The 56694-nt window shown below is 74.5% G+C and carries 49 protein-coding genes and 1 riboswitch (2 of these 50 only partly in view); of the genes, 15 read left to right on the plus strand and 34 right to left on the minus strand.

All coding sequences use genetic code 11. From position 1 onward, the window contains the following. Positions 1 to 63, plus strand: the 3' portion of a protein-coding gene (locus IEZ27_RS25350) for an FAD-dependent monooxygenase (RefSeq protein WP_189649526.1). It extends 1095 nt beyond the left edge of the window; 63 of the gene's 1158 nt are visible here — the last part of the coding sequence; its start codon lies beyond the left edge, outside the window; its stop codon occupies positions 61 to 63. A gap of 42 nt (positions 64 to 105) precedes the next feature. On the opposite strand, the gene IEZ27_RS25355 is transcribed toward IEZ27_RS25350, so the two are convergent. After that, the gene (locus tag IEZ27_RS25355) at positions 106 to 633 is read right to left on the minus strand and encodes a hypothetical protein (protein WP_189649527.1); all 528 of its coding nucleotides are present in this window, start codon (positions 631 to 633) and stop codon (positions 106 to 108) included. A 118-nt stretch (positions 634 to 751) separates the two neighbouring features. On the opposite strand from IEZ27_RS25355, the gene IEZ27_RS25360 reads away from it, so the two are divergent. After that, positions 752 to 1723: an alpha/beta hydrolase gene (locus IEZ27_RS25360; RefSeq protein ID WP_189649528.1), complete on the plus strand. Its 972-nt coding sequence runs from the start codon at positions 752 to 754 to the stop codon at positions 1721 to 1723. A 51-nt stretch (positions 1724 to 1774) separates the two neighbouring features. On the opposite strand, the gene IEZ27_RS25365 is transcribed toward IEZ27_RS25360, so the two are convergent. Genes IEZ27_RS25365 through IEZ27_RS25415 form a run of 11 tightly spaced genes read right to left on the minus strand, consistent with a single transcriptional unit; the run spans position 1775 to position 13307 of the window. Then, the gene (locus IEZ27_RS25365) at positions 1775 to 2752 is read right to left on the minus strand and encodes an alpha/beta hydrolase (protein ID WP_189649529.1); all 978 of its coding nucleotides are present in this window, start codon (positions 2750 to 2752) and stop codon (positions 1775 to 1777) included. 11 nt (positions 2753 to 2763) lie between these two features. Beyond that, positions 2764 to 3834, minus strand: coding sequence for a phosphotriesterase family protein (locus IEZ27_RS25370; RefSeq protein WP_189649530.1), 1071 nt, complete (start codon positions 3832 to 3834; stop codon positions 2764 to 2766). Next, positions 3831 to 4901, minus strand: coding sequence for a phosphotriesterase family protein (locus tag IEZ27_RS25375; RefSeq protein WP_229824310.1), 1071 nt, complete (start codon positions 4899 to 4901; stop codon positions 3831 to 3833). Before IEZ27_RS25375 ends, IEZ27_RS25370 begins: the two co-directional genes overlap by 4 nt. A gap of 45 nt (positions 4902 to 4946) precedes the next feature. Continuing rightward, positions 4947 to 6458, minus strand: coding sequence for an aldehyde dehydrogenase family protein (locus tag IEZ27_RS25380; RefSeq protein ID WP_189649531.1), 1512 nt, complete (start codon positions 6456 to 6458; stop codon positions 4947 to 4949). Continuing rightward, entirely contained in the window at positions 6451 to 7908 is a 1458-nt protein-coding gene (locus IEZ27_RS25385; RefSeq protein ID WP_189649532.1) for an FAD/NAD(P)-dependent oxidoreductase, read from the minus strand. Before IEZ27_RS25385 ends, IEZ27_RS25380 begins: the two co-directional genes overlap by 8 nt. After that, a complete protein-coding gene (locus IEZ27_RS25390; protein WP_189649533.1) occupies positions 7901 to 8182 on the minus strand; it encodes a (2Fe-2S)-binding protein in 282 nt (93 codons plus the stop codon). The genes IEZ27_RS25385 and IEZ27_RS25390 overlap by 8 nt, the downstream gene beginning before the upstream one ends. Further along, the gene (locus tag IEZ27_RS25395) at positions 8179 to 9348 is read right to left on the minus strand and encodes an NAD(P)/FAD-dependent oxidoreductase (RefSeq protein WP_189649534.1); all 1170 of its coding nucleotides are present in this window, start codon (positions 9346 to 9348) and stop codon (positions 8179 to 8181) included. Before IEZ27_RS25395 ends, IEZ27_RS25390 begins: the two co-directional genes overlap by 4 nt. Beyond that, positions 9345 to 10022: a GntR family transcriptional regulator gene (locus IEZ27_RS25400; RefSeq protein WP_189649535.1), complete on the minus strand. Its 678-nt coding sequence runs from the start codon at positions 10020 to 10022 to the stop codon at positions 9345 to 9347. Before IEZ27_RS25400 ends, IEZ27_RS25395 begins: the two co-directional genes overlap by 4 nt. Next, a complete protein-coding gene (locus IEZ27_RS25405; RefSeq protein ID WP_125632826.1) occupies positions 10019 to 11020 on the minus strand; it encodes a proline racemase family protein in 1002 nt (333 codons plus the stop codon). The genes IEZ27_RS25400 and IEZ27_RS25405 overlap by 4 nt, the downstream gene beginning before the upstream one ends. After that, positions 11017 to 11922, minus strand: coding sequence for a dihydrodipicolinate synthase family protein (locus IEZ27_RS25410; protein ID WP_189649536.1), 906 nt, complete (start codon positions 11920 to 11922; stop codon positions 11017 to 11019). The genes IEZ27_RS25405 and IEZ27_RS25410 overlap by 4 nt, the downstream gene beginning before the upstream one ends. A 50-nt stretch (positions 11923 to 11972) precedes the next feature. After that, entirely contained in the window at positions 11973 to 13307 is a 1335-nt protein-coding gene (locus IEZ27_RS25415; RefSeq protein ID WP_229824311.1) for an aminopeptidase P family protein, read from the minus strand. 164 nt (positions 13308 to 13471) lie between these two features. On the opposite strand from IEZ27_RS25415, the gene IEZ27_RS25420 reads away from it, so the two are divergent. Together IEZ27_RS25420 and IEZ27_RS25425 are read left to right on the plus strand one after the other, a co-directional pair. Continuing rightward, a complete protein-coding gene (locus tag IEZ27_RS25420; RefSeq protein ID WP_189649537.1) occupies positions 13472 to 13684 on the plus strand; it encodes a hypothetical protein in 213 nt (70 codons plus the stop codon). A 47-nt stretch (positions 13685 to 13731) separates the two neighbouring features. Further along, positions 13732 to 14859 carry an acyltransferase family protein gene (locus tag IEZ27_RS25425; RefSeq protein WP_189649538.1) on the plus strand — a complete coding sequence of 376 codons (1128 nt, stop codon included), beginning with the start codon at positions 13732 to 13734 and terminating at the stop codon, positions 14857 to 14859. A 91-nt stretch (positions 14860 to 14950) separates the two neighbouring features. On the opposite strand, the gene IEZ27_RS25430 is transcribed toward IEZ27_RS25425, so the two are convergent. The 16 genes from IEZ27_RS25430 to IEZ27_RS25500 form a co-directional block, all read right to left on the minus strand. Continuing rightward, positions 14951 to 15907 (minus strand): TauD/TfdA dioxygenase family protein, encoded by a 957-nt coding sequence (locus tag IEZ27_RS25430; RefSeq protein WP_125632834.1) that lies wholly within the window; start codon positions 15905 to 15907, stop codon positions 14951 to 14953. A gap of 79 nt (positions 15908 to 15986) precedes the next feature. Further along, positions 15987 to 16109 carry a putative leader peptide gene (locus IEZ27_RS55605; RefSeq protein ID WP_379478635.1) on the minus strand — a complete coding sequence of 41 codons (123 nt, stop codon included), beginning with the start codon at positions 16107 to 16109 and terminating at the stop codon, positions 15987 to 15989. Between the two features lie 8 nt (positions 16110 to 16117). Continuing rightward, positions 16118 to 17575 (minus strand): ABC transporter substrate-binding protein, encoded by a 1458-nt coding sequence (locus tag IEZ27_RS25435; RefSeq protein ID WP_189649539.1) that lies wholly within the window; start codon positions 17573 to 17575, stop codon positions 16118 to 16120. Continuing rightward, positions 17559 to 19433, minus strand: a complete 1875-nt coding sequence (locus IEZ27_RS25440; RefSeq protein WP_189649540.1) for a hypothetical protein — start codon at positions 19431 to 19433, stop codon at positions 17559 to 17561. Before IEZ27_RS25440 ends, IEZ27_RS25435 begins: the two co-directional genes overlap by 17 nt. Positions 19434 to 19597: 164 nt before the next feature. Beyond that, a complete protein-coding gene (locus IEZ27_RS25445) occupies positions 19598 to 20854 on the minus strand; it encodes a phenylacetate--CoA ligase family protein (RefSeq protein ID WP_189649541.1) in 1257 nt (418 codons plus the stop codon). A gap of 50 nt (positions 20855 to 20904) precedes the next feature. Further along, entirely contained in the window at positions 20905 to 22227 is a 1323-nt protein-coding gene (locus IEZ27_RS25450) for an MFS transporter (RefSeq protein ID WP_189649542.1), read from the minus strand. After that, entirely contained in the window at positions 22224 to 22640 is a 417-nt protein-coding gene (gene paaI, locus IEZ27_RS25455; protein ID WP_229824312.1) for a hydroxyphenylacetyl-CoA thioesterase PaaI, read from the minus strand. Before paaI ends, IEZ27_RS25450 begins: the two co-directional genes overlap by 4 nt. After that, entirely contained in the window at positions 22619 to 23470 is an 852-nt protein-coding gene (locus tag IEZ27_RS25460) for an SDR family NAD(P)-dependent oxidoreductase (protein ID WP_189649543.1), read from the minus strand. The genes paaI and IEZ27_RS25460 overlap by 22 nt, the downstream gene beginning before the upstream one ends. After that, complete coding sequence (locus IEZ27_RS25465; protein WP_189649544.1) at positions 23467 to 24723, minus strand: MFS transporter; 1257 nt, start codon at positions 24721 to 24723, stop codon at positions 23467 to 23469. Before IEZ27_RS25465 ends, IEZ27_RS25460 begins: the two co-directional genes overlap by 4 nt. 2 nt (positions 24724 to 24725) lie before the next feature. After that, on the minus strand, positions 24726 to 25955 hold the full coding sequence (locus IEZ27_RS25470) for a phenylacetate--CoA ligase family protein (RefSeq protein ID WP_125632846.1): 1230 nt from the start codon (positions 25953 to 25955) through the stop codon (positions 24726 to 24728). 5 nt (positions 25956 to 25960) lie between these two features. Beyond that, a complete protein-coding gene (locus IEZ27_RS25475; RefSeq protein ID WP_189649545.1) occupies positions 25961 to 26944 on the minus strand; it encodes an ATP-grasp domain-containing protein in 984 nt (327 codons plus the stop codon). Further along, on the minus strand, positions 26941 to 28374 hold the full coding sequence (locus IEZ27_RS25480) for a KamA family radical SAM protein (protein WP_229824313.1): 1434 nt from the start codon (positions 28372 to 28374) through the stop codon (positions 26941 to 26943). Before IEZ27_RS25480 ends, IEZ27_RS25475 begins: the two co-directional genes overlap by 4 nt. Further along, positions 28371 to 30068 carry a class I adenylate-forming enzyme family protein gene (locus IEZ27_RS25485; RefSeq protein WP_189649546.1) on the minus strand — a complete coding sequence of 566 codons (1698 nt, stop codon included), beginning with the start codon at positions 30066 to 30068 and terminating at the stop codon, positions 28371 to 28373. The genes IEZ27_RS25480 and IEZ27_RS25485 overlap by 4 nt, the downstream gene beginning before the upstream one ends. Then, positions 30061 to 31389 carry a flavin monoamine oxidase family protein gene (locus IEZ27_RS25490; RefSeq protein ID WP_189649547.1) on the minus strand — a complete coding sequence of 443 codons (1329 nt, stop codon included), beginning with the start codon at positions 31387 to 31389 and terminating at the stop codon, positions 30061 to 30063. Before IEZ27_RS25490 ends, IEZ27_RS25485 begins: the two co-directional genes overlap by 8 nt. Further along, on the minus strand, positions 31386 to 31610 hold the full coding sequence (locus IEZ27_RS25495; RefSeq protein WP_125632854.1) for a phosphopantetheine-binding protein: 225 nt from the start codon (positions 31608 to 31610) through the stop codon (positions 31386 to 31388). Before IEZ27_RS25495 ends, IEZ27_RS25490 begins: the two co-directional genes overlap by 4 nt. Before the next feature lie 8 nt (positions 31611 to 31618). Then, positions 31619 to 33100 carry an amino acid adenylation domain-containing protein gene (locus IEZ27_RS25500; RefSeq protein WP_189649548.1) on the minus strand — a complete coding sequence of 494 codons (1482 nt, stop codon included), beginning with the start codon at positions 33098 to 33100 and terminating at the stop codon, positions 31619 to 31621. A gap of 212 nt (positions 33101 to 33312) precedes the next feature. On the opposite strand from IEZ27_RS25500, the gene IEZ27_RS25505 reads away from it, so the two are divergent. After that, the gene (locus IEZ27_RS25505) at positions 33313 to 36576 is read left to right on the plus strand and encodes an AfsR/SARP family transcriptional regulator (protein WP_189649549.1); all 3264 of its coding nucleotides are present in this window, start codon (positions 33313 to 33315) and stop codon (positions 36574 to 36576) included. A gap of 23 nt (positions 36577 to 36599) precedes the next feature. Here IEZ27_RS25505 and IEZ27_RS25510 read toward each other — a convergent pair whose 3' ends face one another. Both IEZ27_RS25510 and IEZ27_RS25515 read right to left on the minus strand, forming a co-directional pair. Then, on the minus strand, positions 36600 to 39044 hold the full coding sequence (locus IEZ27_RS25510) for a LuxR C-terminal-related transcriptional regulator (protein WP_189649550.1): 2445 nt from the start codon (positions 39042 to 39044) through the stop codon (positions 36600 to 36602). A gap of 51 nt (positions 39045 to 39095) precedes the next feature. Then, a complete protein-coding gene (locus tag IEZ27_RS25515; RefSeq protein WP_189649551.1) occupies positions 39096 to 39755 on the minus strand; it encodes an AMP-binding protein in 660 nt (219 codons plus the stop codon). Between the two features lie 165 nt (positions 39756 to 39920). On the opposite strand from IEZ27_RS25515, the gene IEZ27_RS25520 reads away from it, so the two are divergent. From IEZ27_RS25520 to IEZ27_RS25545, 6 genes are all read left to right on the plus strand, one after another. Further along, positions 39921 to 40946 carry a trypsin-like serine peptidase gene (locus IEZ27_RS25520; RefSeq protein ID WP_189649552.1) on the plus strand — a complete coding sequence of 342 codons (1026 nt, stop codon included), beginning with the start codon at positions 39921 to 39923 and terminating at the stop codon, positions 40944 to 40946. A gap of 579 nt (positions 40947 to 41525) precedes the next feature. Then, positions 41526 to 42830 carry a hypothetical protein gene (locus IEZ27_RS25525; RefSeq protein WP_189649553.1) on the plus strand — a complete coding sequence of 435 codons (1305 nt, stop codon included), beginning with the start codon at positions 41526 to 41528 and terminating at the stop codon, positions 42828 to 42830. A 4-nt stretch (positions 42831 to 42834) separates the two neighbouring features. Continuing rightward, positions 42835 to 44418, plus strand: a complete 1584-nt coding sequence (locus tag IEZ27_RS25530) for a carbamoyltransferase family protein (protein WP_189649554.1) — start codon at positions 42835 to 42837, stop codon at positions 44416 to 44418. Then, positions 44415 to 45629, plus strand: coding sequence for an ATP-grasp domain-containing protein (locus IEZ27_RS25535; RefSeq protein ID WP_189649555.1), 1215 nt, complete (start codon positions 44415 to 44417; stop codon positions 45627 to 45629). Before IEZ27_RS25530 ends, IEZ27_RS25535 begins: the two co-directional genes overlap by 4 nt. Next, positions 45616 to 46656 (plus strand): GNAT family N-acetyltransferase, encoded by a 1041-nt coding sequence (locus IEZ27_RS25540; RefSeq protein WP_189649556.1) that lies wholly within the window; start codon positions 45616 to 45618, stop codon positions 46654 to 46656. Before IEZ27_RS25535 ends, IEZ27_RS25540 begins: the two co-directional genes overlap by 14 nt. A 20-nt stretch (positions 46657 to 46676) precedes the next feature. Further along, the gene (locus IEZ27_RS25545; RefSeq protein WP_189649557.1) at positions 46677 to 47708 is read left to right on the plus strand and encodes a class I SAM-dependent methyltransferase; all 1032 of its coding nucleotides are present in this window, start codon (positions 46677 to 46679) and stop codon (positions 47706 to 47708) included. Here the strand turns inward: IEZ27_RS25545 and IEZ27_RS25550 are convergent. After that, complete coding sequence (locus tag IEZ27_RS25550; protein ID WP_189649558.1) at positions 47699 to 48313, minus strand: carboxymuconolactone decarboxylase family protein; 615 nt, start codon at positions 48311 to 48313, stop codon at positions 47699 to 47701. The genes IEZ27_RS25545 and IEZ27_RS25550 overlap by 10 nt on opposite strands. Positions 48314 to 48487: 174 nt before the next feature. On the opposite strand from IEZ27_RS25550, the gene IEZ27_RS25555 reads away from it, so the two are divergent. Beyond that, entirely contained in the window at positions 48488 to 49705 is a 1218-nt protein-coding gene (locus IEZ27_RS25555) for a multidrug effflux MFS transporter (protein WP_189649559.1), read from the plus strand. 11 nt (positions 49706 to 49716) lie between these two features. Here the strand turns inward: IEZ27_RS25555 and IEZ27_RS25560 are convergent, their stop codons facing one another. After that, positions 49717 to 50715 carry a MerR family transcriptional regulator gene (locus IEZ27_RS25560; RefSeq protein WP_189649560.1) on the minus strand — a complete coding sequence of 333 codons (999 nt, stop codon included), beginning with the start codon at positions 50713 to 50715 and terminating at the stop codon, positions 49717 to 49719. An 82-nt stretch (positions 50716 to 50797) separates the two neighbouring features. Next, positions 50798 to 50884: riboswitch (ZMP/ZTP riboswitch) on the plus strand. Between the two features lie 70 nt (positions 50885 to 50954). On the opposite strand from IEZ27_RS25560, the gene IEZ27_RS25565 reads away from it, so the two are divergent. Continuing rightward, positions 50955 to 52361, plus strand: a complete 1407-nt coding sequence (locus IEZ27_RS25565; RefSeq protein WP_379478636.1) for a glycine hydroxymethyltransferase — start codon at positions 50955 to 50957, stop codon at positions 52359 to 52361. 4 nt (positions 52362 to 52365) lie between these two features. Here IEZ27_RS25565 and IEZ27_RS25570 read toward each other — a convergent pair whose 3' ends face one another. Beyond that, complete coding sequence (locus IEZ27_RS25570) at positions 52366 to 52869, minus strand: NUDIX domain-containing protein (RefSeq protein WP_125632885.1); 504 nt, start codon at positions 52867 to 52869, stop codon at positions 52366 to 52368. 109 nt (positions 52870 to 52978) lie between these two features. Here IEZ27_RS25570 and IEZ27_RS25575 point away from each other — a divergent pair, with 109 nt between their 5' ends. After that, positions 52979 to 53827 carry a DUF4097 family beta strand repeat-containing protein gene (locus IEZ27_RS25575; RefSeq protein ID WP_189649562.1) on the plus strand — a complete coding sequence of 283 codons (849 nt, stop codon included), beginning with the start codon at positions 52979 to 52981 and terminating at the stop codon, positions 53825 to 53827. Positions 53828 to 53849: 22 nt separating this feature from the next. Here IEZ27_RS25575 and IEZ27_RS25580 read toward each other — a convergent pair whose 3' ends face one another. Beyond that, positions 53850 to 55190 (minus strand): hypothetical protein, encoded by a 1341-nt coding sequence (locus tag IEZ27_RS25580; RefSeq protein WP_229824314.1) that lies wholly within the window; start codon positions 55188 to 55190, stop codon positions 53850 to 53852. 100 nt (positions 55191 to 55290) lie between these two features. Here IEZ27_RS25580 and IEZ27_RS25585 point away from each other — a divergent pair, with 100 nt between their 5' ends. Next, positions 55291 to 56694, plus strand: partial view of a hypothetical protein gene (locus tag IEZ27_RS25585; RefSeq protein WP_189649563.1) — the 5' portion only. The gene runs 75 nt beyond the window's last position; 1404 of the gene's 1479 nt are visible here — the first part of the coding sequence; the start codon lies at positions 55291 to 55293; its stop codon lies beyond the right edge, outside the window.

Below are 56694 nucleotides of genomic sequence, written 5' to 3' on the forward strand. Positions count from 1 at the left end.
CGCCTGTACATCATGGCCGACCGCGTGATGGGCTGGATCGGCGGCGGGCTCGGCAAGCGCTGACCAGAGGGCCGGACCCTCCGGTCGGCGCCGCCCGGCCGTGGATCAGGGGAAGTCCTTCGGGTTCACGGGGCTGGTGCGCGCGTTGCCACCCCTGATCGGGTTGAGGGTCAGGGTCCAGATGGTGTACTGGGTCGAGGTCGTACGGAAGCGCAGCCGGTTGTTGAACTTCTGGTACGTCGCGGCCCTGGTGAAGCGGCCCTTCGACGTGCTGAACCGGTAGCCGGTCGTGAAGAAGATCCGGTACGTGCCGTCCCTGACGTCCTTGATGCGGGCCGTGGATCTCGCCCGCACGTAGATGCTGACCGCCTTGGCCCGGCCTCTGACGATGGTGACGACGCCGTCCTTGGACGTGCCGTTCTTGATCTTGAGTACGCCGTTGCCGCCGCTGATGCGGTCGTAGATGATCCGGCCGTTGGACGGGCGGGAGGCGGCGGCCGACTGCGTGACGGAGGCGGTCTCCAGGCCCGCCGTGGTGGCGCCGGCCGGGGCGGAGGTCAGCAGCGCGCCGGTCAGAGCGACGGCCGCGACGAGCCCGGCACGTAACGGGGTCGCTTCGAGGAGTCTTCTCACCAGGGTCATCTCCTTGGGGGGGCATGGTCAGACTGATCGCGTACCCGTGTATATCAGGACAGATAGCTTCTACACTCGTAGACTTTAAACCGCCCGTACACCTCCGAGAGGCGGCACGATGAGCTACGTCCCCGTTCCCTACGACCCTGAGCTGGCGGAAGGTCTCGCGGCGTTCCTGGCGGCGGTCGAGAGCGTCCCGCTGCGCGCGGACACCATCCTGCGCAATCGCGAGATCTTCGCCGGGCTGATCCCGCCCATGGAGGAGATCGTCGGCGACCGGCCCGTCGAGTGGTGGGACGTGGACGTGCCCGGCCCCGAAGGCGCCCCCGACGTCACCCTCACCGTCGTACGTCCCAAGGGCGGGCCCGCGCCCGGCGCGGCGGCCGTGTACGAGATCCACGGCGGCGGGATGATCCTCGGCACCCGGTTCTTCGGCGTCGAGAGCCTGATCCAGGCGGCCCTGGACCACGGCATGGTCGGCGTGACGGTCGAGTACCGCCTGGCTCCCGAGCACCCGGCCCCGGCGGCGGCCGAGGACTGCTACGCGGGCTACCTCTGGACCGCCGGGCACGCCGGGGAGCTGGGGTTCGACCCGGGCCGCCTGGTCGTGTCCGGGTTCAGCGCCGGGGGCGGGCTCACGGCGTCCGTCGGCATCCTGGCGCGCGACCGGAACGGCCCGGCCGCCGCCGGTCTCTACATCGGCGCGCCCATGATCGACGACCGGAACTCGACCGTGTCGAGCCACCAGTACGACGGCATCGGCGCCTGGGACCGCAACAACAACGACACCGCCTGGACCGCCCTGCTCGGCGACCGGCGCGGCGGCCCGGACGTCTTGCCGCACGAGGTCCCGGCGCGGGCGGCCGACCTGTCGGGATTGCCGCCGGTCTTCATCGAGGTCGGGGCGGCCGAGGTGTTCCGCGACGAGGCGGTCGAGTTCGCCGGCCGCGTCTGGGCCACCGGCGGGCAGGCGGAGCTGCACGTGTGGGCGGGCGGCCACCACGGCTTCGCGAGCACGCCCGGCGCCCGCGTCTCCCGCGCCGCCCTGGAGGCCAGGCACTCCTGGTTCCAACGCACCCTGGGCATCTGAGGTGGGGGCGTCCCGGAGGCGAAGGCAGGCGGCGGGCCGGACCCCCGGGGATCAGAGGGAGAGGGTGCGGCGGAACCAGGAGAGGCGGGAGGCGAGGGCGGCCGCGGTGACCTCGTGGTCCGGGGCGAAGATGTCGAACCCGTGGAAGGCGCCGCCCCAGATGTGCAGCTCGGCCTGCCCGCCGGCGGCCCAGATCCGGGTGGCGTACGCCACGTCCTCGTCGCGGAACAGCTCGGCGCTGCCCGCCTCGACGAACGCGGGCGGCAACCCCGACAGGTCGGCCGCCCGCGCCGGGGCCGCGTACACCGGCACGTCGGCGTCCGGGTCGCCGGCCCGCTCGCCGAGCAGCGCCCGCCAGCCGAGCAGGTTGAGTGCACGCGGCCAGGTGCCGAGGCCGTCGTACTGGTGGCTGGACACCGTCGTGTTCAGGTCGTCCAGCATCGGGCAGAGCAGGAGCTGCCCGGCCAGGTGCGGCCCGCCGCGGTCGCGGGCCAGCAGGGCGACCCCGGCGGCCAGCCCGCCTCCGGCGCTGCCGCCCATGACCACGATGCGCCGGGGGTCCACGCCCAGCTCGGCGGCGTGCCCGGACATCCAGGTCAGACCGGCGTAGCAGTCCTCGACCGGCGCCGGGTGGGGGTGCTCGGGGGCCAGGCGGTACTCGACGTTGACGGCGACGACGCCCAGCTCCTCGACGAGCGCGACCAGGCGCGGGGTGTCCATGGCCCGGTGGCCGGTGATCATGCCGCCGCCGTGGATGTTGTAGAGCCCGGGGACCGGAGTCGTCGCGCGGCGCGGGCGCAGGACGGTGATCTCCAGGTCGGGCGCGCCGGCCGGGCCGGGGACGAGCCGCTCCTCGGCGTCGATCTCCCGGTCGCCGATCACCTCGGCGACCGGGAGCATGGGCATGGCCGCGCCGGCGGCGCGCATGAGGGGGATGGTGTCGAGGGTCGGCGCGGGGCCGTCCGCGGCGGGCATGCCGGCCAGGACGGCGGTCAGCGCCGGGTCGAAGGGCACGGGGGTGGGGGGCATGGTTCTCCTGATCACTGCGGTTCTGCGAAGGCGAGCGCCCGTGCCGGGTTCTCGACCATGATCGTGTGGATGGCCTCGGGGCTGACGCCGAGGCGGCTCAGGGCGGGCAGGAAGTGGCGGGGGATGTAGTCGTAGCCCTTGCCGCCGTACCTCTTGAGCTGGATCTTCTGGCACACGTCGTGGCCGAGCACGATCTGGCCCGCGTGGCCGCGTTCGACCAGGTCGGCGATGCCGCGCAGGATCTTGTGGTCGCTGCCCAGGACGAGGTGGCCCCACGGGCTGCCGGGCGCGGCCAGGAAGTCGAACTCGACGAAGACGCCGCGGGCGAGCAGGCGCTCGGCGAAGGCGGGGCCGGACAGGACATCCATGCAGTGCCCCATGACGACGTTGGCGGGGGCGACGCCCTCCTCCTGGAGGATGTCGAGCACCCGGAACTTCTCCTCGCCGACGCCGCCGAAGTGGAAGGTGACCGGCGCGCCGGTGATCCGGCTGGCCCGTCCGGCGGCCCGTACGCTCTTGAGCTCGTTGCCGGTCAGCGGCGCCGACTCCGCGCCGACCTCGCCGATGATCCCCGTACGGACGCCGGTGCCGTCGGCCCCGAGCACGACGTCGCGCACGATGACGTCGGCCAGCTCGTCCACGTCGCGCCCGTCCATGTCGGCCGGGTGGAACGTCGGGGTGTACCAGCCGCCGCCCATGACGATGTGCAGCCCGCTGGCCCGCGACAGCCGCAGCAGCGCCTCCGGGTCGCGGCCGAGGCCGATGGGCGAGACCTCGACCATCGTGCGGCCGCCGCTGTGGGCGAAGGCGAGGGTCTCGTCGAGCATCTCGTCGAAGTCGCCCAGCATGTCGTTGTCGGCGTTCGGCCCGCCGTGGCGGGCGCGCGCGAGGTTGGCCAGCGTGAGCGGCTCGGCCGCCGCGGGCGCGTCCTCGCCCGGCCGGCGGGACCGGGCGGGCCTGCGCAGGTCCACGAAGATGTGCTCGTGCATGAGCGTCGGCCCGAGCCGCGCGGGGTCCACCGGTCCGGCCACGGTGAGCGCCTGACCGGCCAGGTTCGGGATGGTGAAGGGGTAGCGGCTCACGAGCCCGCCTCCTCGGTCCGGAGCGTGAGCAGCCGGCTCGGGTTGCGCACGGTGAGGGTCTCGATCAGCTCGTCGCCGGCCCCGAGCATCCTCAGGTACGGCACGAACTGCCGCAGGACGAACGTGTACCCGCCGCCGCCGTAGGCGAGCAGCTGCGACTTGGCGCGTACGTCGTGCGACAGCAGGAGGCGTCCGGCGTGGCCGCGGCGGGCGAGTTCGAGGACGGCCGCGGCGACGTCCTGGTCGTCGGCGACGCTGATCGCCGTGGGCAGCCGGCCGAGCTGGTCGAACTGGACGAAGACGCCGCGTTCGAGCAGCGGTTCGAGCTCGTCGGGCCGCGGGGACAGCGCGTCGCAGTGGCCGACGGCCACCCGCGTGAGGTCCGCGCCCTCCTCGGCGAGCAGGTCGAGGACCCGCTGCTGGACGCCGGGGTCGTCGTGGCGGGCGAGCGAGACGGCGGCGCCGGTGGCCGCCGACGCGCGGGCGGCCGCGGCGAGTACGGCACGCTCGGCGGGCACGCCGGGGTCGAGCGCCCCGAGCTCGCCGATGATGCCCGCGCGTACGCCGTGCACGCCTTCGGTGAGGTCGCGGACCAGCTCGGCGGCCAGGCTGCCGGCGTCCCGTCCGGCGAGACCTTCGACGCGCGCCGGGTGGTGCCAGCCGCAGCCCATGACGACGGTCAGGCCGGTCGCCTCGGCGAGCCGGCGCAGCCCGGCCGGGTCACGGCCGAGCCCGTCGGTGGTGAGGTCCACCAGCGTGCCGCCGCCGGCCTCCCGGAACGCGGCGGCCTCGGCGGCGGCCAGGTCCGCGTCGCCGAGCAGCAGGTCGTCGCGGTTGACGGCGCCCATGCCGACCTCGCCGAGCAGGTCCATCGTGAGCGGCACGCGGTAGAGGCGGAGCCGGCTCGCGGCCGTGGGACGGACGCGGCCGGCAAGGGCCCAGGACTCGGGGGTGTCGTCGGGCGGGGCGAAGTCGCTCAGCAGGTGCTCGTGCGGAAGGACCGCGCCCAGCGAGGCCGCTGGGACCTCGCCGGTGACGGCCACGACCGTGGAGTCGGTGGTGGACACACGAGCAATATAGCCCCAGAACGTCTACAAGTGTAGATAAACCTGTCAGGCGACTCCGTCCACCCGGCGCGGGACGCCGAGCGGGTTGTCCTCGCGCAGCTCCGGCGGCAGCAGCGCGTCGGGGGTGTCCTGGAAGCACACCGGGCGCAGCCAGCGCTCGATCGCGGTGCTGCCGACCGAGGTCGAGGTGCTGGTCGAGGCCGGGTACGGCCCGCCGTGCTGCATCGCGGGGGCGACCGTCACGCCGGTGGGCCAGCCGTCCACGACGACGCGCCCGGCCAGTCCGGCCAGCCTGGCGACCAGCCCGGCCGCCGCGCCCTCGCGCTCGCCGGCCCCCAGGTGCACGGTCGCGGTGAGGTTGCCGGGCAACGTGCCGAGCACCGCGTCCCGCTCGGCCTCGGAGCCGTAGCGGGCCACGACGGTGACCGGGCCGAAGCACTCCTCCAGCAGCTCGGCGTGGGTGCCGGCGGCGAGCTGTCCGGCCGCCACGGTCAGCACGCCCGGCCGGACGGCGAGCGGCGCGGCCTCGTCCTCGCCCGCGGCCAGCGCCTGCGCGACGCCGGGCAACGCGGCCCGGGAGCGTACGCCGTCGAGGAAGGCCGCCCGCATGCGCGGGTCGAGCAGCGGCCCGGCGGGCACCGTGGCCGTGACCACGGCGTCGAGCACCGCGTCGCCCGCCGCGCCCGCGGGCAGCAGGACCAGGCCCGGCTTGACGCAGAACTGGCCGAGGCCCTGGGTGTAGGAGGCGGCCAGCCCGGCGCCGATCGCGGCCGCCCTGGTCGCGGCCGCCTGCTCGGTCACCACGACCGGGTTGAGGCTGCCCAGCTCGCCGTGGAACGGGATCGGCCTCGGCCGGGCGGCGGCCAGGTCGTGCAGCGCCCGGCCGCCGCGTACCGAGCCGGTGAATCCGACGGCGGCGGTCAGCGGGTGGCGGACCAGCTCCGGGCCCGCCGAGAAGCCGTGGACCAGGCCCACGACGTCGGCGGGCAGGCCGGCCTTCTCCGCGGCGGCGCGCAGCGCGCGGGCGGTCAGGACGCTGGTCGCCGGGTGGTCCGGATGCGCCTTGACGACGACCGGGCAGCCGGCGGCCAGCGCGCTGGCGGTGTCGCCGCCCGGCACGCTGAAGGCCAGCGGGAAGTTGCTCGCCGAGAAGACCGCGACCACGCCCAGCGGCACCTTGTAACGCCGCAGGTCGGGGCGGGGGGCCGGGCGGGCGTCCGGGTCGGCGTGGTCGATGATCACGTCCAGGAAGGCGCCCGCCTCGGCCACCTCGGCGAAGGCGCGCAGCTGGTAGCAGGTGCGGGCCAGCTCGCCGGTGAGGCGTACCCGGCCGAGCGCCGTCTCGGCGTCGGCGGTCGCGATGATCTCCTCGCCGCCCTCCTCCAGGAGCGCGGCGGCGGTACGCAGCAGGTCGGCGCGTACGGCGCGGTCGGCCAGCGCCGGGAGGGTGGCGGCGGCGGCGCGTACGGCACGGTCCACGTCCTGCGGGGCCGACTCCGCCGCGACACGCTCGCGGGGCTCCCCGGTACGCGGGTCGACACTCAGAACGTCACTCAAGGTCTCTTCCTCTTCCTTCGGCGTCTTCGTCGGTCAGGGCGGCCAGTTCGCCCAGGGGCACCGGGGCCGCCAGGCTCCGGGTGGACAGCGGGCGCAGGTCGTCCGCCGTGCTCTCGCGGCGGCTCAGGCAGGCCGCGACGCCGGCGGTGGCGAACCCGCACACCCGTCCCTGGCACCACCCCATGCCGGGCCTGGCCAGCATCTTCATCGTGCGCGGGTCGTCGGCGCCCAGGTCGTCGTGGGCGTGGCGGAGATCGCCGTAGGAGACCTCCTCGCAGCGGCAGACCAGCGTGTCGTCCCGCAGCCAGGACGTCCAGGCGGGCGGCACGGGGTAGGTCCGGTGCATGGCCGCGGCGAAGCGGCGCCCGCGTACGATCGACCGGCGCAACCGGCCCATCAGCGCCGGGTCGGCGGGACGGCCGAGCGTACGGGCCAGCGCCAGGGCGCTCAGCCTGCCCTCCTGCCCGGCCAGTACGGCGCCGCCGACGCCGGTGGCCTCGCCCGCGACGTACAGGCCGGGGACGCCGGTGCGCTGGAAGGCGTCCACGGTCACGACGAGCGAGCCGTCGGTGTCCTTCCTGGTGTCCGCGCCGAGCATGAGCGGCAGTTCCAGCGAGGGCGTGAAGCCCCAGCCGAGCGCGACGAGGTCGGCGGCGACCTCCGTGACCGGCCCGGCCGGGCGGCCGTCGCGGCCGGTCCCGCTGAGCCGGACCGCCTCGACCCGGTCCTCGCCCAGGATCTCGGTGACCACGGTCCTCGTCCGGTACGGGACGCGGTGGCGGGCCATCAGCGCCGCGTACTGGACGGCCTCGAACCCCTTGGCGGGCGCCGACGCCGCTCCCCGCAGGTCGCGCAGCCAGCCGAGCGTGGCGTTGGCCTCGGCGACGGCGGCGACCCGTGCCCCGGCGGCGGCCAGGCCGGTCGCGACGGGCAGCAGGAACGGCCCGGTCCCGGCGACCACCGCACGGCGGCCGGCGAGCGTGCGCTGCCCCTTGAGCAGGGCCTGCACTCCCCCGGCCGCCATCACGCCGGGCAGGTCCCAGCCCGGGACGGGAAGCTGCCGGTCGTAGCCTCCGGGGCACAGGATCAGCGCGCGGGCGGTGACCGCCGTCCCCTCGCCGGGGACGACCGGCGTGGCGCGCAGCGTGAACGTGCCGCCGCCGTCGCGGGTGGCGAGCCAGACCTGGAGGCCGGGCAGGTAGCTGATCCGTCCGGCTGAGCTCAGGGCGCGCAGCCGGTCGCGGAGCCGGGTGAAGACCGCCCAGCCGTGGTGGCCCGCGCTGTCGCCGGGGCGGGCGTGGCGTTCGTCGTAGTGCCGCCAGAACTGGCCGCCTGGCTGCCCGGCGGCGTCGACGAGGGCGACGCCGAGCCCGGCCTCGGCGGCCTCGACGGCGGCGGCCAGCCCCGCCGGGCCCGCGCCGACCACGGCGACGTCGTACGTCTCACGCATGGCCGCCTCCCGGCTCGCCGTCGCCCGGGGCGGGCTCGTCGCCGAGGCGCATGCCGTCGCGGGCCGGGACCAGGCAGGCGCGCTGGTCGGGGACGCCGTCGACGGTGATCAGGCAGTCGAAGCAGACGCCGATGCCGCAGAACAGGCCGCGCGGCCGGCCCGCCACCCGGGTGGTGCGCCAGTCGAGGATGCCGGCCGCCACCAGGGCGGCGCCTACGCTCTGGCCGGGCTCGGCGCGGACGGTCGTGCCGCGGAAGGTCAGCTCGTGGGTCATCGGGGCGCCTCCTCGGTCGCCGGAACGGTGTCGGGGAAACGGTCGGGCGCGAACGGCCCGAGGTCGAGGTCGGGAGCCCGCCCGGTGAGCGCCTGGGCGATCAGCTTGCCGGTGCCCGCGGACAGGCCGATGCCGGCGCCCTCGTGCCCGCAGGCGTGCCACAGACCGGGCGCGCGCGGGTCGGGGCCGATCACCGGCAGATGGTCCGGGCAGTACGGCCGGAACCCCAGATAGGTGCGCATGGCCCGGACGTCGCGCAACATCGGGAACAACACGATCGCCTTGGCCGCCAGCGCGCCGGCCGCCTCGGTGGAGAACGTGCGGTCGAAGCCGACGCGCTCACGGGAGGCGCCGATGAGGATCGTGCCGCTGCCGGTGCCCTCGACGACGGGCGAGGTCTGCAGGGCGGCGTCGGAGCTGGCCACGTCGCCGACGTACTCGGCGGCGTAGACCTTGTGCCGGATCGTCCGGGGCGGCATGGGCTGGGTGACGAGGACGAACCCGCGCCTGGGCAGCACGGGGACGTGCACCCCGGCCAGGGCGGCGACGTCGCCGGCCCACGTGCCGGTCGCGTTGAGCACCGCCCCGGCGGGCAGGTCGCCGGCCGTGGTGCGCACGCCGGTCACGCGGTCGCCGTCGCGCAGGAAGCCCGTGACGGCGGTGCGGGTGCGTACGCGGGCGCCGTGGGCGCGGGCCAGGCGGAGCAGGTGGGCGACCACCAGCATGGGCTGGACCTGGGCGTCCTGGGGGTAGAAGGCGGCTCCGGCCAGGCCGGGCGCGAGGTGCGGCTCGTAGTCGCGCAGCTCGTCCCCGGCGACGTCGCGTACCTCGACGCCGTGGCGGCGCTGGTGCTCGCCCAGCTCGCGCAGCGACGCGACGCCGTGCTCCGACGCCGCGACGACCAGGCCGCCCTTGGCCTCGAACTCCCACAGCCCGGTGTGCTCGCCCAGGTCCTCGCGCCACACCCGCTGGGAGTAGAGCGCGAGGTCGAGCTCGGGGCCGGCCTCCTTGTCGGACACCAGCAGGTTGCCCTCGCCCGCGCTGGAGGTGCCCCCGGCGATGGCGCCGCGCTCGACGACCACCACGCGCAGCCCGGCCAGCGCGGCGAAGTACGCGCCGGCCGCGCCCACCACGCCCGCGCCGACCACGACCAGGTCGGCGCTCACGGCGTGCCCTTCGCGCCGCCCGCCCACAGGCCGCGTACGTGGCCGATATGGCGGTGCATGAGCAGTTCGGCCCCCACCGGGTCGCGCGCCTCGACCAGGTCGAGCAGTTCGTGGTGCTCGGCCGCCGAACGCGCCAGCCCGCCGCCGCGCAGCAGCGGGGTCAGGCCGAGCAGCCTCGTCCTGGCGCGCAGGTCGGACACGACGTCGAGCAGGAAACGGTTGCCGGTGTGCCCGAGCAGGGTCAGGTGGAAGACGTGGTCGGCCTCGACGTAGGCGACCAGGTCACCGAGTTCGGCGGCGTCCACGATGTCCTGGGCCAGCTCGCGCAGGTGCGGGAAGTCGGCCTCGGGGATCACCGGCACGGTCTCGCGTACGGCCGGCGGCTCGATGAGCAGCCGGACGGCGGCCAGGTTGTCGAGGTCCTCCTCCGACATCTCGGTCACCCGGAAGCCCTTGTTGGGGTGGGGCACGATCAGCCCCTCCTTGACCAGGTCGAGCATCGCCTCCCGGACCGGGGTGGCCGACACGCCGAACTGCGCGCCGAGGGCGGGGGCCGAGTAGACCACGCCGGGTTCCAGCTCGCCGGAGATGATCGCGGCGCGCAGGGCGTCCCTGATGCGGTCGCGCAGGTTCTCCCTGCGGCCGATGACGCGCAGTTCGGGTGCGAGGCTCACAGCAGGAAACCCGCCGGGAACGGGTCGGTCGGGTCGAGGTGGAACTGCGAGGTGCCGGTGACCCAGGCGCGGCCGGTGATCGAGGGCAGCACGGCGGGCAGCGGGCCGGCCGTGGTCTCGCCGAGCAGCCGCCCGGTGAAGCGGGTGCCGATGAACGACTCGTTGACGAAGTCGTCCCCGATCGCCAGCTCGCCCTTCGCGTGGAACTGGGCCATGCGGGCGCTGGTGCCGGTGCCGCACGGCGAGCGGTCGAACCAGCCGGGGTGGATGGCCATGGCGTGCCTGGACAGTTGCGCGGTCGAGCCGGGGGCGGCCAGGTAGACGTGGTGGCAGCCGTTGATGTCGGGGCGTTCGGGGTGGACCGGCCGGTCGTGCTCGTTCACCGCGTCCATGATCGCGAGGCCGGCCGCCAGCAGGTCGCCGGCGCGCGCCCGGTCGAAGGGCAGGCCCAGGTCGGCCAGCTCGACGAACGCGTAGAAGTTGCCGCCGAAGGCCAGGTCGTAGCCGATCTCGCCGTAGCCGGGCACCTCGACCTTGCGGTCCAGCGCGTACGCGAACGAGGGCACGTTCTGGATGGTCACCGAGGTCGCCGCGCCGTCCTCGACCGTCACGGACGCGACCACCAGCCCGGCGGGCGTGTCCAGCCGGATCGTGGTGACCGGCTCGACGACGGGCACCATCCCGGTCTCCACCAGGACGGTCGCCACCCCGATCGTGCCGTGGCCGCACATCGGCAGCAGCCCGGAGACCTCGATGAACAACACGCCGTAGTCGGCGTCGGGCCGGGTCGGCGGCTGGAGGATCGCGCCGCTCATCGCGGCGTGGCCGCGCGGCTCGTACATGAGCAGCGTGCGCACGTCGTCGCTGTTCTCCATGAACCACAACCGGCGCTCGGCCATGGTCGCCCCGGGGATGGTGCCGACGCCGCCGACGATCACGCGGGTGGGCATGCCCTCGGTGTGGGAGTCGACGGCGTGGAAGGTCCGGCGGGATCTCACTTGTAGCCCTTTTCCAGGACGGCCTCGGTGTCGGCGGTGATACGGGCGACCAGCTCGGGCGCGAGCGGCAGGCGCGGCGGCCGGCAGGCGCCGCCCTTGCGTCCGGCGAGGTCCATGGACAACTTGATCGACTGCACGAACTCGGGCTTGGAGTCCCAGCGCAGCAGCGGGTGCAGGTCGCGGTAGAGGCGCAGCGCCTCGGGCAGGTCGGCGGGGTCGCCCGAGGTCGCCAGCCGGTACAGGCGGGTCGTGGCCAGCGGGATCATGTTCGGGTACCCGGCGATCCACCCGACGGCCCCGGCCATGCCCAGCTCCAGCAGCACGTCGTCGGCCCCGATCAGCAGGTCCAGCTCCGGCGCCAGCTCGGCGATCTCGTACGCCCTGCGCACGTCCCCGGTGAACTCCTTGACGCCGACGATCAGGCCCTCGTGGAACAGCTCGGCCAGCAGTTCCGGCGTCAGGTCGACCTTGGTGTCGAACGGGTTGTTGTAGGCGACGACCGGCAGCCCGGCCTTGGCGACCTCCCGGTAGTGGGCGACGACGGCCTCGCGCGGGGCCCGGTAGGCGTTCGGCGGCAGCAGCAACACGGACGTGGCCCCGGCCTCGGCGGCCTGGTCGGCCCAGAGCCGGGCCTCGATCGAGCCGTACGCGGCGACGCCCGGCATGACGCCGAACCCCTCGGGGGCGGCCGCGACGGCGGTCTCGACGACCCGGGCCCGCTCCTGCGGGGTGAGCGTCTGGTACTCGCCCAGCGAGCCGTTGGGCGTCACGCCGTCGCAGCCGCCCTCGGCCAGGAACCGCACGTGTTCGGCGTACGCGTCGTGGTCCACGGAGAGGTCGTCGTGGAAGGGCAGGGCCGTCGCGACGTGGATGCCACGCCACGGAGTGGCGGAGGTGGTCATGCGGAAGGTTCTCCTCACTGGGGATGTACAAAAGGTTACGCGGTGCAATGTCACATCGACGGCGGCTGGCCGGCGGCCATCCACTTCTCCAGCCCGTCGGCGTCCAGGGGCAGCGCGGCCGACAACACGTCGGCGCCGTGCTCGGTGACCAGCAGGTCGTCCTCGATCCGTACGCCGACGCCGCGCAGCTCGGGCGGGACGGTGAGGTCGTGGGCGTGGAAGTACAGGCCGGGCTCGACGGTGAGCGCCATGCCGGGGGCCATGATCGCGTCCTGGTAGGACTCCTGGCTCGCCCGGCCGCAGTCGTGCACGTCCAGGCCCAGGTGGTGGCCGACGCCGCAGACCAGGTAGCGGCGGTGGTGCTGCCCGGCGTCGGACAGCGCCTCGTCCACCGAGACCGGCAGCAGGCCCCAGTCGGCCAGCCCGTACGCGATGACCTCCATCGCCGCGTGGTGGAAGTCGCTGAAGCGGCGGCCGGGGGCGACCGCGGCGAGCCCGGCCCGGTGGGCCCGTTCGACCAGGTCGTGCACCTGCCGCTGGGCCGGGGAGAAGCGGCCGGAGGCCGGGAAGGTACGGGTGACGTCGGCGGTGTAGCAGCTCGCCGCCTCGACGCCGAGGTCGAGCAGGAGCAGCTCGCCGGGGAGCACCGGGCCGTCGCAGCGTACCCAGTGCAGCGTGGGGGCGTGCGGGCCGCTGCCGACGATGGAGGCGTACCCAGGGCCGTTGCCGTACGCGCGGGCGTACCGGTCGAAGGTGCCCTGGAGCCAGCGCTCGCCGGGGCCGTCGATCGCGGCGGGGATCTCGCGGACGACGGCGGCGAAGCCCTCGACGGTGCGGTCCACCGCCTCGCGGAGCTGCCCGGCCTCCCAGTCGTCCTTGTACATGCGCAGCTCGGCGAGCACGCGGCGGACCTCCTGGTCCTGCGTGATCTCGGCGGTCAGCTCGGCGAGCGGCCGGACCGCGACGCCCAGCGCCTTCGCCCAGTCCTCCAGGCCCGGCGCGGCGCCCACCCACAACTCGCCGTACCTGGCGTCGGTGTAGAACGCCGGGTCGCCCGGGTAGGCGGGCGGCGGGAGGTAGACGGTGGCCTCGGCGCCCGCCAGCACCAGGACGGCGTTCTCGATCTGGCAGCCCGTGAGCCAGACGAAGTCGCTGTCGGCGCGGAAGTCGTAGACGGTGTCGTTGTTGCGGACCGGGGCCTGCCCCGCGGCCAGCACGACGGTCCGGCCGGGCAGCGCCTCGGCCAGCCGGGCCCGGTGGGCGGCGGCCGCCTGCGCCGCGCCAGGCACGACGGACGGCGTGCGGTCGGGGGTGTCCCAGCCGGTGTTCATGTACGCGGCGAACGCGGGGATCTCGGAAAGCTTCGGGGGCCTGCCGTCACGCACCGGCGCACATCCCTTCCCAATCAGTAATGTGTGGCATTGCACTGACTCTAAGGCGGAGAAGCGCTTCTGCCAAGTGGTGGCCCATGCCCCTTTTCTCCGGGATGTGGAAGAGTGCGCGGTGACCCTCAGGTAAGCGCGTTCACCGAAGAAAGACGGGAAGAACGATGACCTCTTGGATCCTCATCGTCGTCGGCGTGCTCCTGGCCCTGGTGGGCGGGCTGTGGACGCTCCAGGGGCTCGGCGTGGTCGGCGGCAGCGTGATGAGCGGCAACGCCACCTGGGCGGTCGTCGGGCCGGTGGTCCTCGTCGTGGGCGTCGCCGTCGTGGTGATCGGCCTGCGCCTGCTGCGGGCGCCGTCCCGCCGCCGCGGCGACTAGGCCACACCGCCGGAGGGGTCTGTCGCAAATGGCCTAGAATCCGACAGATGTCCCCCGCCTCCGCCCGGCTGGCCTGGCTGGACGCCCTGCGGGGACCGGCAGCGCTGGCCGTCACCGCCCACCACGCCGGCTGGGCCTTCGTCCCGGCCGTGTGGGCGGTCGTCGACCGCAGGATCGACGTCGGCACGTGGGGCGTGTTCGTGTTCTTCCTGGTCAGCGGCTACATCATCCCCGCCTCCCTGGAACGGCGCGGCGACCTGCGCGCCTTCTGGACCGGCCGGGCCTTCCGCCTGCTGCCGCTGCTGCTCACCGCGCTCGCCCTGGCGCTCCTGCTCGGCCTGGCGGGGCTGTTCTCCCTCGGTTCCGGGCTCGGCGACCGCCCCGCGCCTCTGGTCGTGCTCGGGAACCTGACCATGACGCAGGAGTTGCTCAACCTGCCGCCCGTCATCGGCGTGACCTGGACGCTCTCGTACGAGATGGCGTTCTACCTGATCAGCGTGGGGCTGTTCGCGACCGGCCAGGCCCACCGGTCGGCGGGGATCGCGGTCTCCCTGGCGGTGCTGGCCGTGCCGGCGGGGCTGCTGCTGCCGGGCGCGTCGATCAACGGCGAGGCCGACCTGGTCGCCGCGCTGCTCGGCCTCGCGGTCGTCGCGGCGATCGCGGTCACCGTCCTCGGACACGGCCGGGCCCGTACGGCGGCCGCCGTCGCGGGCGGGCTGCTCGGGCTGGCCCTGGTGATCCTGGGCAGCCGGGCCGGCACCTGGCAGGGCGTGATCATCCTGGCCGCGATGTTCGCCGGGACCGCCGTGTACCGCGCCGAGCAGGGCACGATCTCCTGGCGGACCGCCGGGCTGGCGGCGCTGGCGGTGCTGGCCTGCGGGATCCCCGCCAAGGACGATCCCGGCTGGGCGCCCGCGCTCGTGCTCGCGTTCGCCGTCTTCGCGCTGGCGCTGGCGTTGCGGCGCAGGGCGTTCCCGCGCCCGCTGACCCGGCTCGGCGTGATCAGCTTCTCGCTCTACCTGCTGCACCCGCTCCTGCTGCACCTGCTGCCGAACCCGGTGCTGTACTACCTCGTGCTGATCCCGCTGTGCCTGGTCACGTACCACGTGATCGAGGCGCCGGCCCAGCGTCTCGGCCGGCAGCTGGCCGGCCGGCGCGTCCCGGCCCGGCCGTAGAAAAGGGAGTCGCGGGCGGGCACCCCCCAGCCCCCGCCCGCGCGTCCGGTGGCCGCGAGCGGGTCCCGCTCGCGGGTGTGGCGGCCCTCGGTCAGGCGACCACGAGGGACTGCGCCTTGAACTCCCTTCCCGCCACGATCTCGGAGACGAACCCGTCGGGACCGACGGGACGGTCGCCGATCAGCGTGACCCGGTGCAGCGTGCGCTGCACGTCGAGGTGGTCGAGGTCGGACGGCGCCAGGTGCGCGGTGGCCCGGTTGTCCCAGAAGGCGACGGTGCCGGGCCGCCAGCGCAGGCGCACGGTGTACTCGGGCCGGGCGAGCTGCTCGTAGAGCAGGTCGAGGACACGACGGCTCTCCACGGCCGACAGGCCCACGATGTGGTCGGTGAAGCCCGGGTTGACGAACAGCGCCCGCTCACCGGTCTCCGGATGCACCCGCACCACCGGGTGCACGGAGATCAGCAGGTTGTCGTTGATGCGCTTGACCAGCTTGCCGTCCTCGTCGGCGGCCTGGTAGCCGGCCAGGAAGCGGTGCTCGGCGCGCAGGCCGTCCACCAGGTCGCGCAGCGGCGCGGACAGTCCTTCGTACGCGGCCACCAGGTTCGTCCACTGGGTGTCGCCGCCGAACTCCGGGACGGTCTCCGCCCGCAGGATCGAGGCGGCCGGCGGGTTGACGGCGGCGGTGACGTCGGTGTGCCAGCCGGAGAAGTAGGAGTAGCGCCTCCTTTGGTAGAGCTCGCGGTAGTTGACGCCGTACCGCTTCTCGTAGCGGCGGGGGTCGATGGTCAGGATCTGCGGGAACTCCTCGGGCGGCGCGTCCTCGTGCGGGTGGGCGTGGGTCAGCTCGCCGAACTGGCGGGCGAAGGCGATCTGCGCGGCGTGGTCGAGCTCCTGGCCCCGGAAGAACACGACCTTGTACGCGAGCAGGGCCTGCCGGATCTCCGCCACCACGGACGGATCGAGGGGATGGGCGAGATCGACGCCGGTGATCTCCGCGCCGATGTGCCCGGCGACGCGCCGGACGGTGAGAACGCTGGTGGTTGACATGGTTCGGCCACTCCTCTGAGCTTCGGGGAAGGTCTGGGGGAGGACGCTCGGGCGTCCGAGGAGAGCGGGGACCCGGAGGTCACCGCACGGCACAGAGCGCGCTCGCCTGCCGCCGGAGGTCGACGTGGAGGCGGGCCACCAGAAAGCTCTTCACGCCCTTGATCCTGCGCGAAATTTCCCACAAAAGCAATAGGTAATACATGAAAACTCTCAGCCCCCGCCGGGACGCCCGCCCGTCACCGTGACCCGGCCCGAGTACATCGTGGTGCCGTTGGGGTTGAGCTGGAGCACCGGGACGTCCTTGGTCTCGCGGGCGCCGCCCTCGACGATCCTGATCGGGCCGCTCGCGCCGTCCACCGCGATCGTGCCGCTGGTCAGCATGTTCGCCATGTCCTGCGGCGAGGGCACGTCCGGCTCCCGGGCGAACGCCTTGGCCGTCTCCAGCGCCACGAACATGGCGTCGTGATGCATGATGGCCATGCCGTCGTCGAGGCTCTCGTGCGGGAACATGCTCTGGAAGCTGTCGGGGTCGCCGCCGGCGAACCTGGCCCGGATCGCCGCGAGCACCGGCCCGTCGCGCTGGGCGAGACTCGCCGGGTGGGCCAGGGCCGTGTAGAAGAGCCTGATCCTGGTCTCCCCCCAGATGCTCATGTCGACCTTGTGGCTGATCTCGGCGGCGTCGTCGCCGGTGACCACGGTGACGCCCCCGCCGACGCACCGGTCGCGCTGGCTGAGCGCCTGCATCAGCGCGGGCAGCTGCTCGCTGCGCCCGGCGTACAGGACGGTGTTCGCGCCGGAGTTGCAGACGCGCTCGGCGATGACGTCCAGCACGGTGCCGGAGAACCTGGTCGAAGAGTCGAACGACAGCTCCATGACGCGTTCGCCGCCGTTCAGCGCGCCGGTGTAGGACCGGGCGAGGGTCTTGACGTAGCTGTCGGCCGGGTTGAGGTCCTTGACGACGACCGCCTTGAGCGCGGGGTTCACCTTCCTGGCGTGGACCACCCCGGCCTGGGCCTGCTCACTGTTCAGCGGGGCGACGCGGGCCAGCCCCGGGAAGCCGGCGAGCTCGTCGGAGGTGATGACCGCCGAGACCATCGCGTACCGGCTCGCGCTCAGGCTCGCGACCGTGCTGCGGGTGTTGCCGGTGCTGGCGCCCAGGCCGGTCACGGCCACGATGTGCTCGTCCCCGGTCCGGGCCTTGACGGCCTCGACCGTCGGCTCCCAGTCGTCCGGCCCGTCGCTGCCGACCAGCACCTTCACGTACGGCGGCGAGGACGGCTGCCGGTTGCGCCACACCTGCGCCAGATGGATGCCCTCCAGGCCGTGCCTGATGCTCTCCCTGTTCAGGGAGATGTCGGTTTGCGAGCCGGTCATCGGGAACATCGCGACGACGGTGACGTACTCGCCCGGGTGGTTCCGGTCCACCTCCGCGTTCTCGGCGGCGATGCGGCTCATGACCGGGGCCAGGTCGGGGCCGAAGGCGTCGCCGTCGTCGGTGAGCCGCGACGTCCTGACGTAGAGGCCGAGGACGACGACGACCGCGACCACGAGCACCCCGGCCAGCCCCCTGCGGAGGAGGACGCGGTTGCGGCGGCCCGCCGCCCATCTCGCACCGACCTCCGCGGGGACCGGGTCGCCCGTCCCCGCGAGATCACCGTCGCTGCTCATACCTGTCGGCCTCCCGTAACAAGATCGCCGGACTGGTGGCGGAACGTCTGGCCAGGTCCCGGAGCCCGCGCGCGATCTGCTCGGCCCGGCTCCCGGAGGGGTCGAGCAGCGGGTCGAGCCAGAACCAGCGGTCCACGACCAGGGCCCTGATCACGACGAGCCAGTCCCCGCGCCCGTGCGGGGCGGCGGTCGCCACCAGGGAGTCGTACAGCTCGTCCAGGGGGGTGACGAGCGGCAGCCGGTTCGGGGCGGCGGTCACCTCGTTGAAGCAGGCGAGCCACTCCGGCAGGCGGCTGCGGCCGTCCTCGCGCACGTCGAGCCGGTCGAAGAGCCGGTGCAGCTCCCCGGCCACGTGCGCCAGATGGCCCTCGGGGTCGTCCCGGCCGGCGCGGGCCAGGCGGTGGTGCAGGCTGCGCGCGTCCTCTTCACCTTCGGGGCCGTGGTGGAAACGTTCCAGGTCACGGTGGATGTCGTCCCAGCGGCCGGTGACGTCGAGCCGGTGCAGCAGGAGCCGCCGCAACCACGGGTGGATCACGGCGACCTGGGGGCCGCGGGCCCCGGCGTACCGGCCGTGCGGGTCCAGGTCCTCGGGGCGGCGGGTGAGCCAGAGCAGGTCGGCCAGCTCGTTGCGCAGGTCGGGTGCCCGGCCGGCCCGCCTGAGCAGGGCGCTCTCGGCGTCGTCCAGGTTCCGGGCCGCCGCCCAGTCGGTCAGCTCGTCCAGGTGGGCCAGGTGCAGCCAGTCGGGCCAGCGCAGCACGTCCTCGCGGCACAGGACGGCGCGGAAGGCGTCGTCGTCCTCGGCCGTGGCGGCGAGCCTGCCGAGCCGCCGGGTCACCGCCGGATGGCCGCCGGTCAGCTCCTGGACCGCCGGGGCGTAGGCCCGCGACCTGTCGGCCCGCAGGGGCGGCATCAGCACGGGATACCACCACGGCTGCTCCCGGCCCGCATAGCCGGCCCGCCAGTCGCGGTAGCTCGCCTCGCTGAGCGGCGGCGGGCCGGCCGCGCCGGGGACGGCCGTGCCCGGACGCGACCACGAGCCGCCCATCGGCAACCACTGCTTCGACTCGGCCACCACCAGCAGCGGGTCTTCGCCCTTGGCCGGGCCGAGCGCCTTCAGCAACGCGCGTCCCCCAGCGGTCTCGGCGCCCTCCAGCAGCAGCAGGCAACCACGGGCGTAGCGGTGGCTCTTGGACCAGGAGTCGGTCAGGTCGGCGACCAGGGCCCGGCACAGGATCGACCCGGCGGACCCGGACGGGTCGCCGCCGTGGCCGTCCCGCCGCCTGGCCAGGTCGATCACGTTGCCGTTGGCCATCTGGGCGGCCAGCCACGTACGGCCCTTGCCGTTGAGCAGCCTGACCACGCGGCGGCGCTGGCCCTTGGCGGCGTACTCGATCAGTGAGGTGAGCGCGGCCAGCGGCTCGGCCCCCGGGATACGGCCGAGCAGGTCGCGCAGCAGGGCCAGGGCGTCCGACAGGCGTTCGGGGTCGCCGCCGTCCACGAGGTCGTCCAGTTCGCTCGCCAGCTCGTTGTCGGAGCGGTCCCGGGGGTCCAGGGCCAGCACGTGCAGCGCGAAGACCACCCGGGGCAGCCTGACGCTGGAGCTCTCCATCAGGTCGTGGGCGATGCGCTCCACGGTCTTGACCACGGGCGCGTCGCGCAGCCCCGGCAGCCGGAAGTCCACCCGCACCCGTGGGGACTCGGGCCGCGCGATGCTGCGCCAGACGCGGGTCAGGCACACGTCCTTGTCCGTGCCGTCCGGGCCGAGCAGCACGATGACCGGCAGCCGGTCGCCGCTGCCGAGCGGGAGGCACTCCTTCGTCACCAGGCGAAGGTGGGCGTCGTCGAACGAATCCGCCATGGGGGACCTGCCGGGTCGTCGTCAGGTGGTGCGTACCCGAATGAGCATCGCCCGGCGGGCGATCATTTCCATCATAGAAACGAACCATCAGAACATGCTGGATAGATTCGGGAAAACAACCATGAATCCGGAGCCTCCGGTCAGGCCGGAGGCTCCGGCGCCGGTCAGGGATGCGGGCGTTCGTCCACCACCTGGAGGACCTTCCCGGTACGCGGGTGCGTCACCAGCTCCGACGGCCGCACCCATTCCACGGCCAGCGGGTGCACCAGGCCCTCGGCCACGGACTTCGGGTAGAGCGGCTTGGCCGCGTACACGGCGTCCACGAGCCGCTGGGTCAGGCCGGGCGGCGGCTCGTGCGTACAGGCCAGCCGCAGCAGCAGGCCGTCCTTGCCGTCCCAGCGGCGCTGCACCATCTGCATCGCCGACATCGCGCGCTCAGGGTCGGCGGCGACGAGCACCGCGCGTACGGCCTCGCTGGACATCGCGACCGTCTCCACCCTGGCCCCCTCGGACGTCCTGCCGACCAGCCGGAAGGCCCGGCACTCGGCGTCGGTCCACTCCCCCAGGTCGCCGACCGGGTAACGGATGATCGGCATCAGGGTCCTGAACAGGTTGGTGACGACCACCCGCCCACGCACGCCCGGCCTGGTGATCGGCTCGCCGGTCACGTCGTCGATCAGCTCCACGAGCGTGCGGTCGGGGAACGCCTCGTGCACCCGTACGTCCGCGCCCGCCACCGGGCCGCCGACCAGCCCGGCGTCCACCGAGGCGTAGCCGAGCGAGGCGATCGCCGCGCCGGGGAACGCCTTGGCGAGCTGGGGACGCAGGTCGTCGAAGAGCAGGTCGCCCGCGAACAGCAGCAGCTCGACGGAGTCGGCGGCCCGCCCGCGGGCGATCACCGCCTCGGCCACCATGGCGAGCTTCATCGGCGGCCCGGCCAGCACGTCCACGCCGAACAGCTCGATCAGACCGGCGATGTAGCCGTCCTCGGCGTGGCAGGCGATGGGCAGGCGCACGTTCTCCACGGGGGCGTTGTGCAGGGCGTGCTCGATGTAGAGGAAGCCGCCGTACATCTCGCCGGCGGAGAACAGGTTCGCCACCCGGTGGCCCGGCCGCAGGCCCGCCTTCACCATGCCGGCGCCGAACGCGGTCACCGAGTCGGCGTGCTCGGAACGCGTCCACGGGGAGAACTTGGGCGCCCCGGTGGTGCCGCCGGAGGCGTACACGCCGGCGTCGGTGAGCGGCCCGGTCAGCAGCCGGTTGTCGGGGTAGGTGTTGGCGGCCCAGAAGGCGTTCTGGTCGATGATCGGCAGCGCGGTGAGGTCGTCCACGCCGTCGGGCACGTCACGGTACGTCTCGGCGTAGAACGGCGAGTGCCGCCGGGCGAAGTCGATCAGGTCGCGCAGGGACTTGGCGGGCATGTGTCACTCCTTGGTCGTCGATGCTCAAGGTCGATGCTCAGGTCCGGTGCTCAGATCCGGCTTTGGGCCAGGCTGGGGACCCGGGCCAGCACCCGGCGGCGGTAGAACCACCAGTTGGTGGCCAGGAAGACGGCGTATGCGCCGATGAACACCTGGAGGGCGGGCGCGACGGACCCGGCTCCGGCCAGCGAGACGGCGAAGCCGCGCGGGATGAGGAACCCTCCGAACGCGCCGATCGCCGAGGCGATGCCGATGGCCGCCGCGGCCTCGCGCCTGGCCCGCAGCCGCACGTCCGCCGACCCGTCGCGGGCCTGCGCGGTGAAGATCGCCGGGATCATCCGGTACGTGGACCCGTTCCCCGCCCCCGAGGCGACGAACAGCAGCAGGAACGCGCCCAGGAAGAGCGGGAAGCTGTGCCGTCCGAGCGCGGCCAGCGCGGCCACGGCCCCGGCGGCCATGGCGGCGAAGGACCAGGAGGTGACCCTGGCTCCGCCGTACCGGTCGGCCAGCCAGCCGCCGGCCGGGCGTGCCAGCGACCCGGCCAGCGGCCCGAGGAAGGCCAGGTACGGCGAGGCGGACCCGGCGAACGCCGCCTTCGCGACCAGCGGGAACGCCGCCGAGTAGCCGATGAACGAGCCGAAGGTGCCGATGTAGAGGAAGGACATGACCCAGGTGTGCGGGCGCAGGAACGCCCTGCCCTGCGTGGCGAAGCCGGTCCTGGCCACGGCCAGGTTGTCCATGAACAGGTACGCGCACAGCGCGGCGGCCACGACCAGCGGGATCCAGACCAGCCCGGCGTACACCAGGCCGCCCGCCGCGACCAGCGGGATCAGCAGTTGCACGACCGCCACGCCCAGGTTCCCGCCGGCGGCGTTCACGCCCAGCGCGAACCCCTTGCGCCGCTCGGGGTAGAAGTAGGAGACGTTGGCCATGGAGGAGGCGAAGTTCCCGCCGCCGAGCCCGGCCGTGGCCGCGGCGGCCAGGAACATCCAGTACGGCCGGGCCGGATCGGTGACCAGCCACGCCAGCAGCCCGGTCGGCGCGAGGAGGAGCAGGGCGCTGGCCACGTTCCAGTTGCGCCCGCCGAAGGCCGAGACCGCGAAGGTGTAGGGCAGCCGCAGCGTGCTGCCGACCAGGTTCGGCACCGCGACCAGCCAGAAGAGCTGGTCGACGGTGAACGGGAAGCCCGCCTTCGGCAGCAGCACGACGACGGCGCTCCACAGCAGCCACACCGCGAAGCCGAGATGCTCCACGAAGATGGAGAAGATCAGGTTCCTGGTGGCGACGCGGCGTCCGACGGCCGCCCAGAAGCCCGGGTCCTCGGGTTCCCAGTGCTCGATCCAGCGCCCGGTGCGTCGGTTCTGCCCAGTCATGGGGTCTTCCCTTCGTCGGTGGGCCGGCCGGCGACCACGACGCCGTGGCCGCGGAACTCGGCGATGATCTCGCCGGCCGGGCGGCGCACGGTGACGTCGTAGACGCCGTGCCTGCCGTGTCTGGCCCGTTCGGTGGCCTCGGCCACCAGTACGTCGCCCGCCGCGGCCGGGCGCAGGAACGTCACCTGGGCGCTGTGGGCCAGCATGACCGGGCCGCGGCTGTTGCAGGCGTGGTCGAACGCGGCGTCGGCCAGTAGGAACAGGTAGCCGCCGTGGGCGACGCCGTGCCCGTTGACCATGTCCTCGGTGACGCGCATGCGCAGCCTGGCCCGGCCGGCCGCCGCCTCCTCCAGGGCGATGCCGAGCGCCCGGCAGGCCGGGTCGGGGCCGGTCACGGCGTGCCCCCGACCCACGTCCTGGCCATGGTCTGGACGGCCGAGCCGTCGGGGTCGGCGAGCTTGCGGGCCACGTACTCCGCGACCCAGGGGCTGGTCGGGACGCGGAAGGGCGGGTCGTCCGCGGTGAGCGCGGCCACGACGGCGTCGGCGACCTGCCAGGAGGACTGGCCGGCGCCCTCCCAGCCCGCGCCGCGCACCCAGTCGAGGTAGGCGTCGAAGGTCGGCGCGTACGGGCCGGAGGCGGCCCGGATCGTCCCCCGATTGATGTCCGGAAAAATCCCGAACTGGGTGTCGGGGACGAAGCCGGGCACGACCACGCTCACCCGTACCCCGTGCTCGGCGGCGACCGGGGCCAGGCTCTCCATGAACCCCTCGACCGCCGCCTTCGCCGCCGCGTACGCCTCGTTGAACGGCTGTCCCACCACCCCGTGCACGCTACCGAGCGTAACCAGGCGACCCCGGGTCGCGCGCAGCAACGGCATCGCGACCCGGCTCACCGCGACGACCCCGAAGAAGTTGACCTCGAAGTTGGCGCGCAGCGCCGCCAGCGTGGACATCTCCATCGTGGGGTCGAAGTTGGCCACGCCGGCGTTGTTGACCAGCGCGTCCAGCCCTCCGTACGTCTCGCGCACGCCCTCCACGCACGCCTGCGCCGAGGCGGGGTCGGTGACGTCGAGGCGGCGGACATCCAGGGTGACGCCGGCCCGCGCCGCCGCCGCGCGCAGGTCGCCGTCCCGGCCGGGGTCGCGCATGGTGGCCACCACCGTGAGCCCGGCCCGCGCCGCGGCCACCGCGGTGGCCAGCCCGATCCCCGACGAGGTCCCCGTGATCAGCACCGTCGTCATGACGCGCTCCCCGCCAGGTGCGCCCGCGGCTCGGCCCGGTCCATCCGGGCCTGGATCCCCACCGCGGGCAGGAACGAGAACGCGGCCAGCAGCGTGCCGCCGGCCATGACCGCCTGCGCCGCGCCGAGCACGCCCAGCGCGGGCGTCAGCAGGGTGACCGCCGACCCGCCCGCGAGCGCGGCCAGCGGGATCACCCCCCAGGTCGCGGTGCGGAACGCCGCGTGCATCACGCCCTGGTTCTCCGCCGTCATCCGCGACTGCCTGATCGGCGCGCTGCACACGTTGATGCACGACATGAAGAAGCCGTAGCAGCCGAACGTCACGCCGATCACCGGCGCTGCGGGCAGCGCGGGCGCGGCCAGCACGCCGAGGCCGACCAGGCAGTGCAGCAGGAGCGCCCAGGCCATGGTCCGGCCGAGGCCGAGCCGGTCGCTGATCTTCGGGGCGGCCAGCGCGCCGAGCACCGCGCCGACGGCCGCCGCCGACATGGCCGCGCCGAACACGCCCACCGACACGCCGAGCCCCTGGTAGGCCAGCACCGGCAGGACCGTGACGAAGACCGGCCCGCCCGAGTTGAGCACCACCGCGGCCAGCACCACCCGGCGCAGCACCGGGTCGGCCCAGTTCAGCCGGAAGCCCAGCATCAGCCGCGAACGCACCGGCACACGTTCCCCGGTCGTGACGCCCCAGGGCTTCATGGCCCGCAGGCACGCCGCCGAGACCAGGTAGCTGGCCGCGTCCACGAGCAGCGAGGCCACGCCGAGCAGGTGGTACAGGCCCGCCGCGATCGACGGCCCGGCCACCTCCGACACCGTGCTGCTGCCCTCCAGCCGCGAGTACGCCCGTACCAGCCGGTCCTGCGGCACGGTCGTGGGCACGGCGACGAGGTAGCCGATGTTGAAGAAGATCGTCGCGCCGCTGATCAGCGCCACGCACACGAACAGCAACGGCGTCGAGAGCACCCCGCACCAGTACGCGATCGGCATGGCCGCCACCGCCACCAGCCGTACGAGGTCGCAGACGACCATGGTCAGCCGCTTGTCCCACCGGTCCACGAGCACCCCGGCGACCGGCCCCAGCAGCGGGATGCCCAGATACTGGGCCATGGCCACGATGCCGACCTCCAGCGCCGAGGCGTGCAGCACGAAGATCATCAGCGTGGGCACGACGAACACGGTGATCCGGTCGCCGAGCAGGCTCACCGTCTGGCCGCTCCAGTAGAGGTTGAACTCCCTGCCGAGCGACCCCGGCACCCTCACTGCTCCTCCCGTACGACGAAGGAGGCGGTCTTGCCGGTGCGGTCGTTGCTGATCAGCGTGTCCACCGCCCGTACGCGGAAGGAGCCCGGGTCGTGCTGGAAGGCGGTGCTGATCGTGAAGGTGGCGGCCATGAGGTCGTGGCGCAGCCGTTCGGGCAGGCCGGGCGGGGCGTCGGGGCCGGTCAGCAGCAACACGTCCACACCGGAGACCCGGCCGTGCCGCTCGGTGACCAGGACCTGCGCCCGCAACACGCCGGGCTCGCGCTCGGCCTGGGCGACGATGTCGTCCACGTGCAGGCCGAGGCCGCGTACCTGGACGACCGAGTCGCGGCGGCCCAGGATGCGCAGCGCCCTGCCGTCCCGGCCGCACGGGCAGGCGACGAACCGGCCGGCGTCGCCGGTGCGGTAGCGCAGCACCGGGTTGAGCATGTCGGGGTTGAGCGTGGTGAAGTCCAGCAGCTCATCGGCGTCGCTGTGGACGAGCTGGTCGGGCAGCGGATGGAAGACGTCGGCCGGGCAGTCCGGGGTGTTGGTGCCGGCCACCCAGGTCTCGGTGCTGCCGAACATGCCCCAGCGGCGGGCGTCCGGCGCGACCTCGGCCAGGTCCTCGTCGAGCTGCGGATGCCACGCCTCGCCCAGCCACAACACCTTGCGCAGCGCGGGCAGGCGCAGCCCGGCCGCCCGCGCGTGGGCGAACCACAACCGCAGCACGCTGGGCGTGCCGCCGAACGCGGTCACCTTCCGGTCGGCGAAGAAGCCGAGCCAGTCGCCGTACTCCTCCTTGCCGACCGAGCCGAGGGCGATGACCCGGCAGCCGGACAGGTCGGCGAACGCGGCGGCCAGGAAGTGGGCGCCCCACATGCGGCCGGCGCCCCAGGCGTTGACGAAGACGTCGTCCGGCTCCAGGGGCCGCCACTGGCGGTGCACACCCTCCATGTAGAAGCCGGTGGGGGCGTAGCCGACCTTGGGCGCGCCGGTGCTGCCGCCGCTCTGGAAGAGCCAGGTCGCGCCGTTCCCGGCCTTGGGCTCCAAGTGCGCGAGGGCGACGTTGAGGTCGTCCTTGACCAGCGGGGGCAGCGCGGCCAGGTCCTCCAGCGTGAGCACCTTCTCGTGGCCGTCGTAGCGCGGCGCGAGCGCGGGCACGCTCCGCAGCCGCTCCAGCGAGCGCCGGGGGACGCGCAGGTGCGGCTCGGCCGCCTCCGGCGTCAGCGAGAACGATTCGGTCATGGGGGTCACCAGCTCTCGGACTCGTTCAGGAAACGGGCGTGGCCGTCGCGGTAGGCCGTCCAGCGGGCGCGGGTGACGTCGCGCTGGAGGGTACGGGCGGGATCGCCCAGATCGGGGGCGATCACGCCGTCCGGCTCCAGCTCGGAGAACCAGTAGCGCTCGCCGTCGTACAGGAAGTCGACGCAGAAGAACGGGATGGGCAGCCGCTCGTAGAAGTACGCCGTGGCCGCCGCCAGCTCGGGCGGGACCGGCGGGAACTCCATCGTGCCGCCCCTGCTGGCGTTGGCGACCGGCGAGCCCGGCTCGGGGATGCGCTTCATCACGGCGTACGGCACGCCGTCCACGACGTAGACGCGGTAGTCCACGGTGCCGTCGCCCAGGTAGGGCTGGACGACGAGCGTGGTGTCGCCGCCCTGGGCGAGGCTGGCCAGGCCGCGCAGCTCCTCGGAGTCGCGGGCCAGGTTCACCCCGCCGCCGCCGCACCAGCCGGCCGGCTTGACCAGGGCGGGGTAGGTGAGGTTGCCGAGGGCGGCCTCGTACAGGTGCTTGCCGATGTCCGGGCCGGTGCCGAGGCGCAGGGTGGGGATCGGCGGGACGGGCGAGTCGCGCAGGCACAGGATCGTGGCCAGCTTGTCGTTGGCCATCGGCGACAGGGACGGCGGGAACGGCAGGTAGAAGCCGGCCTGCTCCAGCACGGCGTAGAGGGCGTACTGGTTGAACACGTCCATGGACTGGTACGGCAGCGAGTACAGGGCGGTGATGAAGAGCGTGTCCTCGGGGGTGACCGGCTCGCCGTCCACGAACACGCGGGGCTTGCCGGGCTCCAGCGCGTCCACGGTCACCGAGTCCGGGGAGTTCCTGGTCCAGCGCAGGCCCAGCTCGGCGGCGACGTCCTCGTACAGGTCCCAGAAGAACGGGTGCCACATCGCGGTGGCCCGGGTGGACTCCCGGTCGGGGAAGATCCAGCACATGCGGCGCAACGAGGTCATGACTCTCCTTCCGTGCTCGCCCACCAGCGGCGGCCCGGTTCGGGCAGGGTGTCGATCGGGTCGTAGAAGGGGAAGCGGCGGGCCGGGCCGGGCGGCTCCAGACCGATCCCGTGGCTCCTGGTCCAGTACGAGACGCCGCGTTCCCGGTCGTAGGCGGCGGCCTGGTGCACCCAGCGTTTGCCGACGTAGGGCACGTCGCACACGATCCGGGGCGTGGCGTAGCCGGGCAGGTGGCCCATGATGGCCTCCTGGAGGTGCTGCGCCTGGTGGAGCGGGGTACGCCAGTGCTCGGCGTTCGGGATCAGGTCGCAGACGTAGAAGTAGTAGGGCAGGATGCCGGCCTCGCCGTGCAGGGCGAAGCACAGGTCGAGCAGGTCGTGCGGGGTGGCGTTCACGCCGCGCATGAGCACGCCCTGGTTGCGCACGTCCCGCACCCCGGCCTCCAGCAGCGCCCTGGCCGCCTCGGCGACCAGCGGCGTGACCGAGCGCACGTGGTTGGCGTGGGTGTGCACGGCCAGGTTCACCCCGCGGGCGCGGGCGACGGCGGCCACCCGGCCCACGCCCTCGACCACGGCCGGCTGCAACCAGTGTTGCGGCAGGCCGACCAGCGCCTTGGTGGCCAGGCGGATGTCACGTACGGACTCCAGCTCCAGCAGCCGCAGCAGGAACGCCTCCAGCCGCGGCCAGGGCATGTTGGCCAGGTCGCCGCCGGAGACCACCACGTCGCGCACGACGGGCGTGCGCTTGAGGTAGTCCAGCATCAGCTCCTGCCGGTCCACCGGCCTGAGCGCGAGCCTGGCCTTGTCGACCTGCGGCGTCGAGGTGCCGACCAGGTCCATGCGGGTGCAGTGGCCGCAGTACTGCGGGCACGTGGCCAGCAGCTCGGCCAGCACCTTGGTCGGGTAGCGGTGGGTCAGCCCCTCCACCACCCACATCTCGGCCTCGTGCAGGGAGTCCCGCTGGGCACGCGGATGGCTGGGCCAGACCGGGTGCCGGTCGGAGGCGACCGGCAGCAGGTAGCGGCGGACCGGGTTCGCCCGGAACGCCGCCGTGAACGCGGCGGGCCCGGCCGCCTCGTCGGGCGCCATGACGTTGAGGAGCTGGGGCGTGACCAGCGTGGACATGGTGGCGAAGCGGGCGCGGTCGGTGGCCAGGTCTGCGTGGAAGGAGTCCTGGAGCAGGTCGCCGGTCACGGCGCGGAGCTGCGCCGCGTTCCGTACGCAGTGGGCTCGCTGCCACTGGGCGTCGCGCCACTGCGCGTCGGTGACGTCGCGCCAGCCCGGCAGCCGCCGCCAGTCCGGCTCGGCCAGCGCCCGGCGGGCGTAGACATAGGCCCGCGCGGCATCGGACCGGGCTTCGGGACCGGCCGCGCCGGGCCCGGCGGTGGGACGGCCGCCGGGACGGGCGGCGTCGTCGTCGTTCGGGTTCATCCGGCGAACAGCGCCGCGTGCCGGGTGCGGAGCTCGCGCTTGAGCACCTTGCCTGTGGGGCCGAGCGGGTAGTCCTGCTCGGTACGCGCCAGGATCACCGCGGCCAGCGTGGCCAGCCCGGCGTCGGCCAGCGCCTTGTTGGCCTGGTCCCTGACCTCCTCGGCGCCAACGCCGGCGGCCTCGGCCTGCGGCCGGACGACGGCCACGGGCACCTGCCCCTCGGGCCCCGGCACGCCGACGACCGAGCAGTCCTGGACGAGGTCGGCGCAGTCGGCGATGAGCACCTCCTCGACCGGCAGGCTGTAGACCGGCCCGGCCAGGGTGTCGATCACGTCCACGGTGCGGTCGAGGTGGTAGAAGTTGCCCTCGGCGTCCCGGCGGGCGACGTCCCCGGTGAGCCAGTAGCCGTTGAGCTCGAAGCTGCCGGTCAGCCTCGGGTCGTTCCAGTAGCCGGGGGTGCGCGACGGGGTGATCACGCCCAGCAGGCCGACCGTGCCGTCGGGCAGCTCGTTCCCGTTCTCGTCGAGCACCGCGGCCTTGACGACCGCGTCCTGGGCCTTGCCGACGCAGCGGTCGGAACGTGGCGTCTCCGGGGAGGTGACCTGGCCGAACAGCGCCATGCCCATCTCCGAGGAGCCGAGCCCGTCCACGAACTGGGAGCCGGGCAGCGGCTCGCCGGCCGCCTCGCCACGTGGCAGCAGCCACGACCTGATCAGCCCGGCGGGCCGCTCGCCGAGCTGGACCAGGCGCCGGATGTGCCCGAAGTGGGCGCTGTCCCCGGTGTTGAACCAGGAGTGCACCTTGGCCGCGCCCTTGACCGGCAGTTCGCCGGTGGCCAGCTCCACGAACGTACGCGGGAACGAGGCCACCATCGTCGGCTGGAAGACCTCCATGACCGGCTCCACGGCGGCGCGCCGCCAGTCGGACATGATCACGGTCGGCAGCCCGAGCAGCACCGCGGTGAGGAAGTAGCTGAGCCCGCCCGCGTGCGTGTGCGGCATGAGCGACATCAGCCGGTCGTACGGCTCGGCCGGGAAACGTACCATCCGGGGCTGTTTGCCGTCCCAGAAGCTGCGGTGCCCGAGGATGGTCGACTTGGGCGTGCCGGTGGTGCCTGAGGAGTGGATGAGCGCCACGACGTCGTCCGGCTCGTGCCGGTACGGGTACTCGTCCGGCAGGGAGCCCGACGCGGCGTCGTGCGCCCGTACCTCGGCGGCCAGGGCGATGAACCTGGGCCGGGCGCGCGGCGCGTTGCGGTAGGCGAGCTGCAGCCGGGTCGTGTCGTCGGCGACCACGCCCACCACGCCGACGTGCTCCAGGTAACCGGCCATGACGTCGGTCCGCATGGCGTCGTTGACCATCGCGGGGATGGCGCCGAGCGCGGTGAGCGCCAGGAAGTGCAGCAGCGGCTCCAGGCCCTCGGCGACGACGACGCCCACGGGCTCGCCCGGCCGTACGCCGTTGGCGTGGTACCAGGTGGCGTACCTGTCGCGCAGCGCCGCGAGGTCGGTCAGGCTGTGGCCGCGTAAGACGACCTGGCCGCGGTGGTCGTTGTGGTGGCTGTAGACGAAGGGCACGGCCCGGTTCGGGTTGGCCGCGAGCGCGTGGTCGAGGAAGTTGCCCGCGCCGAGGCCGGGCTCGGTCATGAAACCCTGCCGCACGGACAGGGGGGCGATGGGGGTCTGGTCAGTCATGGATGTCCCTCCGTGTCGCTTGGATCTCGGCGGCCACCCGGCGTCCTGAGCGGATGGCGCCTTCCATCAGGCCGAAGAACTCGGTGCTCGTCTCGGTGCCGGCCCAGTGCACCCGCTGGTGGGGGGTGGTCAGCCGCGGGCCGAGCCGGAGCCAGTCGCCCGGCCCGAACAGCGCCGCGTAACAACCCCGGCTGTAGTCCTCGCCGAGCCAGTCGGTGACGTGGACGGCGGTGGGCTCGGGCAGGCCGGGGAACAGCCGGGCGGCCTGGGCCCGCGCCCGCTCCTCCTGCTCGTGCCGGGGCAGCGCGGCGAACGCCCTGGCCTGCGCGCCGGTCACGAACCCGGTCAGCACGCCGGCCGCGCCGTTCGCGGGCGAGTCGTCCACGGTGGACAGCAGGGGGCCGTCCGCGCTGACCGACCATCCCGACAGGCCCTGCTCGCGCCAGAGCGGCGAGGGGTGGACCAGGTGCACCTTGATCGCGCAGCCGGGCGCCGTACGCGGGCCCGACCTCGGCGCGGGCAGCCCCGGCCGGAAGTCGATGGCGTCGGCGAGCCGCGGCGGCACGGCGACGACCACCGCGTCCGCCCTGGTCGTCCCGGTCGCGGTCACCACCTCGGCGCCGGTCGCGTCCTGGTGGATCGCGCGCACCGGCTCGCCGAGGCGCACCCGGTCGCCGAGCCGGGCGGCCAGGCGCAGGCACACCTGGTGCGCGCCGCCGTCGACCCGGTCCTCCTGCGCGCCGCCCTGGAAGGCGTTCAGGTAGCGCAGCCCGCCGCCCGAGCGCAGGTAGAAGGCCAGGTGCAGGACGGACACGTCCGCCGGGTCGGCGGCCATCATCTCGCCGGCGAACAGCGGGAAGAACAGCCGGGCGTCCGGATGCCTGAGGTGTTCCGCGGCCCAGTCCGCGGCGGTCATGGCGTCCAGGCGGGCGGCGTCGGGCGACGACCAGGGGGCGTCGGGGCGTACGGCGGCGGTCAGCTCCTCCAGCGCGTCGAACAGGCCGCCCAGGGCGACCGCCGACAGCGGCGGGAAGCTCCCGGTCCCGGGCTCGCCGCCGAGCGCGAACCTGGCCGCGCCGCCCACGGTGGCCGGGGTGGTCTTCAGGTCCAGCTCGGCCAGCAGGGCCGTCAGCGCGGTGTGCCGCTCCCCCAGGTACGCCGCGCCCGCGTCCACCCAGCCGCCGGGTACGACCTCCAGGCCGTGCGTACGGCCGCCGACCCGGTCCCTGGCCTCGATCACGGTGACCTCGGCGCCACCCGCGACCAGGTCGGCGGCGGCGGTGAGCCCCGCCAGGCCCGCGCCCACGACGACGACGTTCATGCCAGGCTCGCGATCTTCTTCGCCAGCGCGGCCGGGGTGGGCGCGTCGAGGAAGTCGTCGAAGTCCAGCTCGGCGCCGCAGTCGCGGGCGACCGCGCTGAGGACGCGGGTGGCGAGCAGCGAATCCCCACCCAAGACGAAAAAGTCGGAATCATCCGTTATTTCGGGGTTTTCCAGCACGCGCCGGAAGATGTCGGAAACGGCGGTGACTTCCACGTACATGATCTCCTTCAGTTGGTGGTGTAGCGGCGGTGCGAACCGGCCCGGTCGACCTTTCCGCTGGTGGTGTAGGCGAGCTCGGGCACGACGGTGATCCGGCCGGGCACGAGATGGCCCGGCACCCGGTCCCGCAGGTACTCCCGGACCTCGGCGGCCAGCCCCTCCCCGTGCTCGGGCCGGGGCACGACGTACGCGGCGAGCGTGGTGCGGTCGGCGACCGTGACTCCGGCCACCGCCACCGCGCCCACCCCCGGATGGCCGGCGATGTGCGCCTCGACCTCGGCCGGGTCCACCCGGATGCCCCGGATCTTGAGCTCGTGGTCGAGCCGTCCCTCGTGGACGAGCGCCCCGCCCTCGCGCACACCGACCCGGTCGCCGGTGCGGAAGTACCGCCCGGCCCCCGGCTCGGGCGTGACGAAACGCGCGGCGGTCTCCTCCGGCAGCCCCCGATAGCCCAGCGCCAGGGACGGCCCGCCGACCAGCAGCTCGCCCTCGCCGGTGACGCGCTGCACGACGTGCGGGAGCGGCCGGCCGATCGGCGCTCCCGTCTCCCCCGCGGCCAGCGGGCCGTGCAGGTCGATCGCGTGCGTGATGAGCGTGGTCTCGGTGCAGCCGTAGGTGTTGAGCAGGCGGATCCCGGCGGTGTCGAGCGCCCGCCAGTCCGCCAGGCGCGGCGGGCTCACCGCCTCGCCGCCGATGATCACCAGGCGGACGCACGGGGGCGGCGCGGCCCGTTCGTCGGCCAGGTGGCGTACGAGCTCGTGCCAGAACGCCGTGGGCAGGTCCAGCACGGTGACGCGCTCGTCGGCGACCGCGCGCAACATCCGGCGGAACGAGCCCGAACGCGCGCCGTCGTGGAAGACCAGCGCCGCCCCGGCGGTCAGGGCGGGCAGGATCTCCTCCAGGCAGGTGTCCCAGTTCAGCGAGGCGAACTGGAGCACCCGGTCGGCGGGTGTGATCCCGAACAGCTCGCGCAGCTCCCCGGTCACGGCGGAGATCGCCCGCCGGGGCGTCACCACGGGCTTGGGCGCGCCGGTCGAGCCGGAGGTGAACAGGATGTACGCCGGCGCGTCCCCCGCGACGGCCGCGGGCTCCCACGCCGGGCCGTCACCGGGCACACCCCGATCGGGCGGCTCGATCACCCGCACGCCCTCCGGCGCCCACCGGTCCGGCCCGGACGCGATCAGCGTGCGGCAGCCGGCCGCCGCGAGCACCGCCCGGCGCCGGGCCCGCGGGTGCGCCGGGTCGACGGGCACGTACGCGCCGCCCGCCGCCAATGTGCCCAGCAGCGCGGCCACGGTCTCCGGCGTGCGGGAGGCCAGTACGCCCACCGCCCCCGGATCGGGCCCGAGGCGGCGGGCCGTCGCGCGTACCAGGGCGGCCAGCTCGGCGTAGGTGAGGGTGCGGCCGTCGTGGACCAGGGCCGTACGGTCCGGATGGCGTTCGGCCGTCCGGGCGAACTCCTGGAGAACGTCGTGGTGCGGTTCGGACAACGCTGCCTCTTCCCCGGGTGACGCCGCGACGCCGGCTCCGAACCCGCGCGTCTGTCAGCCCGTGTCAAGCGAATGTGGAGCGAACCAAGCGAGATCGCGTTCAGAGTGCAGGAAGGTGCTGCACGGGGGCTTGATGGCGTCAGGATTTCGGCTGTACTGCCTGTCATGTCTGCCGTACGGCGGCCTGCGACGTGGCAAAGGGGAAGAGCGACATGTCCGACAAAACAGAACGAGCGGGTCTGGCGGACGTACTGAAGATCGGGATCCTGGGGGCGGTGCGGGCGTGGCGGGGGCGTCAGGAGATCCCGCTCGGGCCACCCAGGCAGCGGGCGGCGCTGGCCCTGCTGGCGCTGGACGCGGGCCGGCTCGTGTCGGTGAACCGGCTGATCGAGGGCCTGTGGGGCGAACGCCCACCGGCCGGGGCGCCCAACCTCCTCCAGGGGTACGTCTCCCGGCTGCGCCCGGCCCTGGCCGCGGCCGGCGTCACGATCGCCTATCGCCCGCGCGGCTACCAGCTCGGCCTCGACCCCGGGCAGGTGGACGTGCACGAGTTCCGGGCGACGGTCGCGCGGGCGCGGGCCGGGGAGACGGCCGAGCGGCAGGCCGCCGGGCTGCGCCGCGCCCTGGCCCTGTGGCGGGGTGAGCCGCTGACCGGCGTCTCCGGCGGCGAGCTGCTGGACCGGCTCCGGGACGCGCTCGGCGAGGAACGCCTGAGCGCCGTCGAGGAGTGCCTGGACGCCGAGACCCGGGCGGGCCGCGACGCCGTGCTCGTGCCCGAGCTGATCGCGCTGGTCGCCGAGCACCCCTTCCGCGAAGGACTCGTCGGGCTGCTCATGCTGGCGCTGTGCCGGGCCGGCCGCCGCGCGGACGCGCTTGAGCGGTACGAGCGCACCCGCCGCCGCCTCACCGAGGAGCTGGGTCTGGACCCCGGACCCGAGCTGCGGCAACTGCACCAGCGCATCCTGCGCGGGAACGTTCCCCCGATCAGGACACCCGATTCCCGGGAAACGGTGACCCCCGCGCAGTTGCCGGCCAGGCCCGGCCAGTTCACCGGCCGGGCCGCCGAGCTGCGGCTGCTCGACCCGCTCGTGACCGGCGGAGACCCGGCCGCCCGCGGGGTGGCGATCTCGGTGGTGACCGGCGCGGGCGGCGCCGGCAAGACGGCCCTGGCCCTGCACTGGGCCCACCGCAACCGCCACCGTTTCCCGGACGGCCAGCTCTACGTTGACCTGCGCGGGCACTCGGAGGAGCGCCCGCTGCGGCCGATCGAGGCGCTCGGGCAGTTCCTGCGCGGGCTCGGCCTGCCCGCCGAGCGTGTGCCCGGCACGGTGGAGGAGGCCAGCGCGGCCTACCGCAGCCTGCTCGCCGACCGGCGGATGCTGGTGGTGCTGGACAACGCCGGCAGCGAGGAGCAGGTACGCCCGCTGCTGCCCGGCGGCCGGCTCTGCGCCACCCTGATCACCAGCAGGGACCGCCTGGACGGCCTGGTCGCCAGGGACGGCGCGGTCCCCGTACCGCTCGGCATGTTGTCCGCCGGCGAGGCGGTCACGCTGTTCGGCGGGCTGCTCGGCGGCGAACGGCTGGCCGCCGAGCGGGACGCGGCGCTGGAGCTGGCCAGGGCGTGCGGCCGGCTGCCGCTGGCGCTGCGCATCGCCGCCGCCGGCATCCTCGGCCGGCCCGGCGGCGACGCCGGCGGCGACATCTCCGGTCAGGTACGCCGGCTGACCGGCACCCGATTATCGGCCCTGGCCGTCACCGGAGATCCGCACGCGGCCGTGCGCGGCGCGTTCGACCTGTCCTATCACCGCCTGGATCCGGCGGCGCGGCGGCTGTTCCGGCTGCTCGCGCTCGTCCCCGGGCCCACGTTCACCGCCGGGGCGGCCGCCGCGCTGGCCGGGGCCGTACCGGCAGAGGCCGAGCGCCTGCTGTCCGGGCTCGCCGCCGCGCACCTGGTCGAGGAGCCGGAGCCGGGCCGCTACACCTTCCACGACCTCATGCGGGAGTACGCCCGCGAACGCGTGCTGGCCGAGGAGGCCGGACCGGGACGGGCAAGCGCCCTCGACGCGCTGCTGGCCTGGTACCTGCGGATGGTCCGGCAGGCCGGCGACGTCGCCTACCCGCACCTGCTGCGCGCCCCCGCCGACGGCCCGGCCCGCCCGCCCGCCTTCGCCGCCCCCGCCGACGCCCTGGCCTGGCTGGACGCCGAACGCGCCAACCTCGTCGCCGCCGTACGGACCGCCACGGACCACCCGTACGGCTGGCGGCTCATCGACGCGATGAACGGCTACCTCGACCTGACCGGCGGCCAGCCCGGCTGGACGGACGTGCTGCGGGACGCGCGCCGGGCCGCCCGCGCGGCCGGCGACCACCTCGGGCAGGCGGCCGTCGGGCACTGCCTGGCCTCCACGCGCTGGCGGGCGGCCGAACTGACCGAGGCGGTCACCGAGCTGCGGGGCGCGTTCACGGCCGCCGAGCTGGCGGGCTGGCCGGAGGGCAAGCTCGCGGCGCTGGCCGCGCTCGGCGTGGTCCACCTCCAGCAGGGCAGGCTCGGCGCGGCCCGGCGGCTGCTGACCCTGGCCGTGGACGGCTCGCGGCGCGGCTCCTCGGTGGTGGCCGCCCCGCTCGTGGACCTCGGCCTGGCGCTCACCCAGATGGGCCGGCTCGGCGTCGCCGAGGAACGCCTGCGGGAGGCGCTGTCGCTCTGCCGCGACCGCGGGCTGCCGGCGACCGAGGCCGCCGCCCTGGCCAGCCTCGGCGCCGTGTTCCGGCTGACCGGGCGGCTGGGCGAGGCCGTACGGTGCCTGACGGCGGCACGCGGGCTCGGCGCCGCGATCGGCGAGCGTTACCAGGCGGACCTGTGCAGGGAGCTGGCCGACGTGCATCTGGACGCGGGCCGACGGGCCGACGCGCTCGGCTGCGCCGAGGAGGCGCTGCGGCGGGCGCTGGCGGTCGGCGATCCCAAACTGGAGCTCGACGCCCTGCTCGGCCTCGGCCGGATCCGCTGCCAGAGCGATCCGCGGGCGGCCATCGGGCACCTGAGCGCCGCGCTGGAGCGGGCCCGCGGCATCGGCGCCACCGTGGGCCAGGCCGACGCGCTCGTGGGGCTGGCGGTGGCGCGTACCCGCCTGGACGAGCACGCGCCCGCCATGCGCGACACGCTGGCGGGGCTGGCGCTGGCCAGGAAGGCGGGCGCGGTGCTGGTGCAGGGCGCGGCGCTGGCCGCGGGCGCGGAGGCGGCGCTGGCGGCCGGCGACGCGGGCGCGGCCATCGCCTACGCCGCCCGCGCGGCCCGCGTCCACGCCGGCAGCGGCTACAAGCTGGGCGAGGCACGGGCCCTGCTGACCCTGGGACGCGCCCACCGGCACACCGGCGACGAACCGGCCGCCGAACGTTTCCAGGAACGGGCCGGCGACCTGTTCACGGCGGTACTCGACCCCCCACCGGCCCGGCCGGCGAAGATGGCGGCGGGTCTGTGACCGAACCCCTCGAAGGCCCGCGATCAGCGCAGGACGCCGTGCTCGGCGGCCCAGGCGGCGACCTGCGTACGCGAGCCGAAGTTCAGCTTGAGCAGGATGTTGGCGACGTGCCGGGCGGCGGTGGCCGGGCTGATGAACAGCTCCTCGCCGATCGCCCGGTTGGACAGGCCGCGGCTGATCAGCACGACGATCTCCCGCTCGCGCGGCGTGAGCACCGACGCCGGGCCCGCAGGCGGCCTGGACGTGCCCCGGGCCGGCCGTTCGCCCTCCAGGCCGTACCGCAGGGCCTCCTCCTCCGTCATGCCGCCGCCCATCGTCCACCAGAGCTGGACCCGGCCCTCACCGGCCTCGGCACGGGCGCGGGCGAGCAGCGGCTCGGGGGTGGCCGACGTCCAGACGGGCAGCCCGAGCCGGTCCTCCATGGCCTTGGCCGCGGCCCAGAGGCGTACGGCGGGTTCGAGGTCGTCCTGCCCCTCGGCCAGCACGGCCAGCGCGACCAGGGCGGAGATGATCGGCAGGTGCTGCCCCATGGACCGGCTCAGCGTCACGCACCGGGCCAGCCGCGCCCTGGCCGGCTCCGCCTCGCCCTGGCGGGCCAGGACCGTGCCGAGCAGGCCGAGACCGGTCGCGAGGACGGGCTTTGCCCCCATCTCCTGGGCCAGGGCGGCGCACTCCTCCAGGTGACGGCGGGCGCTGTCGAGGTCGCCGAGGAAGTCGGCGAAGCGGCCCAGCTCCAGGCGGGCCCTGGTGACGCCCCACAGGTGGCCGAACCGGGTGTAGACCGCGACCGCCTCCTCGCCCCTGGCCAGCGACTCGCGCCGCTGGCCGTGGAAGGCGGCGACCCCGGACAGCAGCAGCCGGGCCGCGCCCTCGATCCAGCCGTTGCCGGCGAGCAGGGCCAGCTTCAGCGCCTCCTCACCGCGCTCGGCGGCCAGGGCGAGGTCGCCCTTGGTGCCCTCGTACATGCCGGCGATCACGAGGGTGAAGGCCAGCATGAAGTCGTCGTCGATGCCGCGGCGCAGTTCGAGGGCGCGGGCGGCCGAGTCGCCGCAGGCGGCGGCGTCCTGCTGCTCGTAGGCCAGGTTGGCGTGGTGGAGCAGCGCCTCGGCGGTCAGGTCGTCGAGGGGGCGGGCGGCGGGGAGCGCGAGCAGGCTCTCGTACCAGCGGCGGCCCTCGGTCAGCTCGCCGAACCCGACCCACAGCGGCATGTAGCCGCACGCGAGCCGCAGGCCCGGCTCGGCCAGACCGGACTCGACGGCCCAGGACAGCGCCTCGCGGGTGTTGCCGAGGAGGTCCTGGAGCGCGAGCAGCCGGGCGTAACGGTCGGGCCAGGCCAGGCCGGGCGTGGCCCACACGTCGCGGCCGAGCCGGTGGGCGAGGTCGGCCAGGCCGTGGAGCAGCCGGTCGCGCATGGCCCGGGTCTCGCCCGCCGACTCCAGCTTCCCGGCGGCGAACTGGCGGGCCGACTCCAGCAGCCGGTAGCACGATCTGCCCTGGTCGAACAGGACGAGCGACTTGTCGACCAGGCCGCTCAGCACGTCGAGGACCTGGGCGGCGGCCAGGCTCGGCCCCGCGCAGACGGCCTCGGCCAGATCGAGGGTGAACGGCCCGCTGAACACCGCGAGCCGGCGGAAGAGCACCTGCTCCCGCGGCGCGAGCAGGTCGTGGCTCCATTCGAGGGTGGCCAGCAGGGTACGCTGCCGGGCCGGCGCCGTACGGCCGCTCGCCGTCAGCAGCCGGAACCGGTCGTCGACCCGGGCGGAGATCTGGCCGGGCGACATGGCGACCGTCCTGGCCGCGGCCAGCTCCAGCGCCAGCGGCAGGCCGTCGAGCGCGTGACAGAGCCGGGCGATGTCGCGGGCGTTGGCCGCGGTGACCGCGAGCCCCGACCCGGCCGCCCGCGCCCGGTCGAGGAAGAGCTGCACGGACTCGACCCGTTCGAGCTCCTCGGCCGCCTCCGCCGGGCCGGGCAGCGCCAGCGGCGGCACCCGCCACACCAGCTCGCCGGGGATCTTCAGCGGCTCCCTGCTGGTCACCAGCAGCCGGAGGTCCGGGCACGAGGTCAGCAGCCGTTCGGCCAGCTCGGCGCACGCCTCGACCAGGTGCTCGCAGTTGTCCAGCACGAGCAGCAGCTTCTTGCCGCGCAGGAAGTCGACCAGCGTGTCGAGCAGCGGCCGCACGCCCTCCTCGTGCACGCCCAGCACCTTGGTGACCTCGTGGACCAGCAGGTCGGCGCGGGTCAGCCTGGACAACTCGGCCAGCCGCACCCCGCCGGGGAAGGACGGCGCCAGCCGGGCGGCGATCTGCAGCGCGCACCGGGTCTTGCCCGTGCCCCCGACCCCGCTGAGCGTCAGCAACCTGACCTCGCCGACCAGCCCGCACAACTCCTCAAGGTCCCGCTCCCGCCCGATGAACCTGTCGGGCTCGGCGGGCAGGTTGTGTCTGAGCAACGTCACCATGATCCTCATGTGTCTGGATCCCCGAGTTCGCACCCAGTGTGACACCGCCCTCACGATGTGTCAGAGATTTGCCTCAAGCGCGCGGTCGGGCGCGCGGACGGGGACGACCCGCAGCCGTTCGTCGATCAGCAGGGTGACGCCGTGCCCGGCGATGATCCGGCGGCACTCGGCGGGGTCCGGCTCGTGGGCCGCGACCAGCCGCGCCCCGGCGCCGAGCACCATGTTGTACGCGCGCAGGTCGGCCCCGGCGACCAGCGCGACGTCGTCGGCCGCCACCAGGCGGGCGGTGCTGAGCCGGGCGGTGGGCGCGACCGGCCCGTCGGCGCCGAGCAGGCTGTCGAAGCCGGCCGTGCCGGGGACGCCGGTGAAGGAGTAGACCTGCCGGATGTTGGCCTCCTGGGCGATCGCGTCGGCGTCGTCCCGGTCGGTGATCATGATGCGCGCGCCGACGGCGGCCGGTCCGCCGGGGATGGACACGACCACGCCGCCCGCGGCCAGGACGGCGTACCCGGCGACGGGGAGGTGGCAGCCGCCGCGCAGCAGCACGACCACGGGGTCGCCCGGACGCAGGCCCCGCCGCCGCAGGCCCTGGGCGGCCTGGCGGGCGCGGACGGCCAGCGTGCCGTAGGTGAGCGTCGCGCCGCCCGCGGCCTCGGTGACCGCCACGCGCGGGCCGAGCGCGGCCGCCCGCAGCAGGACCGCCTCCGTCCAACCAGTCATGGCCCCCACGCTAGGAAGCGGGCGGGTGGGGAGGCATGCTCCAGAGTGTGTAACCGGGTGTGTAGTCCGGCCGCCCATACCCGATTCCGCATGGCTTGAGCCCGCGAGGCAGCGGCGTGCGTACCTCCTGTCGGCAGATCCCGGTTCCGGTTTCGGAGGTACGTCATGCACCGCAGAGTCGTCCTGCTCTCCGTCGTCGCGCTCACCGTCGCGGGCGCGCCGGCCCCCGCACAGGCCGGGACCACGGCGGACCGCGGGCCCGTGGGCTGGTCGGGGGCCGGCTCGTCGGCCGAGCGCAGGACCGTCATGGACTACTGGACGCCGGAGCGCATGCGCGCGGCCAGGCCGCTGTCGGCGCCCGAGCCGCGCCGCGGCACGTCCGGCGAGCCCACGCAGGGCACCCCCTGGGCGGCCCGCGGCGTCGCGGCCACCCGCCGGATCACGACCTCCTCGTGGACCGGGAGCGCGGCGGCGACCACCCGGCAGGCCGCGCCGTCCCAGGACAGCAAGGGCCAGACGTGGGCCGACGGCGGCGGCGTCGCGCGTACGGTCGGCCGCGTCTTCTTCACCACCGCCCAGGGACGTACGGCCTCCTGCTCGGGCACCGCCGTGACCAGCGCGAACCAGAGCGTCGTGCTGACCGCGGGACACTGCGTCAAGGCGGACGGCGCCGCCCACCGCAACTGGGTGTTCGTCCCGGGCTTCGACGACGGCCGCCGCCCGTTCGGCACGTGGGTGGCCACGCGGCTGCTGACCACCCAGCAGTGGAACGCCCGCGAGGACATCAACTTCGACGTCGCCGCCGCCGTGGTCGCGCCGTTGCAGGGCCGTACGCTGACCGACGTGGTCGGCGGGCAGGGCGTGGCCTTCAACCAGCCCGTCGGACGGCAGTTGTTCTCCTTCGGCTACCCGGCCGCCGCGCCGTTCGACGGGTCCGACCTGACGTTCTGCAGCGGGCGCGGGTTCAAGGACCCGGTCAGGACGCAGGACCAGGGGCTGCGCTGCGCGATGACCGGCGGGTCGAGCGGCGGGCCGTGGTTCCAGGGCTTCGACACCTCCACCGGCCTCGGCTGGCTGAACTCCGTCAACAGCTTCAAGTACGACTTCGCCCCCGACTTCATGTTCGGCCCCTTCTTCGGGAACGAGGCCATGGCCGTCTACCAGGCCGCGCAGCGCTCCGGGGCCGCCTGAGGACCGTCCGCCCGGAAGAAGTCTCCTCGTACGCGTAATGCGCGCCGGGGTTCTCCTCGATTACCAGTCAGCGGAATCGGGCCGTACGGGGACGGCACGGGGAGGACCCGGGGTGGGTGGCGCTCCGGGCGGTTCGGTCACCCGGCACGCCGGCGGTCCAGCGGGACCCATGGCGCCGGTCGGCCCGTTCGACCCTGAGGACGGCTGTGGAGACTGACCTCGTCATCGCCCGCGGCGGGTCCTGGCCGGGCCGCGCGACGGCGGACGCCGTCCCTTCCGTTCCGTCCGGCCGGTATTCGGAGGGCGGGGCGGGCGCTCTGATCCGGCGCACGCACGCCATCGCGCCGACAGGCGACTACCGGGGGACCGCGGTGACCAACCATGCCCATGACGCCGGCCCACACCTCCACCTGTCCTCCGCCCACCTGCCCCCTGCCCACCTGCCCCGGCCCCCTTTGACCTGGGCCCCTTTGACGTGGGCCCCGTTCGCGCCGGTCCTGGGCCGGTGCCGGTGACCACCCGTCCGGCCCCCGCGCGCAGCCGCGGCCGGGCGTCGTGTCCGGGCCTCTCGTGAGCTCGGTGGGGGCGGCCGTGCCCCGCCCGGCGGCGATGGTACGGCTGCTCGCGGGACGCGGCGCCTTCAGGGCCGGCACGCAGGTGGCCGCGGCGGCGCCGGCGACCGTCTGGGACGGGCCCGCGTTCGGCCACTACGCCGCCGCCCTCGGCCTGTGCGCGTGGCTGCTCCTGGTCGCGGACGCCCCCGAGAAGGCGGCGCTGAAGACGCTGGCCCGGGTCAGCCGGATCGGCCCGGCGGTGGCCAGGCTGACGCTGGTCATGGCGGCCGCGCCGGTGCTGGTGCTGCTGGCGGTGCTCGTCCCCGTCGCGGTGACCGCGCCGCTGTCGGCGGCGACCCTCTACCTCGCGGCCGGAGCCTGGTCGGCCTGCACCGGCCTGCTGATGGCGGTCTCCGGCCTGCACCGCGTACGCGGCCGGCCGGCTCTGGACTCGACGGCCTTCGGGGCGAGCGGCGGCGTGGTGCTCGCCGTCACCGCCGCCACCTTGTGGATCGGCTGGCCGCCCCAGGCGCACCTGCTGCTCGTCCTGGCCGGGATGGTCGCGGTCACCTGCGCCGCCCTCGCGGCACTCCCCCGCGACTGGCTGCGCCCCCCGCCGTCCCCCGCCGCCGTCGGAGGCGCGGGCGGAGGCGGAGGCGCCGTCGGAGGCGGCGTCGGAGGCGGCGTCGGAGGCGAAGGCGGGCGGCGGCGGTTGCTGCGGCCCATGGTGCGGGCCACCTGGCTGCTGGGGGTCGCCGATCTGTGCGACACGCTCTGCTTCGCCGTCGTGTACCTGGTGCTGGCCGTCTCGGGGCGGACGGATCAGAGCGGTGTGCTCTACCTCGCGCTGCTTCCGGCCGTCGCGGTCTGCCAGCTCGCGATCTACCTGCTGCGGGTCGCGCAGCCCGCGACCTCACGCCGCCTGCGCGGCCCCGGCGGGCGGGCCGGCCGGGCCCGTGCCGTACGGCTGCTGCGCCGGGCCGAACGGGCGGGGGCCGCCGTCGCCGCCGTCCTCGCCTGCGCCGCGCCGCTCGCCTGGACCCGGGCGGACGACGGGGTGCCGGTGGCGGTGCTCGGGGCGCTCGTGGGCGTCGTGCTGGTGTTGTTCCTGACCGTCATGTACGCGGCCTACCTGGTCGAGAACACCAACAACGACGTGCTCGCCGTGACCTCGGCGGGCGCGTTCGCCGGACTGGTGGCCACCGTTCTGCTGGGCGTCGCCGTCGTGCCGTGGCTGGGCGCGGCCGGCGGTGTGGCGGCGCTCGCCCTGGCCGTTCCCGTCAAGGCCCATGTGATGCGCCGGATGCTGATCTCGCGAAATTCGGAGTGACGACATGTACGTACTGGGCATCTCCCGGGTGCACGACTCTGCGGCGGCGCTGGTGCGCGACGGCGAGATCGTGGCGTTGGCCGAGGAGGAGCGTTTCACCCGGGTCAGGCACGACTGCCGGCTCCCCCGCCGGGCGGTCGCGTACTGCCTGGAGCAGGCCGGGATCGGCATGGACGAGGTGGACCACGTGGCCTTCGCCGGCCCGTTGGGCGACACGCCCTCCTGCGAGGCCGGGTACGAGGTGCATCTCGTGGACCTGCACCGCGCGTACGCGGCGGGGGCCTTCTACCCCGGCCCGTTCGACTCCGCCGCCGTGCTGACGATGGACGGGACCGGCACCTGCCTGGCCGCCGCCGACGGGAGCCGGATCACGGACCTGGCCCGGATCGGCCCCCCGCACTCCCTCGGCACCCTGTACGGCGCGGTCACCGCTTACCTCGGCTTCCGCCCCGGCCTGGACGAGGACAAGGTGATGGGCCTGGCCGCGTACGGGAGCGACACGTACGCGCAGCCCTTCGCCGACCTGCTGCGCCTGACCCCGGACGGCGGCTACGAGCTGGACCTGAGCTGGTTCGCGCGGGACGACGGCGGCGGGCACACGGTGTCGGCCAGGTTCCTGGACGTGTTCGGCCCCCCGAGACCACCGAGACCGCCGACCCGTGCGACCCCCGAGGACCCCGTCCCCCAGCACTACATGGACATCGCCTACGCCCTCCAGGGCACGCTGGAGCGGGCCGGGCTGCACCTGGCCCGCCGGCTGCGCGACAGCACCGGAGCGACCCGGCTCGCGGTCGCCGGCGACGTGGCCCTGAACCCCATGCTGAACGGCCGCATCCTGGCGGAGTCCGGCTTCGAGGAGCTGTCCGCCCAGCCGGCCGCCGCCTCGCTCGGCGCGGCGCTGGAGGTGAGCGTCGGCCGGTTCGGACGTCCGCGCCCGGCGGGCGGCAACGTCTTCGCCGGGCCCGGCTTCCCCGAGGAACGTATGGAGAAGGCGCTGCGCGACGCGGGCCTGGACTACCGGCGTACCGGCGACGTCGCGGGGCAGGCCGCCGCGCGCATCGCCGACGGGCTGATCGTGGGCTGGTTCCAGGGGCGGATGGAGTGCGGGCCGCGGGCCCTCGGCAACCGGTCGCTGCTGGCCGACCCGCGCGACCCCGCGTCCAGGACGCGGATGAACGAGCGGGTCAAGCACCGGGAGGCGTTCCGGCCGTGCGCGCCGTCGTGCCTGGCCGAGCGGGCCAGGGACTACTTCACCGGCGATCATCCCTCGCCGGTCATGCTGCTCGGGTTCGACGTGCTGGACCACCGCCGCGGTGAGGTGCCCGCGATCACCCACGTGGACGGCAGCGCCCGCCTGCAGACGGTGAGCCGTGCCGCCAACCCGCTCTACCACGGGCTGATCAGCCGCTTCGAGGAGCTGACCGGCGTGCCGCTGCTGGCCAACGCCGCGTTCTGCGACGACGACGAGCCGATCGTGTGCACCCCCGAGGAGGCCGTCGCCTGCTACCTCAGGACGGACGCCGACGCGCTGGCGCTCGGCCCGTTCTGGACCGAGAAGCCGCACGGCGATCTGTGGGAGGCACGATGAGCGGGACGAGGTCCCTGGTGGTGCTCGGGGCCGCGGACGGCTCGCTGTCCACCTACCGGGCGGCGGCCGCGATGGGCCTGCGGACGATCGCGGTCGACCGCTCGCCGGACGCCCCCGGCGTCGCGCTCGCCGACGAGTACCTCCAGGTCAGCACGCACGACGCGGCGGCGGTCACGGCCGCGCTCGCCGGGCGTTCCGACCTGGCGGGCGTGGTCGCGCCCTCCAGCGACGTCGCGGTGCCCGCGCTGCGGGCGGTGGCGGAGGCGTACGGGCTGCCGGCGCGGTTGTCGGAGACGGCGGCGCGGGCGTCGGTGGACAAGTGGGTGCTGCGCGGCATCCTCGACGAGCTGGGTGTGTCGTCCTATCCCTGGATCATCGGCGACGACCCGGCCGACCTGGTGGCACGGGCACGCGGGATGCGCTTCCCCGTGGTCGTCAAGCCCGCCGACGCGCAGAGCGGGCGCGGGGTGAGCAGGTGCGCCGCCCCCGGTGACGTGCCCGCCGCCGTCGAGGAGGCCCGGCGCAGCTCGTACGGCGGGCTGGTGATGGTCGAGGAGGAGATCCGCGGGACCCTGTGCAACTGCGAGTGCGTCGTGGACGAGGGGCGCGTGGTGTTCGTGGCGACGAGCCTCCAGGAGGTGAGCCCGCCGCCGCTGGTGCTGACCATGAGCCGCCAGATGCCGGCCGGGCTGCCCGCCGGCGTCCTGGACACCACCCGCTCGATCATGGACAAGGTCTGCAGCCGCCTGGACTACCGGCGCGGCCCGCTGAACCTCGACCTGATCGTCACCCCCGACGGCCGGCCGTACGTCATCGAGCTGGGACTGCGCACGGGCGGCAACGGCACCGACGACATGGTCAGGCTCTGCCACGGCGTCGATCCCGTACGGGCCGCCGTACAGGCCGCGGTCGGCCTGCCGATCGAGCTGCGGCCGCACCGGCCCCGGCCGGTCCTGTGGCGGGTGCTGACCGCCGGGCACGAGGGCGAGCTGGTCTCGGTGACCGGCGCGGCGGCGGCCAGGGCGCTGCCGCAGGTGGCCGAGCTGGTCCTGCTGGCCCGCCCGGGGCAGCGGGTGCGTCCCTACCGCGACGTCTCCGACCGGCTCGGCTGGTACGTCGTGCACGCGGACACCCCGGAGGAGCTGGACGCGGCGGCCGCCGCCGTGACGCGTGCGCTGCGCTTCGAGGTGCGGGGCGATGTACAGCGTTGACGTGCTCGGCTCGATCGGCGAGGTGGGGGCCCGGGAGTGGGACGCGCTCGCCGACGGCGTGCCGTTCGTCCGGCATCGCTGGCTGGGCCTGGCCGAGCGGGTCCTGGCCGAGCACCGGCCCCGCTACCTGCTGGTCCGCAAGGACGGCGGGCTCGTGGCGGCCGCGGTGTGCGCGCTGGAGCACCGGCTGCACAACCCGGTGCTGGAGTCGCGGTTCGGGCGGCTGACCAGGCGGTGGCCGTTCCTCCAGGTGCAGGCGCCGATGACGGCGACGTCCGGGCTGCTGGGCGGCGAGGGGCCGCAGCGGCGGGTGCTGCTGCGTGCGATCCGGTCCCTGGTCAGGAGCGAGCGGCTGCTGTTCTGCGTCGTCGACCACCTGCCGTACGCCGCCGGGCAGCCGGGCTACTGCCGGCTGGGCTGGCTGCCGGAGACGCTGCTGGACCTGACGTGGCCGTCGTTCGAGGCGTACCTGGACCACCTGCCGCGCAAACGGCGGGCCGAGTTGCGGCGTACGCAGCGGCGGGCCGAGCGGGAGGGCATCGACGTCCGGCCGCTGGCGGGCGGGGCCGGCGCGGACCTGGACCGGATGGTGGCCGCGGTGGACCGCCGCCACGGCCCGCACGTCTTCTACCGGCCGGGACTGTTCCCCGAGGCGGCCGGCGCCCTGGGCGCGGACCTGACCGTGCTGGCCGCCCACCGGAACGGCACGCCGGCCGGCTGCGTCGCCCTGCTCCGCGACGGCGACGAGCTGGTCGCCCGGTGGATCGGGCGCGACTACGCCGCCACCGAGGGCACCGCCGTCTACCACGCGCTGCTCACGGCGTGCGTACGGGCCGCCGTCGGCTCGGGCGCGCGTACGTTGCGGCTCGGCGGCGCGGCCTACGAGACGAAGAAGCAGTTCGGGGTGCGGCTGGAGCCGCGCAGCCGGTTGTTCGCCGCCCGCAGCGGGTTCGTCACCCGGCTCGTGGGCGGCCTCGGCCACCATCTCGACCCGCCGCAGCTCCCGCCCACGCCAGCCGCCACGTGACCGAGAAAGGACGAGGGCCGGTGCGCGCCTCCTACCTCCCTTCGCTGACCCTGGACGAGTACCTGCGCGTGGTCGCGACCGTCCATCCGCAGTTGCACGCCGTGCTGGACTTCGAACGGCCGGGCGCGGCGCGGGCGCTCGGGGTGCTCGCCGCGACCAGCAGCGAGTTCGACTCCGACCGCGGCGGGCGGGGCGACTCCTACCGCCGGGCGCAGCAGGACGCGCTGGTGCGCTGGACCGGCATCCGGGCCCTGCTCGGCCTGCTCGCCCCCGAGCCGGCGGCCGGGCCGCCGCTGCTGCTCGACGTCCTCGGCGGCGACGGCACGGTCGCGCGGGCGGCCGCCGGGCGGCTCGGCAGCCTGGACTCCAAGCCGACGATCATCACCGGCGACCTGTCCGGCCAGATGGTGGACCGGGCCCTGGCCCAGGGGTTGCCCGCGGTGCGCCAGGCCGCCCAGTTCCTGTTCCTGCGGGCGGAGTCGGTGGACGGGGTGCTGCTGGCGTACGGGACCCATCACATCGACCCGGCGGACCGGCCGCGCGCGGTGGCCGAGGCGGTACGGGTGACGCGGCCGGGCGGCCGGATCGTGCTGCACGACTTCGACGACGACGGTCCGATGGCCGGGTTCTTCGCGGGGGTCGTGCATCCGCACGCGGCGGGCGGGCACGCCTACCGGCACTTCACCCGGTCCGGGCTCGCCGCCCTGTTCGCCGACGCGGGCCTGGCCGTACGGGTGCTCGACCTGTACGACCCGCTGGTCGTACGGGCCGGCGGCGAGCCGGAGGCCAAGGAGCGGATGTGCCGCTACGTAGGCGACATGTACGGCGTGGGCGCCCACTTCGCCGCCCTGGAGGACGTCGAGGCGGCCTGGCGGCTCCTGGAACGGCACTTCGACCACGGGACGCCCCGGCGCTGGGACCCCTCCGTACCGTCCCGCCCCCTCGTCCACCGGCGCGACGGGATGTACGTGGCCGAGGTGCCCAGGATGGCGCTGGTCGCCGTCGCCACGAAACCGGCCGCCCCGGCACGCCGCCTCGGGGATCAGCCGTGACGGGGGTCCGGGGGCGTGGGGTCCGGGGACGCGGCGTCCGGGGTGGGCTCGCCGGCGAAGACGCGTAGCTGGAGCGCCAGTGTGGCGTAGTAGCCGACCAGCGTGGTCAGCTCGAACAGCCCGCGCTCGCCGATCGCCGCCGTGACCGCCCGGTAGTCCTCCTCGCTCAGGGCCCCGGCCCCGGCCAGCTCGCGGGCGGCGTGCACGGCGGCGCGTTCGGCCGTGTCGGCCAGGTCGGGCGGCCGGCCCTCGCGCAGCGCGGTCAGCTCGGCCTCGCTCAGCCCGCAGGCGCGCCCCACGGCCTCGTGCGCGGCGCGTTCGAAGTCGCTGCCCCAGTGGGCGGCCACCACCAGGATCGCCATCTCCCTGACCCGGCCGGACAACGCCGAGCCGTAGCGCACCGCCGCGCCCAGCGCCTGGAGCGCGCCGCCGACCGGCGGGCTCAGCAGCATGGCGTTGAACGGGCCGCGCAGCCGTCCGAGCTCGTCGGTGAGCGGGAAGACCTGGGGCCCCGCCGCCCGGGGGCCGCCCGTGATGGCGCGGTAGACCTCGGCCTGCGCGTCGTCCAGGTCCTCAGGGGGCAGGCCAGGAAGCCGGGCGGTCACCTGGGACCCGCTGGGGGCGGCTCGGCGGTCACGTCTCTCCCTCGGGTGTCCCATGACGCGGTTAGACCCTGCCGGATCACGGAACATCCTAGATCTCTAGCCGTGCGGCCGTCTTGGAGTCCTGACCATGGAGTTCGCCACTCCCCACCGCCCCCGTCGTCCTGGGCGCACGCCATGACCAGAGCGGGGGTGTCCTGGCCGCTGCTGGTCGTGCTCGGCCTGCTGTCCGCGGTGGCGCCGCTGGCCACCGACATGTACCTGCCGGTCTTCACCGACCTGGCCGCCGACCTCGGGACGGGCGCGGCCGGCGTGCAGCTCACGCTGACCGCCTTCCTGGCCGGGCTCGCCCTGGGGCAACTCGTCATCGGGCCGCTGTCCGACCGGTTCGGCCGGCGCGGGCCGATCCTGCTGGCCACCGCGGCGGCCGTGGTCGCCTGCGTCCTGTGCGCGCTCGCGCCGGACGTCCGTACGCTCGTCGTCCTGCGGTTCGTGCACGGGTTCGCCGGGTCGGCTGGCATCGTCATCGGCCGCGCGGTGGCGGCTGACCTGACGACGGGCCGGGCGGCGGCCAGGGTCTTCTCGCTGCTGGCTTCCGTGGTCGGCATCGCGCCCGTCGTGGCGCCGCTCGCCGGTGGCGCGCTGTCACCCGCGGGCTGGCGGGCGGAGTTCTGGGTGATGGCCGGGATCTCGGCCGTGATGCTGGTCGGCTCGGCCCTCGTCGTGCCCGAGTCGTTGCCGCCCGAGCGCCGGCACGCGGGCGGCCTGGCCGAGACCGGGCGGACCGTACGGCGGTTGTTCGCCGACCGGGGCTATGTCGGGTACGTCTTCTCCTTCGCTTTCGGCTTCGGGGGCCTGATGGGGTACATCTCGGCCTCGCCCTTCGTCGTGCAGAACGTGCTGGGCCTGTCCACCCCGGCCTACACGGTGACGTTCGCGGCCAACGCGCTGGGCATGACGCTGACCGGCCTGGCCGGGGCCCGGCTGCTGCGCCGGTTCAGCCCGGAGGGGTTGCTGCGGTCGGGGCAGGCGGCCGTGCTGGGGTTGTCGGCCGTCCTGCTGGTGATGCTGGCCGCCGGGCTGCCCGTCGTGGCGGTGTTGCCGGTGCTGTTCGTGCTGGTGAGCTCGTTCACGCTGATCATGGGGAACGCGGCGGCGCTGACGGTGGGACGGGCGCCGTACGCGACGGGCACGGCGGCGGCCGTGATGGGGGCGCTGCAGTTCGCGCTCGGCGCGCTGGTCTCGCCGCTGGTCGGGCTGGGCGGGGAGGACACCGGGCTGCCGATGGGGGTCACGCTGGTGGTCTGCGCGCTGCTCGGCATCGGCGCCCGGCTGCTCACCCGCGGCCTCCCGGAGACCGGCCCCGCCCCGGCCGAGGCCCCCGCCCGAGGCTGAGGCCATCGGGGTCAGCTCGCGGGGTGGGCGCGCAGGGCGGTGACGAGCCAGGTGAGCGGCGGGCCCAAGGGGGTGGGGGGCGGCCAGGCGTTGATCACGGCCAGGAGCCGGAGGTAGCGCTCTCTGCGGGGGTCGTTCGCCGCCTCCAGCCTGGTCAGGAGCCGCCGCCTGAGCACGGCGTCGTCGGGGTGGCCGAGCAGGCGGGCGTACTCGCCGGCGACCGCGGCCACGACCGGCCCGGCATCGGGTGAGCCGGGATCCACGCCGGCCGCCATGGCCGCCTCCGCCGCCGCGATCCCCATCGAGACGGCGTCCCGCCGCAGCCCTCGGCCCGAGCCGGGGAGGGCGTTCCGGTCGGCGGTGTAGGACGTGGTCAGGTGGCGCATCAGCGTGCGGAAGGACGGGTCGCAGGCCAGCTCGGCCAGCTCCATCCAGGCCTCCACCTGCTCCGGCTCGGCGTCGTCCGGCAGCTCGGGGGTCAGCGAGACCCTGGCCCCCGCGAACCCCGATCCCGCGCCCGGCCCCGCGTCCGATCCTGCGTCCGATCCCGCGTCCGATCCTGCGTCCTGTTCCGGGTCCGGGACGGCGGCGTCCAGGAAGTCGGTGATCAGGCGGCGGCGTTCGTCCTCCGACAGTGCGGCCAGTCTGTGCATGAGCTCCATCTCCTCGGGTCCCGACCCGCGCCGGGCCACCACCGTCAGCACCGCGCGCCGCAACCGCAGCGTACGGATGCGCACCGCCAGCGCCTCGGCGTGCGCCGCCGCGACCTGCGCGAGCGTGAGCTCCCGGTCCACGACCTTCCGGACCGTGGCCAGGTCCACGCCCAGGTCGCGCAGCGTGCGCACGAGGTCGAGGCGGGCCGCGGCGGCGGCGTCGTAGAGGCGGTAGCCGGCCGGGCTGCGTTCCACCGGCGGCACGATCCCCTGGTCGGAGTAGAACCTGATGGCCTTGACCGTCAGCCCGGTCCGCCGCGCCAGGTCGCCGATCGTGTAGAGGGTGCCGCCGTCCATGTCCCAACCATGGCGTCTCCCCTGACGGGAGACTCAAGTGCCTCCCTCGTTGCGCGGTCTCGGGCGATGACCGTAGTGTCAAGCCTCGGATCGTGACTGGCGTGATCGTAAGGTGGGACTGACCACCGGGGAGCGGTCCTGCACGTCGCCGCGCGCCTGGGTGCCCTCACTTCGACGGCTCGGGAGATGGCATGGCTGAAGAGCACCCCCATTCGTACGGCGACTACGACGCGGCCACCGTGTCGGCGGCCTACCGCAACGCGCTCGACGTGATCGCGGCCGTCGAGCCGGGCGTCGCCGGCGCGATCCGCGGCGAGCTGGCCGATCAGCGAGCCTCGCTGAAGCTCATCGCGAGCGAGAACTACGCCTCACCGGCCGTCCTGCTCACGATGGGCACGTGGCTGTCCGACAAGTACGCGGAAGGCACGATCGGCCACCGCTTCTACGCCGGCTGCCAGAACATCGACACCGTCGAACGGCTCGCGGCCGACCACGCGAAGGCCCTGTTCGGCGCCGAGCACGCCTACGTCCAGCCGCATTCGGGCATCGACGCCAACCTGGTGGCCTTCTGGGGCATCCTGGCCCACCGGGTGGAGTCGCCGGCCCTGGCCGCGGCGGGCGCCCGGCACGTCAACGACCTGTCGGAGGACGACTGGGAGACCCTGCGCAAGGCCCTGGGCGACCAGCGTGCCCTGGGCATGTCGCTGGACGCGGGCGGCCACCTGACCCACGGCTTCCGTCCCAACATCTCCGGCAAGATGTTCCACCAGCGCTCCTACGGCACCGACCCGGAGACCGGGCTGCTCGACTACGACGCGCTGCGCGCGACCGCCCGCGAGTTCCGGCCGCTGGTCCTGATCGCCGGTTACTCGGCCTATCCGCGGCGCGTCGACTTCGCCCGTATGCGGGAGATCGCCGACGAGGTGGGCGCGGTCCTGATGGTGGACATGGCGCACTTCGCCGGGCTGGTGGCGGGCAAGGTGTTCACCGGCGTGCACGACCCGGTGCCGTACGCGCACGTCACGACGACCACCACGCACAAGTCGCTGCGCGGGCCGCGCGGCGGGCTGGTGTTGTGCCAGCGGGAGTACGCCGACTCGATCGACCGCGGCTGCCCGATGGTGCTGGGCGGCCCGCTCGGCAACGTGATGGCGGCCAAGGCCGTCGCGCTGGCCGAGGCCCGGCAGGTGGCGTTCGCCGACTACGCCCACGCGGTGGCCGCCAACGCGGTCGCGCTGGCCGAGGGCCTGGTGCGCCGGGGCGTACGCCTGGTCACCGGCGGCACCGACAACCACCTGGTCCTGCTGGACGTCTCCACGTACGGGCTGACCGGCCGGCAGGCCGAGTCGGCGCTGCTCGACGCGGGGATCGTGACCAACCGCAACGCGATCCCGCGCGACCCCAACGGCGCCTGGTACACCTCGGGCATCCGCGTCGGCACCCCGGCGCTCACCTCACGCGGGTTCGGGCCGCAGGAGTTCGACCGGGTCGCCGAGCTGATCGTCGGTGTGCTCACCGACACCACGCCGTCGTCCACCTCCAAGGCCAAGTACGACCTGCCGCCGGGCACCGCCGGGAAGACCCGCGCCGCGGCGGCCGAGCTGCTGACCGCCCATCCGCTCTACCCGGGCCTCGACCTGGCCTGACGTCTCACTCCTCGGCGCGACGGGCCCGTTCCGCGAAGTAGCCGGCCGCCGCCCGCGTGTGGGCGGGGAAGGCCAGCTCGGCGGGCCCGTCGATGACCAGCCACTCGCTCGTCTCGGCGGTGGCCGCCATCGGCGGCAGCGCGGACGCGGTCGTGCCCGGGGCCAGCCCGAAGATCAGCACGGTCCCGTCGGGGGCGCTGACCACGTCGAAGAGCGTGACGCCGGCGGCCTCGGCGACCACCCCGGTCTCCTCGCGCAGCTCGCGGACCGCCGCCTGCTGCCAGGACTCCCCCAGGTCGACGAAACCGCCGGGCAGGGCGAGCCGGCCGCGGTGGGGCTCGACGTCCCGGCGTACCACGAGCAGGCCGTCGTCGACGGGCAGCAGCGTGACGGCGACCGGCAGCGGGTTGAGGTAGCTGGTGTTCGCGCAGGCCGCGCAGGTGCGGGGCCAGGGCTGGTCGGGGGCGAAGGCGGCGCCGCAGAAGGAGCAGTACGCGTTCCTGATCACGCCGCGATCCTAGACCTGCCGACGGGACGCCAGAAGGGCACCGTTTTGCGGTGAAATGTGGCACCTTGAAGCCGGGGACGCCTCCACTCCCCGGAAGGACGGCAGCACCGTGCCCACGTTCGACAGCCCGGAACCGATCAGCGTCACGATCCACATCGACGCCGGCGAGGCCACGATCGTCGCGGGCGACCGTACCGACACGGCCGTCGAGGTACGCCCCTGCTCCCCGGACGTCAAGGCCGACGTCGAGGCCGCCGCGCAGACCCGGATCGAGTACGCGGCCGGCCGCCTCGCGGTCAGGACGCCGCGCTCGCTCAGCCTGTTCGGCGAGCCCGGCTCGGTGTCCGTGGAGATCGGGCTGCCGGCGTCCTCGCGGCTGCACGCCACCGCCGACCTGGCCCTCGTCGTGGTCGAGGGTGACATGGGCGCGTGCGACGTCACGATCGGCGCCGGGGACGTCCGGATCGGCCGGGCGGGCCCGGTGGAGCTGCACACCCATCAAGGCGACATCGTCGTCGAGCGCGTCACCGGCGACACCAGGCTCACCACGGGCTCCGGCGAGATCCGCGCCGGGCGGATCGACGGCGCCGCCGAGATCAGGAACCACCACGGCCGCACCTGGATCGGCGAGGTCACCGGCGACCTGACGCTGCGGATCGCCAACGGCGACGTCACCGTCGGCCGCGCCCACGGCTCGGTCGTGGCCAGATCGGCCGGCGGCGACACCCGGCTGGAGGAGGTGTCCCGCGGCCGGGTGGACCTGGAGACCAGGGCGGGCGACCTCGACATCGGCGTACGCGACGGCAGCACCGCCCGGCTCGACGTCAGGTCGCGGACCGGCCGCGTGCACAGCGCGGTCGAAGCGGCCCGGCGGCCCGCCGACGCCGCCGAGACGGTCGAGGTGCGGGCCCGTACCGGGTCGGGGGACATCACGATCCGCCGCGTGCACACCCCCTGACAGCCGGCGGTCGCCACAACGGTCAACCCGCGACGGCCCGGTCCGCCCTGGTGACCAGCGCGTTCCCGCGGTGCGGCTGCCAGGCGGCGCGCAGGCCGCGTAACTCGTCCCGGACGCGGGCCGAGGAGATCAGGCGGATGTCGTCGCTCAGGTCGAGCACGGTCGCCGCGGCCCGGTCGACCTCCCCCGCGCGCAGGAAGGCGTGGGCGGCGCGCAGGCCGATCAGGGCCCGGGTACGCAGCTCGACCGGCCGCCTGGCCCGCATGGACGCGGCGAAATGGCGGGCGGCGGTGGCGTGGTCGCCGAGCTGGGTGAGCGTCAGGCCGATCTGGTGCTCCAGGGACTCACGCCGGTAGTTGCCCGTCCACTCCGACTCGGGCACGGAGTCGGCGCGTTCGAGCTGGGACTCGGTGTGGCGGAGCAGGCTGAGCGCGTCCCAGCGGGTGCCGGCGGCGGCGTGGGCCTCGGCGCGCATGCCGGTGATCCACGCCTGGGTACGTGCGGGACCGTGCCCGGCCAGCGCGGAGGAGGCGGCCTCGGCCAGCGCCAGCGCCTCGCCGTCATGGCCCAGCTCGGCCGCCTGGACGGCCATGCTGCGCAGGGCGGTGGCGCGCAGCAGCAGGTCGGCGGCCTCGTCGGCCAGGCGCACGCTGCTGATGTAGTAGCGCTGGGCCAGGGCGTGGGCGCCGGCGTCCATGGCCATGTAGGCGGCCAGGTAGCTCAGCTCGGCGGCGGCGGCGAACAGGTCGGGCCGGCGGCGGCCGGACGTGCCGTGCAGCAGGGGCGTGACCTCGCGCGACAGGTAGGCGGCGACGGCGGCCCGGCCGTGGCCGCCGCCGTAGCGGTCGTCGAGGTCGGCGAAGGCGCGGGTGGTGGCGCGGATGCGCTCGACGTCGCCCGCGCCCGCCCGCCGGGCCGCCGCGCGTCCCTGCGCCCGGTGCGCGGACAGGCGGGACAAGCCGGATAAGGCGGCCAGGGTGAACGTGCCGGCCGTCAGCACCGTACGCCGGTTGAGCAGGTCGTCCTCGCCCAGCACGGCCAGCCGGGCGACCGGGTCGCCGCGCCAGGGGTCGTCGGCGGACGGCGGCGTCCCCGGCTCCGGCCATCCCAGGTGCGCCGGTCGCAGGCCGGGCCTGCCGAGTCGGCGGCGGAACGCCTCGACCGCCGCGCCCACCGCCTCGGGACGCGGGATCGTACCGGTCAGCCAGTGGCCGACCGCCGAACGGTCGTAGTGCACGCGCTCGCCGCTCTCGGCCGCGACGGCGTTGACGTGCCGCGCGGTGGCCGCGTGCGTCCAGCCCGCCTGCTCGATCAACGCCGCCAGCGCCCGGTTGACGACTGGGTGGGTGCGCCGGGGCGGCATCTCATCTTCACTTCGCTTCACATCGCGGTGGCCTAGACGATGCGCCCGGCGTGGCGCACCGTCAAGAGTGCGGGAAGCCGAGTCCGACGAGGGAGAGCCGATGAACGGGCTGTACGGCGAGGGGCGGCGCGAGAGCGGCCTTGCGGAGGTCGCACACCAGGAGCTCACGGCCGCGCTGGCGGGACGCCCGCTGGTCGGCGTCGAACGGTTCAGCACCGCGCTGCGCACCGGCTACACCGGCCCGGCCCCGGTCGAGGCCCTGCGCCCCGCCCTGAGCATCGGTTGTTACGCCGCGTGGGACCCGGCGCTGCCCGGCATGGTGGTCACCGCCGAGGACCGCACCCGCACCCGTTCGGTGGCCGAACGGACCACGTGGGTGCCCCGCGTCCGGCACGAGGCCGCCCGCCATCTGCTCAAGCTGGACCGCCCGCCGGTCGTGTTCACCTGGTACGACAACGCCCGCCTGCGCGAGCTGGCCGGCCCTGGCGCGACGATCGCGGCCGTCGACGCCGGGGTGCGGGCCGCGATCGAGTCCAAGCACCTGCTGGACGACCTGCTGCGGGCGGCCGGCGTGCCGGCGGTGGCCCGCATCCCCTGCGTGCACGTCGAGCGGCTGCCCGGCCTGGCCGAGCTGCGGCGCGCGGTCGGCTCCGCGCGGGTCGTGGTCCAGGCCGGCCGGACGGCGGACCGGCGCGGCACCGTGGTCGTGTCGGGCGAGGACGGCATGGCCCGCGCGGCGCGGCTGCTCGGCCCGTACCGGGTGGCGGCGTACGTGCCGGGCTGGCCGTGCACGATCGCGGTGCTCAGCGTCCCCGACCGCGACGGCGGCGTCCAGGTGTACGCCGACCGCCCCGCCCACACCTCGGCCGGCGTCGCCGAGCTGGGCGCCGGGCCGCTGCGCAGCACGGGCGGCGACTGGTCGCGCCCCTGGCCGACGCCCGCCGCCGCGCTGCTCATCGAGTGCGCCGAGCGCATCGCGATCTGGGCCTGGCGCAGGTACGGCGCGGCCGGCCTGTTCAACGTCAAGGCCCTGCTCACCCCGGGCGAACGGGTCTACCTGTCGGCGATCAAGTGGCGGCACCAGCAGGGCACCGAGGTGTCGGCGGTCAACCAGCAGGCCGTCGGGCTGCCCCCGTTCGTGCTGGCCCACCTGTCGGTGATGCTCGGCGGGCAGGTGACCTGGCTGGGGGACGCGCAGGAGTTCAACCAGCTCACGCTGCTGCGCGCGGCCCAGCCGGGCGGCCCCTTCCACGTCAGGGTGCGCCTGGCCCGCGACACCCCCGTACGGGTGGCCGCCGCGCACGGCCCCGGCGTCTACCGGCTGGACGGGTCGGGCCGGCTGCGGTGGGTGCGGCGGGGAGCGCACCCGTCCGACGCGCGCGCGGCCCGGGGCGAGTTCCTGCTGGCCGACCTGCCCGAGCCGGACGTCGTCTGCCATCCCGGGGCCGACCTCGCCACGATCGAGGGCGTCGCCGAGGGCGCGGCGCACCCGTTCGACGGCCCG

The organism is Nonomuraea spiralis, from assembly GCF_014648435.1.
Taxonomy (GTDB): domain Bacteria; phylum Actinomycetota; class Actinomycetes; order Streptosporangiales; family Streptosporangiaceae; genus Nonomuraea; species Nonomuraea spiralis.

Bases quoted from the DNA above. Each gene is read 5' to 3' on its own strand.
- IEZ27_RS25360 (WP_189649528.1), top strand. From the start codon at position 752: ATGAGCTACGTCCCCGTTCCCTACGACCCTGAGCTGGCGGAAGGTCTC.
- IEZ27_RS25365 (WP_189649529.1), bottom strand. From the start codon at position 2,752: ATGCCCCCCACCCCCGTGCCCTTCGACCCGGCGCTGACCGCCGTCCTG.
- IEZ27_RS25385 (WP_189649532.1), bottom strand. From the start codon at position 7,908: ATGCGTGAGACGTACGACGTCGCCGTGGTCGGCGCGGGCCCGGCGGGG.
- IEZ27_RS25390 (WP_189649533.1), bottom strand. From the start codon at position 8,182: ATGACCCACGAGCTGACCTTCCGCGGCACGACCGTCCGCGCCGAGCCC.
- IEZ27_RS25410 (WP_189649536.1), bottom strand. From the start codon at position 11,922: ATGACCACCTCCGCCACTCCGTGGCGTGGCATCCACGTCGCGACGGCC.
- IEZ27_RS25420 (WP_189649537.1), top strand. From the start codon at position 13,472: ATGACCTCTTGGATCCTCATCGTCGTCGGCGTGCTCCTGGCCCTGGTG.
- IEZ27_RS25425 (WP_189649538.1), top strand. From the start codon at position 13,732: ATGTCCCCCGCCTCCGCCCGGCTGGCCTGGCTGGACGCCCTGCGGGGA.
- IEZ27_RS25430 (WP_125632834.1), bottom strand. From the start codon at position 15,907: ATGTCAACCACCAGCGTTCTCACCGTCCGGCGCGTCGCCGGGCACATC.
- IEZ27_RS55605 (WP_379478635.1), bottom strand. From the start codon at position 16,109: ATGTATTACCTATTGCTTTTGTGGGAAATTTCGCGCAGGATCAAGGGC.
- IEZ27_RS25435 (WP_189649539.1), bottom strand. From the start codon at position 17,575: ATGAGCAGCGACGGTGATCTCGCGGGGACGGGCGACCCGGTCCCCGCG.
- IEZ27_RS25440 (WP_189649540.1), bottom strand. From the start codon at position 19,433: ATGGCGGATTCGTTCGACGACGCCCACCTTCGCCTGGTGACGAAGGAG.
- IEZ27_RS25445 (WP_189649541.1), bottom strand. From the start codon at position 20,854: ATGCCCGCCAAGTCCCTGCGCGACCTGATCGACTTCGCCCGGCGGCAC.
- IEZ27_RS25450 (WP_189649542.1), bottom strand. From the start codon at position 22,227: ATGACTGGGCAGAACCGACGCACCGGGCGCTGGATCGAGCACTGGGAA.
- IEZ27_RS25460 (WP_189649543.1), bottom strand. From the start codon at position 23,470: ATGACGACGGTGCTGATCACGGGGACCTCGTCGGGGATCGGGCTGGCC.
- IEZ27_RS25470 (WP_125632846.1), bottom strand. From the start codon at position 25,955: ATGACCGAATCGTTCTCGCTGACGCCGGAGGCGGCCGAGCCGCACCTG.
- IEZ27_RS25475 (WP_189649545.1), bottom strand. From the start codon at position 26,944: ATGACCTCGTTGCGCCGCATGTGCTGGATCTTCCCCGACCGGGAGTCC.
- IEZ27_RS25480 (WP_229824313.1), bottom strand. From the start codon at position 28,374: ATGAACCCGAACGACGACGACGCCGCCCGTCCCGGCGGCCGTCCCACC.
- IEZ27_RS25485 (WP_189649546.1), bottom strand. From the start codon at position 30,068: ATGACTGACCAGACCCCCATCGCCCCCCTGTCCGTGCGGCAGGGTTTC.
- IEZ27_RS25490 (WP_189649547.1), bottom strand. From the start codon at position 31,389: ATGAACGTCGTCGTCGTGGGCGCGGGCCTGGCGGGGCTCACCGCCGCC.
- IEZ27_RS25495 (WP_125632854.1), bottom strand. From the start codon at position 31,610: ATGTACGTGGAAGTCACCGCCGTTTCCGACATCTTCCGGCGCGTGCTG.
- IEZ27_RS25505 (WP_189649549.1), top strand. From the start codon at position 33,313: ATGTCCGACAAAACAGAACGAGCGGGTCTGGCGGACGTACTGAAGATC.
- IEZ27_RS25510 (WP_189649550.1), bottom strand. From the start codon at position 39,044: ATGAGGATCATGGTGACGTTGCTCAGACACAACCTGCCCGCCGAGCCC.
- IEZ27_RS25515 (WP_189649551.1), bottom strand. From the start codon at position 39,755: ATGACTGGTTGGACGGAGGCGGTCCTGCTGCGGGCGGCCGCGCTCGGC.
- IEZ27_RS25520 (WP_189649552.1), top strand. From the start codon at position 39,921: ATGCACCGCAGAGTCGTCCTGCTCTCCGTCGTCGCGCTCACCGTCGCG.
- IEZ27_RS25530 (WP_189649554.1), top strand. From the start codon at position 42,835: ATGTACGTACTGGGCATCTCCCGGGTGCACGACTCTGCGGCGGCGCTG.
- IEZ27_RS25535 (WP_189649555.1), top strand. From the start codon at position 44,415: ATGAGCGGGACGAGGTCCCTGGTGGTGCTCGGGGCCGCGGACGGCTCG.
- IEZ27_RS25540 (WP_189649556.1), top strand. From the start codon at position 45,616: ATGTACAGCGTTGACGTGCTCGGCTCGATCGGCGAGGTGGGGGCCCGG.
- IEZ27_RS25555 (WP_189649559.1), top strand. From the start codon at position 48,488: ATGACCAGAGCGGGGGTGTCCTGGCCGCTGCTGGTCGTGCTCGGCCTG.
- IEZ27_RS25560 (WP_189649560.1), bottom strand. From the start codon at position 50,715: ATGGACGGCGGCACCCTCTACACGATCGGCGACCTGGCGCGGCGGACC.
- IEZ27_RS25580 (WP_229824314.1), bottom strand. From the start codon at position 55,190: ATGCCGCCCCGGCGCACCCACCCAGTCGTCAACCGGGCGCTGGCGGCG.